The following is a 56,252-nucleotide window of genomic DNA, read 5'->3' as shown; positions in this document are numbered from 1 at the left end:
GGGACGTTCCGGCAAGGACAGCCCCTGGGGCGAGCCGATCACGATTCTGCCGAGCGTCGGCACCTCCGGCTACCGCTTCAACTTTCACGAGGCGGGCGACGCGGCGAAGGAACCCACCGTCGGGCACAGCCTCGTTCTTGGTCGCACCGGAACCGGCAAGACGCTGACGACCGCCTTCCTCGCCGCCCAGTCACAGCGGGTCGGCACGCGGCTTTTCTTCTTCGACAAGGACCGCGGTCTCGAAATGGCGGTGCGTGCGCTCGGAGGCACCTATCACGAGGTTCGCGCGGGCGTTCCGACCGGTCTCAATCCGCTCGCTTCCGAGGTCGACGAACGCGGCCGGGCCTGGCTCTCAGACTGGCTCGGCACGCTGCTTTCCACCCACGGGGCACTCTCGGGCGAGCAATCCCGGCATATCCAGGGCGCGGTGCGCCAGAACGCCGAAGCGGGCGCCTCGCTGCAATCCTTCGAGAGCTTCGAGACCCTGTTCCGGTCTCTCGACGATGGCGGCGAGCTTCAGGCACGGGTTGCGGAATGGGCACCGGGCGGGCGCTACGGTTGGGTCTTCGCCGCCACGTCCGCCGAACCGGCGCTCGCACTCGACGGCGACATTGTCGGCTTCGACATGACCGAGATCCTCGACATGGCCACCGAGCGTATGGCGGTGCTTTCCTACATCTTCCGCCAGATCGAGCGCGTGGTCGAGGATCGCCGCCCCACCATCATCTTTCTCGATGAGGCCTGGAAGCTGCTTGACGATCCCTATTTCGGGGCACGGCTCGAGAACTGGCTCGTCACGCTCCGCAAGATGAACTGCGTCGTCGTGATGATGACGCAATACCCGAGCCAGCTCCGCGACACCCGCGTGGGCAAGACCATTGTCGAGACCGTACCCACGCAAGTTCTCTTTCCGAACGACCGGGCCACGCCGGAGGATTACGAGTTCCTGCGCGTCTCGGAAAAGGAAGCCGTCCTCCTCACCGAACCCACCGCCGGTCAACGGATCGCGCTCGTCCGGTCCGCCGGCGAAAGCCTTTTCGTCGATGCCGATCTGTCCGCCCTCGGGGACCTGCTCCCGATCCTCGGGGGTGGGCGGACCGGCGAGGCGCAGGTCGGACCCGACTGGCGAACCAACCCCGAGTTCTGGAGACACGCATGCGCCTGATCCCCTTGATCCTCATCGCCCTCGGTCTTTCCGGCTGCGCCCGCTACACCGACAAGACCTCCCCCTGTTTCGGGCAGAACGGCGATCCGGTCGTGTCACGCAACGCGGCCACACCGCTCAGCTTCTCCTCCAAATCAGAAGATCCCGCCCAGGACTGCCTCTTCGAGCCGGTGATGCAGGAGTGATGCGACGCTGGCTGATCATATCCGCCGCGCTCTGCGGTCTCGCGCCGCCCGCACTTGCGCAGGGCGTGCCGACCCAAGACAATATGCGCGTAGAACAGCTCGTCAAGCTCCTCGGCTCTCTGGGCGAGGATCTGGGCGTGCAGCGGGACACGGCCACAACAGGTGACGAGCTTGCCCGGGTCCAGGCCGAGCAGCTTCGCGTCCTCGAAGAGATGACCGCGGCCATCACCGGACCGGGCTTCTACATCGCATCAATCGAAACTCATGCCAGTTTCCCGGCCTCAGGGATCTATCCGCCCGTGGATGCAAGCCCCATGGACAGCCGCCTCTTCGGTGAAGGCCGCGGGACCATCGAGATGATGATCGTCCGGGTCGCGGGCGAGTATGCCGGTGCGCCGGGGGTGGCTCGGGCCGGGCTGTCCCCGACCCAGTGGCGCTGCCTCTTCCAGGCACTCATCAAGCAGGAAAGCCGTTTCAGCATCACTGCCCAGAGCCCCGTCGGCGCCTATGGTCTGACCCAGCTGATGCCCGGCACCGCGTCGGACATGGGCGTCGACCGCTACGATGTCATGGATAATCTCCGGGGCGGCGCCCGCTACATCGCCACGCAGTTGGGTACCTTCGGCAATGTCCCCCACGCGCTCGCCGCCTATAACGCGGGGCCGGGCCGGGTGATGGAGTATGGCGGCGTGCCGCCCTTCCCGGAGACCCAAGGTTACGTGCGCAACATCTCGCAGTTCATGGGCGAATACCTCGCCGTCGTTGGCGGGGCGGACGCGCTCGGCACGCTGACACCGGCCGACATGGCGTTGGCCGAGTATTCGAACATCTCGGATGCGAGCCTCTACTATGCGGCCGATGCCCATGCCACCACCGCGCAGGTGGTGAACCGCCTGGCCGCGATCATCCGGCAGATCGACGAACAGCCGAACGTCAAGGCGGCGATCGAGCTCAACACCTACGCGCGGGTCGAGATCGCCCGCATCCTGTCCCTCCGCGTCCGCCTGATGGCCGCGAACCAGACCCGCGAGGCGGCATATGCCCAGCATCTCGCGGTCGACCGGATCGAGGAGAGGGAATTCATGGCCATGGAGGTGCCCGAATGAAACGGCTCTTGCTCGGCGCGGCAACCGCGCTGCTTCTCACCACATCCCCGAGCCTCGCCCAGGGCGTGCCGACCTTCGACGGACAACAATTGCGCCAGCTCGTCCTGCAGATCGAGCACATGGCGGAAGACCTCAACGTACAGCTCGAGCAGCTGGCGACCATGCGCGAGGAACTGGAGACACAGATTTCGCAGCTTCTGAACCTCGAGGCCCAGCTGCGCTCGCTGATCGACGGCAACGCCCTCGGCGAACTTTTTGCCACCATCGAGGAGTTCGAGCGGCTCAAGGGCTCGCTCACCGCACCGATCGACACCCTGCAGGCGCTGGCGAGCGGCGATTTCCTGTCAGGGTTCAAGCCCGGCTCCGATCTCTCCGAACAGGTCGAGGCGACGCTGACGGGAACCGGCCTGACCCAGGAACACCTCTCGACGCTCTCAAGCTCACCGGAACCCGCCGACAACCGGCTTGCCACCTCTGCCGGGGCCAGCGCGATGCTGTCCGTTGCCGCGCAGGAATCCCACGAGGAAGCGGGCGCCAGCCTCGATCGCCTGGAGACCATGGTCGGGCTCATCGACGACCAGGACGGGCTGAAGGCCGCGGTCGATCTCAACACGCGCGTGACCGCCGAGCTCGGCATCATCCTCACACAGATCTGGCGGCTCGAAGCGGCCCAAGGCGTCAGCGCCGGCCAGCTCGGCGTGGTCGATGCCGCGACGCTCGCCGCCGAACGCAAGTTTCGCGAAATGGAGGTGGAAGAATGATCAGACGGATCGATCTCGCGCTTGGGATGTTACTAGCCTTTGCAGGGCCGGGTTTTACCCAGACTTCCGGCAGCTTTGAAACCATGGCCCAGCCTGAAGAAACAGTTGAGGCCTGTGTTGCACCGCGTCCGCCACGCGAACTGCATTCCTTTGCCCTTGTCCGCAATGGCTACCGAGAAATCTTACGTATCGTCGCGGCGGAACAGGCCATCGAGACGCGCACCTGTGGCTGCCAGTTCGATGCGGTGTCATGGGATGACGCCGTCGTTGCGCATGAACGGTTCCAGACGTCTAACAACCCAAAACTCCTCTTCGATGTTATCGCTCTGCGAGGGCAAGCCGACACTCTGGAAGTCGAGCTCCAAGAGGTCTGCTCGGAATAATGGGAATCATTCGCGACATACTCAGCGAGGTGGATGACGCCATCGATTCCGTTGCGGAAGCCGGGTTCATCCAGGCTGCAAGCCAAATCGGCGACGTGGTTTCCATCGGTTCAGGCGTCTTGTTGGTTCTGCTCGGAGTCAATGTGGTGATGCAGCTTCGCCCGATGACATTCGGCAGCGGATTTGCCTTTGGGACCAAAGTGGCCCTAGTCGGCCTCTTCGCGCAGAGTTGGGACAACTTCTCTGTGATATACGGAATCGCAACGGACGTTCCGAATGCCATCGGGACCCGCATCCTGTCGCTCACAGCATCCGGCGACGAGGCCGGTGTCTATGAAAGCCTCGATAGGATGGTGAACCGCATCACTGCCTATGGCGACGCGATCGGCGATCGCGCGGGCTGGGTCTTCGGCGCCGTCCTCGGCGCGATCTTCTTCGTCCTCTCGGCCGTCTTTGCCGCCGTCACCGCCGGGATCATTGCCTTCGGCAAGATCGTCTTCACCCTAATGATCGTGATCGCCCCCTTCATGATCCTGGCCTCCCTCTTCAAGCCGACCCAGTCGCTCTTCGAGGCCTGGAGCCGGGCCACCATCGGCTACGCGCTCATGCCCATCGCGGCCGCCGGTGCCGCCGGCATTATCGTCGCGATCGCCGAAAGCATCGGGGACGCCTCGACCGATCCCGACAGCGTCGAAACCATCAGCCTCATCCTGCCCTTCCTCGTGATCCTGATCTTGAGTGCCGGCATCATGGCCGCCGTTCCCTCCATCGCCGCGAACCTCAGCGGCGTGGTCGCCGTCGCCTCCAATGCCATCGGCCTTACTGGTCTGGCCCGCCGCGGCGTCGTCAACACCGGAGAATACGGCCTGGGCGGTGCCGGGCGGCTCGCCACGGGCAAGACACCTTATGAGCTGCGACGCGCCACGAGCGACGGCGTGGTCCGGACCGGTCAGGCGATCCGGGCGACGCCGGGTGCCCTTCTGGCGCGCACCAAGGCGCTCCGCAGCCCCAACCAGAACCAGGCGTAGATGGCATGAGCAAGGAACGGGACGCCTTCGAGGCGGATTTCATCTATGGGCCGAGGCGGCGGGAACGCTTCGCCTGGTTCATCGCCGCGGCTGGCGTGACCGTCGGCCTTGCCGGGTTTCTCGGCGCGCTCACGCTCTTCCCGCTCAAATCCGTCGAGACCTTTGTCGTCGTCGTCGACAAGGAAACCGGCGAGATGGACCGTGTGGCCCAGGTCGCGGCCCTCACCCTTGATGAGAGCGACGCCATCATCCAGGCGAGCCTCGTGGCCTATGTCGATGATCGCGAGACCTACGATCTCACCGATGGCGAGAGCCGCATCAACTCGGTGCTCGACCGTTCCGACGGCGATGCCGCCCGCACACTCCGTGATCTCTGGTCCTCCTCGAACCCGGACTACCCGATCACCGTCTATGGCCGCGAGGCCAAGATCGATGTGGTGATCCGTTCGGTCAACCAGATCGAGCCGGGTGTCGCCCAGGTTCGCTTCACCCGGACGCTGCGCCGAGAGCGAGACACCCGCACTGTGACACGGCCTTACGTCGCCACCCTCGCCTATGACTTCCGCCCCGAAACCCGTCAACGCCTGCAGGACGTCTGGGCCAACCCGCTCGGCTTCGTCGTGACCTCCTATCGCGTCGATGCCGAAACCCTTGAGAACTGACCGATGAGACTGCTCGCCCCCCTCCTCTTGGCCTGTGCGCTGCCGACGATCACCTTTGCCGAGGCCACGCCTCAGGGCGGCCCGCTCGACATCCGCATCCGCTACGCCGTCTACAACGAGAACCAGGTGTTCCGGATCGAGACCGATCTGCGCCACTCCACGACGATCCATTTCGGGCGCGGTGAGCGGTTCGAGGCGGTCATCGTCGGCGATACAGAAAGCTTCCAGGTCGATCCGATCCCTGAGCTGGGCAACGTGCTGACGATCAAGCCCCATGTCGCCGGCGCCTCGACCAATATGACCGTCATCACCAACCGTCGGACCTATTCCTTCCACCTGCGCGAGGGCTCGATCCCGAACCGGACCGGCAAGTTCTTCGAGGTGAGATTCCAGTATCCCGACGATGCGTGGCGCACAACAGGAACCACCCCGAAGGGTTTTGAGGCGCCGCGAAACTACGCCTATCTCGTCTCTGGCGAGAGCGATTTCCGCCCCGCCTCGGTCTATGACGACGGCCGTTACACCTATTTCACCTTTCCCGAGAACGGCCGACAGCCCGCCATCTTCAAGGCCGATGACCAGGGCCGCGAGCGCACCGTAAACTGGACCCAGATCGGCGACACCGTCCGGGTCCTCGGCGTGACCGACTACTGGACGCTGAGGATCGGGGATGAGGCGCTTTGCATCGCCCGCGACCGCTCCGCGATCTACGTGAGCAACTGACCATGGCGGATCCCGATCTCCAGAAACGCCTCAATACCTTCAGCGACGACAAGAAGATATCCCGGACCAGCGGGTTGGGCGTTGGCGCGCTCGCCATCGCGCTCGGGCTTGGCGGTGCCGGTGTCGCCTATTGGCTGGCCAGCTCGGGGCACGATATCCCGAGTTCGCTCGAGACCTCCGAGGTGGAACCGTTCCAGGATGGCCGGCCCGGTGGCGGCCGGCTGGAGTTCCCGCCCGACGAAGCCGAAGAGCGGGTCAACGATGCGCTGATCGCCGTGGAGGATGCGCTCGACGTGCCGGAAAGCCCGGCGCCGGAACCCTCCAGCGAGGTCCTCGACGAAATCGCCCGGCTTCGCGAGGCGCTGGCGGCCAGCCAGTCCGAGCGCAATGCCGAGATCCAGGCAGCGGTGAACGATCTGCGCGAGGCGTTCGATGCCCAGACCAGGGCGCTGGAAGCCCAGATCGCGGAACGCGAGCGCCAACTGACCGCAATCGAACGCGAAAACGATGCGAAGCTTGCAAACCTCCAGGCCCTGCTCGAAGCCGAGCAGGCGCAACGGGAGAGCCTCGAAGCCGAGCTACAGAACAATTCCCTCATCGCCGATCAGGAACTGCTCGAAGAGCGGCGGCGGCAAAAAGAAGAACAGCGCAGGCGCGAGGCGGAGCGGGACGCAGCGGAACTGCTGACCGCCCAGATCCGGTCCCCAGCGATTGTCTATGCCGATGGGCGCGGTGCCACCGCAGCGCCGTCCGGCCCGGCGGGCACGGGCGCCCCGCTCGACGAGAACGAGGCCTATCTGCAGCGTGCCGCCCGACCACTCGAGGTCGAGGAAGCCACCCGCATGGAGTTCCCGGACCGGACACTTGCGCAGGGCTCGGTCATCCAGGCGGCGCTCCAGACGGCGATCAACAGCGATCTGCCGGGCAATGTCGTGGCGGTGGTGTCCGAGCCGGTGCCAGCCTTTTCCGGCGAGCGGATCCTGATCCCCCGCGGCTCGCGGCTATTCGGGCAATACCGCTCCGGCATCGAGGTGAACCAGAAACGCATCCTGATCCTCTGGACACGGATTCTCACACCCGACGGGACCTCCATGGATATCGCCGCGGTCGGGGGCGACCAGCTCGGCCGTTCCGGGCTCACGGGCCTCGTCGACACCAAGTTCGACGAACGCTTCGGCGGGGCAGCGCTGATCTCCATCATCGGCGCCGCGCCGTCGGTTGCGGCCGAGCAGGCCCGGGATGAGGTCAGAGGCGAGGTGCTGGAGAATATCGGCGAGGACCTCTCGGATGCGACCAGCTCGGTCATTGCCGACCAGGTCTCGATCGCACCCACGATTTACGTGGATCAGGGCGCCAGTGTGACGGTACTCGTAGACCGGGACGTGGTGATTTATTGAGCAAGGGGGGTGTCTTCTGATGGCTGACGCCCTGCCCGCGTCCTACCTGGAGCGCTACCTCGCACCGTTTGAACGGTGGCTTACCGATGACGAGGTCATCGAACTCGCGGTGAATGCTGACGGTCGGGTCTGGATCGAGCGACGTGGCGCGGATGCAATGGAACCTGTCGATCTCACCGTCGATCCGATGGCTGCGGTCAATCTCGGGACCGCGATTGTCGGGGACGCCAAGGCCAAGGTCTCTGAGAAGAACCCGCTCGTCTCCGGCAAGGTCGAGTTCCAGGGCAGACCCCTTCGCGTGCAGGTCGTGGTGTCGCCTGCCGTCGAGACCGGCGCGTCGATTACGATCCGGCTGTTCGGTCGGGCCGACATCCGCAGTTATCGCCCGGAATACCTGCTGGGAGAGGCCGTGTCGCTGTCGGACAAGCGGGCTGAAAACCTGTCCGAGATCGCCGAGCTGGCAGGCTCGGACCTGCCGGAGGCGCTGAAGCAACTGATCGCGAACCGTCTCAACATCCTGGTCAGCGGCGGGACATCGACCGGCAAGACCACCTTTGCCCGGCATCTCCTGACCCATGTGCCGGACGCCGAGCGCCTCATCACGATCGAGGACGCATTCGAACTCTTTCCCCACCAGCCGAATTCCGTCTGTCTCCTAGCGGATCGCGCCAAAGACAGCCCCCGCTCCGCCGGAGCTCTCCTTCAGGCGTCGCTGCGGATGCGACCGGATCGGATTGTCGTGGGAGAGTTGCGCGGCGCGGAAGCTCTCACCTATCTCGAGGCCATCAACACCGGCCACGGCGGCTCGGTCTCGACAATCCATGCCGAAACCGCCGAACTCGCCATCGACCGACTGGCGATCATGGTCCTGCAAGCCGGCACCCCGCTGACATTCGCAGAGGTCCAGACCTACATCCGGAAGTCCATCGACGTGATCGTGCAGCTTGGGCGCGTGGAGGGGCGCCGGGGGGTTTCGGAAGTGTTGGTGTTGAGTGGTCGTTCGGGTGAGTCGATCTAAAAGCCTGCTGCGCGGGATCCCATCCTGACTGCTGGTTCCGGCCCCAGCTTGGCTTTCATTTGGTGCAATATGAGGAGCCACCAATACCGAGGCGACAAGTTTACGCGGACTGTTAGACAAGCTTTCTCTACGCAATCGGGCAATGCATTCGCTTGGCGGGGAAGCGCGACAATTTCGGCTTTGACTGGGCTACCAACGTCGCTCAAGTCGATGCCCTTGCGAGGGTCGGGGCGCATGCCTAGTCTCAATCCTGCTAGCCATGGGAGATATTCCAAATGTGCGGACGCTTCATCGAACCTGATTTGATCGGCACAGACCAAGAGCACTCAGAGACAAAGATCAACCCGTTTCCGGGCCAACCTGTGATCATCCCGCCGCGTGGCCCGTGCCGTTACAACGTCGCACCGACGCAAGACATCTTGATCTTCGGTGGCTCACCTCTGGTCGCCATTGAAGCCCGGTGGTGGCTTGTCCCGTCTTGGCACAAGGGCGAGGTGAAAGACTGGAAGGCCACGACATTCAATGCGCGAATAGAGGATGCGAAAGACAAGCCGAGCTTTCGCGCTGTGTGGCGGCATGGGCGCTGCCTTATCCCGATGGGTGGGTACTATGAATGGACGGGAAAGAAGGGCCACAAACAGCCCCATGTGATCTTGTCTGGCGGGAATGAACCGACGCTCTGGGCGGCTGGGTTGGCATCCCTCTGGAATGACTTGCTAACGTGCACGATGATGACCCGCGCGGCCAATGCCGATGTCGAGGGAATCCACCATCGCATGCCTGTAATCCTCAATATTAACGAGCGCGAGGCGTGGTTGTCTGGAAGCGATGACGTTCAGGAACTGGGGTCAGAGGTGCGGCTTCGCCATCATCCGGTCAAGAGATTTGGCGCGCGAGATGAGGGGCCGGAGTTGATTGAGAGGGAGTAAGTCTGGTGGTGAAAGCACTCCCGCGAGAGTGGAAATGGCACTACGACCGATACCCGAAATCTGGTGGGTCATTCGGTTCTGCCCTCAAGTTTCTCAGATGCGGGCATTGACGAGTAGTAGTTAGCCATTGTTGGCTTGGACAAAAACCTGCCAAAACCGCAAAAGTTTTGCCGGAGGTTTTTGTCCAACCTAAGCGGTTGATCCTGGGAAGGGTGGGGCGCCTGGACAAAAACCGCCGTCTTTGGCGTGCAGGTTCTGCCACTGGGTTTGTGTCCGGTGTGCGGGACAGAGCTGGCTTTCGCTGCGGTTGCGCAGATGTTTGGTTTAGGTCAATCAAGCAGGGATAGCTTTTTGAACCACAGGAGCGACTGTGAAGACTGTCATCCTCGAACATGAATACGCCTCACCGGCGAAGGAGGTCTGGGCGCTGGCAACGGACCTCGATGCACTCAGGGAAATCATGGATGGGGTTGTCAGCTTCGAAGGGTTGCCGAGCGGTCGCGTATACCAAGGCCAGAGAATTACCGTGCAGGTGTCGCTGTTCGGGAAGTTACCGCCTCAGCCGTATTTCATGGAAGTCCTGGAATGCGACGACGAAGCAATGATTTTGCGGTCTTCTGAAAAGGGCGCAGGCGTCAAATCGTGGCGTCACACTCTGACCGTGGAACCGCAGCAGTCAGGATCCAGGCTGCGCGACGTCATTGAAATCGACGCGGGCTGGATGTCATGGGCCTTCGCGCTCTGGGCACGGTTTCTGTATCGCAAGCGGCATGAACCGCGCGTTCAAATGCTTGCGGACATGCGGGCGAAACGGTCTGAGACTGAGTTGTCCGATGCAGAATCGCCGTGAAGTGAACCAAGATGGACTGCGGCCCTTCGCGCTATGTGCAGTGAACTGCAAAAAGGGCTCACTCCAGACCTTCTCCGCAGCGCAGGATGCGCCAAAACTCAACCCTTTCTGTCATCGGCAATAACGACCGTTATCGCCCCGTCCTGAACAACCGCACCGGCGCCTTGCCGCCGCGTTCGATTACACCCTTGGCCTCTTGGTCGAGCTGCACTGCCTTCAGCCACCATCCGGCCTTCTCGCCGCCCGGAAACCGCTCCTGTGACAGGTTCGGCAGCAGCGCAGCCTTGGCCTCGGCGACACTCATGCCGGGAGGCTCGGTCGGCAGTACCGGCAGCAAGGCGTCCCGCATGGCGATGAATTTCGCCTTGTTCACCCGCTGGACGTGGTTCGGCGATGTGATGCTTTCGATTTCGATCTTCTCGTCCGTATCAGACATTGATCTCTCCCGTGGTTGGCGTCTTCGGGTTGCGGAACCCCATGGCGACCCACGCTCCGAACAGCTTCGCGAAGAACCCGAGACTCTGTTTCTTCGCGTTGGGAATGTCGTCCGGCAGCGTGGCCCCTTCGGGTAGGTCGGAGGCCATCGTGCGCATCGTGGGCGCAGGCCTTGTGCCATCCGGCCAGAGCCCACCATAAAGACTCAGCCAATGCCCGCCCTTGAACTCCAGATAGACTGGCGTGTTGCAGCAGGTGGCGATCACCCGCGTGCTGGGGGCTTCGGGGGACAGGCGGAACCCGGCCAGGTTGTCGGTGCCGGACAGAAAACGCACGCGGTCCTTGCGATACATGACGAAGGCAGTCGTGCTGTGATCCGTGAGGATTTGCGGGGCGCCCTCAAGGCGCTGCATTCGGTCCGCCGCTTCGCGGCAAGAGGTGCAGCAGCATTCGACGCTTTCGATTGGCTTGCCCTCGACTTCGAGGCGGGTCTGACCGCAGGCGCATCCGATTTGTGTTGTCTCACCCATGCGCTGGCTCCTTCTCGGCGGCGGCTTCGAGGGCGGCGATGTCGATCTTGCCCATCTGCATCATGGCCTCGCTCACACGGCCCACCACGCCCGGATCGTCACTGGCCAGCAGGTCCGGCATCCGCTTTGGCACGATCTGCCAGGATACGCCGAAGCGATCTACGACCCATCCGCAGCGCCCCGGTTCGCCGCCTTTCGCGGTCAGCGCGTCCCAGAGCCGATCAGTTTCGTCCTGATCCTCTGTCAGCACAGAGATCGAGGCGGCGGGCGTCAGCTTGTAATGCGGACCTCCCGTCAGGATCATCATCGGCGCACCGGCCAAGTTGAACTCGACAATCATAGGATCGTCCGGCTGGCCGTTCTCGCGCACCGCCTCGATCCGACTGTCCGGCACGAGCTTCACGTAGTCTTGGGCTGCTTCGTGTCCGCCCTTCTCGAACCAAAGGCAGGTCCGCACTTTTGAGGCATGTTCCATTGGTCAATTCTCCCTTGTTGTTGAGGTTTGTGGTTCGACATCAAGACCGAACAGGCCCCGCACATAGCGGATCAAGTGATCAACACTCTCGCGGGCGAGGTCCGAGTCTCCGGTGGCCTTGGCGAGAATGAACCCACCCTGAAGAACCGCCTGCGTGTGGCGGGCAAGGCTCTCGGCTGTCCATTCGGCATCAATCCCTCGCTGCGCTCTGGCCGCTTCGATGTCGGCCTCCAGTGTGGCGGCATGACCGAAGATGCTGGCAGCGCAGGCGTCCCGGATCGCGGGGGCGCTGTCATGCACCTCCTGCGTCATGGTGCCGACGAGGCAGGTGTATTCAAAGGTCTCGCCACCGATGATCCCCTTGCGGAAATCCAGATAGGCCAGCACCCGGTCCAGCGGATCGTCGGGTTTGTGATAGGGTGCGCCCGCAAACAGCGCGCTGGTCGTCTCGGCCCAATAGTTCGCGGCTGCGACACCAAGGGCATCTTTCGTTTTGAAGTGGTGAAAGAATGCGCCCTTCGTGACCCCGGCCGATTGGCACAGGTCGTCAACGGACGTTGCGGCGAAACCTTTCTGGCGGATCACGTCGCGGGCCGCTTCCAGAAGGCGGGTGCGCGCATCGCCGCGCTCGGGGGATTGTTTGGTCGGTCTTGGCATGGTTGACATACATACCGGTCGGTCGGTATGTAGTAAAGAACAAACTAGGGAGACAGATCATGAGCTATATCGACGGCTTCATTCTCGCGGTGCCGACCGCGAACAAGCAGACTTTCACCGAACACGCCGACCGGGCGAACCGCTTCTTCATGGATCAGGGCGCACTGCGAGTCCGGGAATGCTGGGGCGACGATGTGCGCGACGGTAAGCAAACCGATTTCCGGAAGGCCGTGCAGGCCAGGGACGACGAGACGGTCGTGTTCTCGTGGGTCGAATGGCCGGACAAGGCCACGCGCGATGCCTGCGGCGCAAAAATGGAAGAGGCCTCGAAATCCGACGAGCGGATCAACCCCGAGAAAAATCCGATGCCGTTTGACGGGATGCGGATGATCTACGGCGGCTTCTCACCTGTGGTCGAACTCGACGCCTGATCAAAGGAAGCTGACTTTCGATTAGTCATCGCGAGCGGCTGCTTCCCCCCGCAGTGTGACAGTGCATACGATTTGCAACGAATAGCATTGTTCGCCATGAACACCGCTTGCCTGTCTCTGCGTCCGGGCATGAAATGCCCATCCGCGCGAAGCGCCGGGCCTGTCGGCGGGTGGCCTTCAGGTTGCCCGCCGATAGGTCACCCTGAAACCCTCCTCGCCCAAGATCACACCACAACGCAACGCAAAAGACCCCCACCCGCCGACCGGGGCCTCGATCCTCTCGGCGGTACGGGCTGTTACTCAGCCGCCATCCGGTCAGCCTGCACGGTGCGCTCCATGATGTAATCCACTGCCTTCTGCGCCTCGGACGCGGCGCGGAATATCGCGCGGCTGTCTTCCTTCATCGCTTCCAGCCATCCTTCGACATAGGCGGCGCTTTGGTCGAATTCAGGCTCCACCCCGATCTGCGCGCAAAGCATGCAGTTACCAATCTCCGCGACCAACTCCTCGAAGGCATAGGCCTTGCGGTCATTGAACCGGCCCAAACGATCCAGCCGCTTTGCCGCGCCTGTCCAGTGGACTGTCTCATGGGCCAAGGTGCCGTAGTATCCTGCGGCCTGGTGGAACGTGCCAATCGGCGGCATGTGAATGCGGTCGGTCTTGATGTTGTAGCACGCGCGCGGCTCCTCGGTCACGTCGATCTGCGCACCTGTCGCAGCAAAGAACGCCTCCAGCTCGGGGTCGGCCACAGTGCCAAGATCACGGGGCGGATCAGGCAGGATGTAGAATTCAGCGGGCAAGCCCTCGATCTGATCAGCGTTGAACACGCGGTAGGCCTTGGCATAGGGAATCTGGCGTTCCTCACCGTTCTCGTCCTCGCGCTCGACGGTGCCGTACTTGACCACTGTTGCGGATTTCTCGCCCTTGCGGACATGGCCCCCAAGCTGTTTGGCCTGATTGAACGTCATCCAGCGGGCTGAGCTGTAATCCTTTGCCATCGCTGTCGCCCAAAGCATCAGGATGTTGATGCCCCGATAGGCCTCGCCGTTGAACCGTTCCGGCAAGCTGACACCTCCTCCTCCGCCGGTCCACGGCTTGCGCCAGGGCGGCGTCCCCGCCTCGATCTGCGCGATAATCTGATTAGTGACATGGGAATAAACGTCAAACTTCTCTGCGGTCATTTGTGACCCTCCTTCGCGTGACGCGGGCCGGGTCTTTTCCCCTTTCCGCCGATGGGCGGGCCTTCCTGTTCTGATCTTTGGAATGCCCATGCATTCCGAAGGGCAGAGCAGGTAAGGGCAAAGCCCGTCCTGCGGCCTGGCGGGGCCGTGACAACCGGGTGGAGGGCGTGAATTTGGGAGGGAACCGCGCGCCTCGCGCGTGGGAGGAACCGAAATTCTCGACCGGAACCGACGCCAAAGGCGGCGCTTGCCGGTTTTCTCGGACCTGCCGGGATGGCAGGCGGATCGACAATATTTGGAAACTGTCAGGGCCGGGGTGAGCGGGCGTCAGCCAGTCGATCCCCCGCCCTGGCTATCGCTCACAGCGAGACCGGCGCACTGCCGGGGTCACAAGCTTCTGATGCGCTACGGCGTTCTGACTCCCAGTTCGTCCCAATGAACCTTGATCTCTGTCCGTCCACCCCACTTCAGAGCGCTGCGATCTACCATCCTCCCAGCGATCTCAAATTCCTGGTTGATCTTCACAACGAACAATTTGCTGAAGTTGCCAGCAGAGCTGATCGTCACAAAATCGCGTGCCTTGAAGGGCGTGATCGTTTTGACTTCTATGAAGTCGTCACCCAGCTTGCCATCCGAACCCTGGGCATAATTCCTGTGAAGCTTCACCCCGTAGGTAATAGCCGCGAAGAGCTCCCCAATGTCGCCATAGACCTGGAGGTGCAGACCTGTCTGCAAATGATACTCCTCGGCGAGCGACAATAAATCTTCGAAAATCGGGATCAGCGCCCGATCCGCGTTCGGATATTTTGCGCCCCATTCCTTGTATTGGAGCTGCCGGTTGATCTCGTCCCAGCTAACCCATTCGCCATCATCCCAAATGGCGTTGTCAGGCCCAAGCATCTAGTGAACTGACTCGGGAAAGCTGTCGAACAAGATCACGCGTCCAACGCCCTCGTCCGGATCTTTGACCAGAACAAACGGCACATCGGAGCCATCCTTCTCGTAAAGACAGCGGTACTTCATCTTGCCATCGAGCGGATCGCGCACCTGGTCGTAACGGTAGCTGTGGGGGATGCCCTTCTCAATCCAGCCTTCAACACCTGCGGGCGTCACAAGTGATAGCGGTTTGCCGTCCAGCAAGATCGTGTCGCCCACGTTGAATACTTCATACATCCGGTCTGTCTCCTCTGTCATGTCATCGGGTTGCGTCACAGGCTGTGACCTTCGCCACGATCCCTGTCCCGCGTGTTTTCATTCTCGTCGTCGCCGCGTTCCTGTTCGCGCTCGTCCTCGATCTCCAGCTTTTCACGCGGCTTGTTCAACACGTCCTTCAGGCGCTCGTTGACGGATGGCTTGCGCGCCGCGCGTCCTGTCTCCTCGCCCAGATCATACTCGCTGTGGCCATCCAGCTTGTGAACCGCTGCCTGGCCGTCGCGACCGGCGTCCTTTTCCATGATCTCCTTCAGCCGCTCACGCGCATAATTGCGGCCTTCCGGCCTCAGTGTGTCGTCCTGGTCCCGTGACCCGCCCACGACGCGCGCCAGACGCTCTCGGAAGTCATCCGGGTTTCGGTCGCGGTTGCGGTTGCGATCTTTCGCGGTCGCAGCCCTGAGCGCTGCCAGACCGGCAGAGACACGGCCCTGCCCGGCCTCGCGCTCGATGCCGTAGGTCTCGCGCGCCAATTCCAGCCGCGCGCGCATTTCGCGAAACGCGGCGCGTGCCTGGCGGGCGGCATGGACCACGGCACCGCGCTCGGTGACGGGTTTGTATTCCCGTCCCTGGCGCTCGGCCATCGCCTTGGCCCGGCGTTCCATGGAATTGGCGGCTGGCCCCAGCTTCAGCTCGGGGTCGCGGTCCAGTTCCTCCGCCGTCAGCTCGTCACCCCGTTCCAGCGCCGCCTCGCGCTGCGCCTCAAGCGACCGGTGATCGACGCGTTCCACCTCCCCTGCCCGCTCCAGAGCGCGGTTCTGCAACTCGGCCCAGAGGCCTCGCATCTGCTCGATCTCGACGCCACCGGTTTTCGCGGAATCGAGCACGCGGGTCTTGGCTGTGAAACCCTCGGCCTCCAGCTTGCGGGTGGAGGTCAGGACATGGGCATGGTGATTGCGCTGATCGCCTTCCCGGTGCGGCGAATGGATCGCCACATCGACGGCCACGCCGTAGCGGCTGACAAGTTCCTGGGCGAAGTCACGGGTGATCTGAGAGCGGGCCTCGGCACTGATCTCGGACGGCAGGGCCAGCTCCCACTCGCGGGCGGTGACGGAGTTGCGGCGGGTCTCGCTGGCCTCGACCTCGTTCCAGAGGCGGGACCGATCCGTAGCCCAGTCCGGGGCGTCCTTCGGGGTCAGGATGAAGGTCTCCTCGATGCCCTGCTTGCGGGTGTAGTCGTGGACGCGGCCTTCGCGCTGGCACTCGATGCGCTCCCCGACACGGTAGGCTGCTGCCGCCGTGGCAGAGCGCCCGGCGCTGCGTTTGATCGTCTTCACCGAGAGGTGGTAGCTCGCCATGCGCCCTCCTCTCTCAAAGGCGATAGTTGCCGCCGTGGCAGAGCGCCCAGCTCTTGGCTCGTGACAAGAGCTGAGGTGTTGGTGCAGAGTGGGGATGAAGCCCAACCTCTTCCGGTTCCCTTCGGAAAGGGCTTCGTCCTCCCTGTTGGGCGTAAGACGGTGGTTTTGGAGATCAGTGATCCAAGACCGCCGCAGCTTTGCGCAACCGTCTTTTCCCCGGAGGCCCGCGCCCCAAATCGCAGTGCGCGTTCGCACCGCTGGGGCTGGAGTGGAAAAGACAGCCTGCCCGAAGCGAGCCTCTGGCTCACTGAGGCGCGGGCTTGCCAGTGATCTGCCCCCAGATCCCCAGCCTCATGGGGGGCGGGATATGGGGACAAATCACTGACGGTTTGCCGGGGGCAAACCCGGTTCGTGTTGGCGCCGTGAGGTCCGACGACACGAACCTCCCGCAGGGGAGACGCCAGCGGCAGACCGGCCCCCACCGTGGGGCATCGGGTAAGACACTGGCGCGACCTTGCGGGACGCGATCCAACCGCCGAGGTTGGTTCTGGAGGGTTTGGGAGGGCGAAGGCACCTCCCATTCCGGCGCGCATCGCGTCGGATGGAGTTCGCCATCGGCTGAGGCCCTGCCTCAAGGAGATCGCACGCAAAGCTCGGAACCGTAGGTGAAGAGTTTGCATAAGTGCGCTCTCAGCGATTTTTCGCAACACTGTATCACTGGATGGCATCTGAGCGGCTCAGAACGGACTGCTGGGTGGCAGCACTATAGGACAATGACCACGGGGGTCACGGCCCATCGCCGCGTTTTATTCCACGGCGCACTGCACGCCTACGCCCCCAACAAATCCTCGATGAAACTCTCCTGCCGGTCGAGCACCTCCTCCCATTGAGGCGGCAGACCATCCTCACGGTCCAGCTCTTCCGCGCGAACGTCGTCGGCCTCTGCCTTCTTCGGCGTAGACCGCATCACCCGCGCCTGACGCCGCCGCGATCTCTGCGTGCCGACGGGCTCCTGCTCTTCCGCATCATCCTCATCATCGACCCAGGGCCCCGCACCTTCCACGCTCGGCGGATAGGGGAACGCCCTGCCCTCCTGCCGCGCGACCAACTCCCTGAAGACCGGATCATCGAAGTACTTGATCCGCTGGGCCTTGATCGGGTGCTGGGGCGAGGCGAGGATGATGACCTCATCCGGATCCAGTAGCCGCGCCTCGGTTTCGGAAAGGAGCGGCCGTTCCTCCAGCCGCGCCGAGGTCGAGGTCGCGCCCAGGAACCCCTTGTTGCGGCCATACATGCGGGTGACGGCTTCGCGGGTCGTGCTGCCGACCGCGGCAGAGACCTCCCGCACGGTCCGCTGATCGCGGGGCGTGATGTAGAGCTTGAGCCCCGCCCCGTTTTCGAGGCTCTCGCGGCCTTCGGGTCCATAGATGCGATCAAGCGCCGCCAATGACTGCGCGATCAGCGCGACGCGCCCGCCATAACTCGCCAGCGAATGGATGGCGCGTTCGAGATAGGGCATAGCTCCCATCTGCTGGAACTCGTCGATCATTATCATGACGGGCCAGGGCTCGTCGGGTCCCGGCTCCTTCAGGCGCAGGCAGGCGATGAGATCGGCGAACATGAGCCGCAGGAGCGGTGCCAGCGTGGCGATGTGATCTTCGGAAACCACGATGTAGAGCGAATGCGGCTTGCGCCGGAACTCCGCGAAGTCGAAATCGCTCGCCATCGTCGCCGAGCGCACCGCCGGGTTGTCCCATTGCTTGAGCCCGGCCGTCATCAGCGCCTGGATGTTCGAGGTCAGGAGCCGCGACGAGGCGCTCGCCGCATTGGTCCAGAGCTCCTTGACCACCTGTTCGTCCGCCTCTTCGGCATAGGCGCCGTATTGGGCGTTCTTGTAGTCACCCCCGGTGACGATCTGGTTTACCGCGCCGAGATTGGGCGTGCCGCGTTGGATAGCCAGAAGGCAGGCGGCGACGAAGATCGACTTGCCGGCTTCCGAGAAGGTATCGAGGGTCTTGTTGTCCTTGTCGAGGAAGAGATCGGCCAGGATCGACACCTCCGTGAACTGCTGCGCAAAACTCGGATATCTGGCGATCCGCGCGAGCGGGTTGTAGCGATGGGTGCTGTTGGCCCAATCGAAGGGGCTGAACCGGAACACCTCGTCGCCGTTCAGCGCTCTGAGCCGCGAGGTCTTGTCGAAGTTCTCGCCCTTGACGTCTAGCACCACGACCGAGCCCGCGAAGGCGAGCAAGTTCGGGATCACGAAGCCGACCCCCTTACCGGCCCGGGTCGGGGCTACCATCATCACATGCGGGATCTCGGTCGAGGAGATGAACTCGGATTTCGATTTCGGCTTACCAAGCTTACCGCAAACGAAACCCTTGCCGGGGCTCTGCAGCATTCCGTTCTTCCGGAGCTCCGCCTTTGTCTGCCAATGGGCCGAGCCATAATCGTCCTGCTGGCGTTTCCAGGACCAGGCCGCCGCCAACACGCCGAGCCCGAGGGCGCCGAACCCGACCGACCCGAAGGCCACCTTGAAGGCATCCGGGTGCGCGGCGCGCAACCCGGCGCTCGCCTGCCAGACCGCGAACATGTCGAACTGACCGAACCCGGTCCTGAGCGCAAGCGCGAGATAGAAGCTGGCGACGATGGTGCCGAGGAGCGCGCCACAGACCAGGCCGAAGGGAACGGCCGCCCAGAGGGGAATGGGTTTCATATGGGGACCTCTACTCAGAGTCCGAGCTCGTCGTCGCGGTCGAGGCCAAGCTCGCGGGCACGGTCCCGCTCGGTCTCCATCTGCCGGGCCAGCTCGGTCGCCTTGTCCTGCTGCAGCGCCGCCGCGCGGTCGGTGAAGACCTGATCGCCGGTCTCCTCATGCGCCATTTCGAGGATTTCCTGCGTGACCGCGATCTGGTCGAGCTTGCCGGGCAGCGCCTCTTCCAGCACCGTGTAATTGCCGCGGCGCAGCTCGGCGAGACCTTCCTCGCCCAGCTCCTTGAAAAGCTCCGCCTGCAGGGTGCGCTCGATCACCTCTTCCTGCTGCTCGCTGAGCTGGCCCTCTTTCAGCATCTCGGCGAGCTCCTGTAGATAGGGGTTCGGGCCGCGATCCGCGTCGTCGATCAGCGTCAACTCCTGCCCGTCTTCGGCATCGAGCCCCCTGCCCACGGGCACACCCAGTTCGCGCGCCCGCTCCAGGATCCGGTCCATCACGCCATCGACCTTTTCGAGGGCGGCATCGAGCTCGCGGTCATTGGCGGTCTCGGTGGTGAGCCCGTCCTTTGCCAGCACGGCCCCCATGTCGCGTTCGACCCAATCCTGCGCCAGCCCGTAATTCGTGGTGCCGCCCGCGGCGATCCGCGCGACGAGATCGTCCCGGTCGATCCCCGCCTCTTCCGCCTGCGATAGGATGTCGGCCAATGTTTCGTCGCGGCCCGATTGCAGCGCCTCGATCAGACGCGCATCGCCCGCGCCTGGCGGATAGGGCTCGGTCAGATCACGCCCGAACCGCGCCCTGAGATCGGGGTCCGGCACCATCTGCGAGAGGTCGCGGATGATGGGTGCGGCCTTCACCTCGAAACCGGCACGAGCTTCCCCGTCGAGTTCCTCAGCCTTGAGACGCAGCGCCTCGATGGTGCGTTCGGAATACTCGATCGCCTCCCCGACGGTCCGGATATTGTCCATGTCGATCTCTCCTGCGGTGAACTTGTAAGGCGTGTTGGTGCCGAGCCCCTTGGCCATGGTCCGGACGGCCCGCGCGAGATGGCTCTGGTCCATGCGATCCAGCAGGTCGCCGAGCGCGGCGTAATCCTTGGCGAAACCCACAACCTGGGACTGGGCGATGGCGGACTCTTCCGGCGTCATCGCGATCTCGCGCGGCAACCGGGCCTCTTCCTTGGCGCGGTAAATCTCCTCGATGCCCGCGGCCTTGACGAAGATGCCGCGCTCCAGCCGGGTCGTCGCATCGAGCATCACGCCATAGGTCTCGGCGATCTCGGCCTGTTTCTCGCGCATAAGCTGGGGCGACATCACCCCCTCAGCCCAGCACGAAAACCAGGTGCCGTTCTCGCGGCCGCGGTTGTTCAGGACGATATGGGCGTGCCGGTGCGCCCTGTCGTCATGGACCGCGAGCACGTAGTCCCAGTGGTCGCCATAGGTCCCGCTCTCGAAGAAATGTTCCGCCCAGTCGAGCGCGATGTCGCGCACCTTTTCGGTGCTCACATCGGTCGGGAAGGAGAGCAGCATATGGGAGGTGAAGCCGAGCTTGGTGGTGCCACGCCAGGTCTTCGACCAGGCCTCGATGATGTCGTCTTTCTGCTCGTCCGAAAGCACCGCCCGTTCGTCGAGCGGGTTGGTCATGGTGGAATAGGTGAAGACCGCCTTGTCGTTGATATAGGAGAGCTGGTTGCCGAGACTTCCCCTTGTCTTGCACCCCCCTGCCCGGATCCGCTTGAAGACCGCTGCCCGGCTCTGGCCGGAGGCCGCCTTGGCGATGTTCCGAAACGAGAGTCGCCCGACCCGGGCGTAGCTGCGGCCCTGCCGGCGCCCGGCAAGCCGCGCGTCGATCCGTCCCTGGGCCTTGCCGCGGATGCGCTCGTCCTCCCAGAGACGGCCCATCACGGCGGTGTAGAGAGCGAGAGGATCAGCCATTGAGGGCGTTCCGGTTCTCAGGGGGCAAATCCTGTATCGGGTTTTGCGCCTCAAGCTCGCCGAGAGGCAGCGAAACCCGATCCGATTGTGAACCGGAACGCTCAGCCCTCCTCTCTGCATTCCGCATTTCCACCACTTCCGGCATCCCGGCGCCGCGCTGGACCTGCGCGTGATCCTTCATCGCGCCGAGCTCTCGTTTCATCCTCTGCGCCAGATCGACCAGCTCGGAGACCAGGGCTCGGTCGGCCTCCGTCAGCCCCAGCCGACCCCGCCGCACCTCCTTGGCGAGCGCCATTCCGGCATCGGTCAGATCACGACATTGGCGCCACGCTTCGACGAAACCATCGAGCCGATCCGCGGTCACGTCCAGCACGCCGCAGCGTGCCCGTAGGACCGCCTTCAGGGCCTGACTGCGATTGGAAAAGCCTCTCGCGCGCCACTCCGCATCGAAGGCTTCGAGCTCGGATTGCGCGGCCCGGAAACTTACAATTTCGGACGGGTCACGGACCTCCACGCCCTCGCCGCGATGTTCCTTCGCCAGCCGCGAGATATGCCGCACGGTAACACCGTATTCGACCGACAGGTCCCGCGCCGCCTCGCCCGCATGGGCCCGCCGGGCAATCTCGATGCGCTGTTCGAGCGTCAGGTTCTTGCGGGCTCGGCCCATCACAGGTGTTTCCCGCTTCCGTTGAGAAGATGCATGCGAAGACGCGCGCGAGGCAGCGTTTGCCTACAAACGCGTTCGCGTGCGGTGAAGCATTCATTTCTGCGGGAAACGCCCATCACAGACCCCTCGGACAAAATGTGTATACATTGGCCATATCCTGCCAACGTCGCTATTTTCTCCATTTTATATAATTCGTGTGTTCAATGCAAGTCGCATGTTCGAACGATTCAGGGATTCGGCGCACCCAAGCCGCCAGTCTAATCCAGCCGTTGCGCTGGCGCCGCGCCCGAAGACATCCGGGTGACATGGGGTTAGGGGAACCGGTGATGTGAGGCCCCGGCGTAAGGCGCCGCTGCCGACGTGCGGCATCAGCCTTGCCCCCGCTCCACCCGATCCCCCCACCGGCTTCACTTGCGCCCACGCCCGAGGGTCTGGCCGAACACGCATGTGTTCGGACGGAAACGAGGGGCGGCGCACAATCCCCCCGACGGGGCTGACGGACAGGGTCAAGGGTGGCCAGATTTGGCCCGCCAAATCTCTGCCGGAAAAACCGGCGGGCTTGAGCCCGACTGTTATTCCGGATGGCCCCCTTGAGGCTGGCCGGCAGACCTGTTGTTCCAGGCGATCTCTCCGATCCCCCGTCAGGACCGCTTACGGTCCTGACACCTTCCCGGGGGCATCGGCCGAAAGCGGGGGTTTCCGGTCCTGGCGCAGCCAGCCTTCCCTGGAACAGGGAACGGGCCGCCTGATGGCGGCCCATCCTCGTCAGAGGATTTAGTCCTGCGGGTCCTTTGCGCTCGGCGGGAACATCACCAGCTCCTGGACCGCGACGGGGAAGTCGAGCTTGAGGCTGAAGAACTCCGAGCCGTCCCCGTTGCGGGTGTTGCGGAACATGGCACCCACGCGTTGGAAGCGGGTGCGCTCCTGGCCATCGGTATCGGTGTACTTGACGGGGACGGTGGCGACGTAGTGGTTGGTCATTTGGGTTACTCCTTTTTGCGATTGGGATCGACCGGCACGGGGGCAAAAGGCCCGGTCGCAAGCGCAAATGCGGAGGGTTCGCGCGCACTGCGCGTGGAAGCCGTATTTGTGTTTGCCGGAGCGAAGCGGAGGGAACGGGCGGCCCGCCCCCGTGCGATCCACATCGATGAGCAAAAAGGGAGTGACCCGAATTTGTGCCACCACTTTAAAGCCGCCATGGAACCCGTCGATCGTGACCGAAGATGGCCTGGTTCGTTCTGACCCAATGCACCCGGATAATGATCCGTCACGCTCACGATTTGACGGGTCAGCGTTCCGCCGCGCGCGAAGACCCGTCGCCTATGTCGGATGGGCGCGTCTGCTATCGGCACCAGGCTTGAGGGCGTGAGGGACAGCTGGTGCGACCACATCGGTATGGCACGGCCAAACCTTCAGCAATGAGCGTGCTGCTCACGTCCCGACCGTCAACGAACAACAAGCCGCAGACGCGCCCAAAGTTGCACTGATCCGTACCCTCTGTCCCGGGCCAACAGGAACAAGCCACCCGCTCAAATTTTATTGATGTCGCACCCTGCACCAATTGACCAAGACGCGCTGTGGCGCGCTCCCCGACCTCACGCTCTGCAGCACATGAGGGTCTCCATGTCTCAGGCGCGTTAAATCCAACGAGACGCACATTCGCTGTCAGGCCTCGAACATCGATCGTATCACCGTCAATGATCCGCACATCGCTCGCGCGAAGCGACCGGTCCTGCGAGGGTGGTCGCTCTGCCGGTGGCGCGACCGGTGACAGGAAACTGGACGACATCCAACCCGTCCCCAAGTTAGACCGAATTTGGCTCCACTGGCCGTCATCGCGAAGCTTTTCGACGCGGATTCCCTCGCTCAAGACACCCATAACTGCATTCGAAGTAGACGGCCCGGCACGTTGGTTGACCCGTGTCCCTGTCACATAGACGAAAGCGCTGTTTGCCGTTTGCGATGAGGGAACCGCTGACGGACTGTAGGGTGTGGATCGCGAATTCGACGTCTCAAACAATGATCCAACCAATGCGAAGAGCCCGACAGCGAACAACAACGGCACCATGATTTGGCGTTGAGCCTTGCGCACGGCTCGCCGAGGTGCATTGATCGCGCGGGTTACGGAGATCGGACGGGGCCTCGCCTGAACAGTTCTGGTACTGCGCTTTGGTGTTGGTTGAGAGGTTCTGTGATCAGGAGCTGACCTTGTCTGGGCCGGTTTTTCCCGTTCCAGTTTCAGGACTTTGTGCAGGCTCGCATACTGCGCTTTGCTCAGGCGCGTCTCCGTCCCATACCGCTGAAACCGTTCCGCCGTATTTGTGAGAAATGACACTTCCCAATCGTTCGCCTGCCCGGACCGCAAACGCGCATCAATGCGCGATTGAATCTCTTTGGTGCGTGCGGGAGAAAAAGGCATCGAGAAAAACCTGGGCGTGTATTGAGCTGCGCAACAGATGTCTCTGCCGCACGGCCACATTAAACTGGAATTGCTCAGAAATACCATCCAGCCATTCCCGAAACCAGATTGGCTGGATTGCGATCACCAAGTTTTCGACTCCCATTGCTGGAGTTCGCTGCGACACCGCTACGGCCATCACGCGTCCAGGCTGTCGAGGATCGCCTTTGTCTCTGGCATCCGCTTCAGCGAGTTGCCGATATGCTCGCGCCAACGCGGTCCGACCTCCAGCGCGGTGGCATAGGCGCGGGCCAGATCATCGGGACGGTCCTCGGCCATCGCCTCGATCAGGAAAGCCGCCTGCTCCCGGTCCTTCGCAGACTTGAGGCTCCCCGCTCCGTCGCGCCTTCGATCAGCAATGATCAGTTTGTGGACTGCATAACGCTCCGGGCGGGGCACCTGCACCAGAACGCCGGATCTATAGATCGCCGCCGCGTGGATCGGCTCAGCGATCAGGAAGTTGAGATAGTTCAACGCCTGGGCGTTCACGCCCAAGGCGGGCAGCTCTCGAATGGTCTCATCTCCGAAGGCCGGTGTGAGGAACTCGACCAGCTGACCGCTGCCACCCTGAGCCCATCGCCAGGTCCGGCCTTGGTCACGAGCCGGCAGGGGATCGAATTTGAGCGCCGAGAAGGTCTCGGCCAGACCCGGATCAACCTGATCCTGTAGTGCAATGCTGAGCTTTTCGAACTGGGCGATGTCGATGTCGCCGGTATTGGCCATGCCCCCTAAGGGCAAACGAACACCAAGCTCGCCTTCATAGAGGCGAAATGCATTGGTCCCGACGATGGTGCCACCCAGGCGGAAAGTGCCGGCTGCAGCCATGGCCGACAGGATGGACCCCGTTGCCCGGTCGGTGGGCGTCAAGCCTTCGGCGCGCAAGAGTCGAACCAGCCGCGACCGTTCCGCTTGCCGCTCCTTGGCAGTCGCGCGCAGCTCTTCGATCCGATCGATGCGCGCGCGCGTCTCGTCGCTGTCCTCACCGACATAGATGAACTGCATCTCGGTTCCGATACGGCGGGCCGCGTACCAATAGGCCTTGTCGCCGCGCTCCTTGAGCGTCGGCTTACCTTCAACGCCGGACAAGGCGTCATCCTTCAAAAGACGCACCAGATCGGTATAGGCGCTCATCGCGATGCTGCTGAGAGGTGTCATGCCAATCATTTCCAAGTTTTGCTAGGCACGCATATACCTATCAAAATTGAAAATTGCTAGGCATAAAAAGTTTACGACATCATCACGCCCATCAGGAACAACGAAAGGGCCGCCCGAAGGCGACCCTCTCAACTCACGTCTCGGCTGTCTTATTCGCCAGGTCCGCGACCCGCATGACCGCCAGACCTTTCGCTTCCGCTTTCTGCCCGAGGTTCAGCGCGACTCCGTTGCCGCCGAAGAGCACGACGCCTGTCGCCGCGAATTTGTCGTCCAGCATCTCGTCGTTGCATTTGAACGGTGCCGCCCGCCCGTGTGCGGACCAGCGCGGATCGAACCGCGCCTGCGCGACCCCGCGTGCGCGGGCCCACCGGGCCGCGATCATCTCCGCCCCGTGCTTGCCACCCTTGTGGCAGAGGAAGATTTCCTGATTGCGGTTCTGCCTGATCCGCTCGCGAACCTTGTCGAGCGTATTGAAGATCACATCGACATCGGTCCAGTCGGTGGCGCCCGAGACAATCAGGGGCACCCCCTCGACTTTCGACTTCTCGGCGGTCTCGCGGTCGTGCTGCTCCAGGAGCTGCCGTGCCTCGAAGACAGCGCCTGTCTCCTGCGCCCGGACGCTGGCGCGCGACCCGGATGCCGGGATGAAGGCGTGGCCCGTCTCGATCTCGTAGCATTCCGCCGCTGCCTCACTCATCACCTCGATGGCGCTGACAATCTCGCGCAGCTGCAGAAAGCGCGCCTGCGCTTCTTCGAGCGCGGTCTCGGCGATCTCCGATCCGTCATGGGATTTTGCCAGTGCGCCGATTTTGTCGGCGGTGCGGTCGATCTCCTTGCCAAGTGCGACCTTGCGCCGCTGCAGTATCGTCGCCAACCCATGGGCCAGCGGTTCGATTTCTGCTTCGAGCCCGGTCCCGCGCAACTGACCAAGCAGAGCCTCGAAGCTCTCGCGGATGACGCGGTCGGTCAGGATGTGATCTTCCGGGATCGGCAGCTGTGCATCCTTCTCGGTCAGCCCGAAAAGCTCAATGGTCTCGTAGGTGTTTGCTGTGTCGTAAGCCATATTCATTCTCCAGATATTGGGTTCGACCACCACGTGAGTGTGGGGGCATGGCCGAATGCCTGGTTTCCGAATCTGCCCGGGTCAGGGACGGCGCAGCCGCCGGCTTGCCGGGCGCAAAAGTTTTCTGCGCGCGGCACCCGACACATGCGCGTGCTCACGCACGGGGCCGCCCCGCGCCACGGGCCCCGCCCTCGCCGAAAAGTTTTGCGATCCTTGACGCGGGCTGATTTGGGGGCCATCCGGAGGATATGCTTCCGCGCTCATGTGTGTGTGTTTTGAGGGTAGGTTTGCCCGACCCGAGCAGGCAAACGGACCGGCCGGACGCGGGAGACGGATGAAGTGGCGGGATCGTTTTGCCCCGCAAAACAGACCAGAGCGCAATCCGGCGGAGCGGCTGGGGAGGGACGTGCTCGCGAGGCGGGCAAACCGGGATGCCAGGTGCTGCGCCGCGGTGAGGCCGCATGGCCGAATGCGCGACGGACCGAAGGGCCGTTCTCCCCTGCGACACGCGAAGCCGAGCTGGGGAGGCCGCAAGGCATAGCCCAAGGTTGATGTGCTGGCGACGCCGCTGCCGACTATACGGATTACTTGTCCAGGCATTCGACGTGATGGGCGGAAAGCAGTATTTCGCTGCTCTCGCAAGCTATAGAGCTGCCACCAGCGTAAGCTGACATTGGCGTCGCGCATGCATCCACACACAAGGGCTTTTTGCGCCTTTACCAATTCCAAAAGCTAACAAAGGAATAAGCTTCCTTTATTGATCCGGCACTTGTAGCTTTCTGATTTTGAAAACCAAATTTTGCGGGAGAGAGAAATACGGTGAAGTCTGAAAGCGCAAGTATAGAAAAAGGCGACGATACTGCCCCTAAACGTATCTTGGCTTGGTCAGAGAGCCGTCCGCTATGGCAACGCGATGCACTGCGCCGCATTGTCCTGAAAGGTTATCCGGATGAAGAGGCGCTCGAGGAGTTATTTGCGCTCTGCAAGAAAGAGCATGGCGATCAGACGGTAATGCTAGAGGCCAAGCCACTTTCGAAGGACCATCTGCCGGTTGATCCTGGTGTCGGCGAGTCAATCTCCCTGTCCGGCATTGCAAATGTCTCCGGTGTCAACCAACTCGCAACCGGCCAGACGCTGAATTTTGAGGAAGCGGGCCTGACCATAGTTTACGGGCAGAACGGTACTGGAAAATCCGGCTATACGCGGATTCTCAAGAAGGCTTGCCGTTCACGACATGCCGGCGAGATCATGCCCGATGTTTACAGCTCTTCCCCAACGCGAACAGCAAAGGCCGATCTGAAAATCACCCGTACTGGCGGCGCAGCGGAAACCGTCGCGTGGGAAAATGACGGCGAAACTGCCGAGACGCTTTCCGCCATCACGGTCTTTGACCGTGATGCAGCTTCGGTACACGTTCAGAAGAAGAACGAGGTTTGGTTTCGTCCCTTCGGTCTCGATATTCCGGATGACCTCGCCGGTGTATGTCAGGACATCAAAGCCCGCCTGACGACTGAGAAAGAAACGTTGGAGCAAAAGCGCAACTCTGTTTTTGCCAACCCAATCTGGTCGAGCCGCTCGGCGCTTGGCAAGGCTCTGTCTATGCTTCGGCATGATACTGATATCGCATCCATAACATCTAGCTTTTCCTTTTCCGATGCGGATGTATCGCGTCTGGCCAAACTGCAAGCCGATCTGGCCCAGGACCCCACCGTCGCGGCGAAAGCGCAGCGCGACTATGCGATCCAGCTTGATCAACTGGAATCCTATTTGAAGCGGATTGAGCAGGCGCTGAATGTCGAGGCCATTCAGGCTCTTCATGCTACGAAGAAGAGTGCTGACGACAAGCGCGCGGCCGCCAATATGGCAGCGCATAATGCCTTTTCCGGACTATCTCTTGAGGGTGTTGGTGAAACCGTCTGGCGGACTCTCTGGGAATCCGCCAGATCATATTCGCAAGTTGCCAGGGAAGACGGGGCGGCGTTTCCGCCATCATCGGGGGATATCTGCGTTCTGTGCCATCAGGAGATTGACGAACGCACTGCCGCACGGATGCTTGGCTTCGAGGACTTCATCAAGAAGGACACGGAAACCAAAGCGGCCGAGGCCGAGCGTGTTTTAAAAGAGGCTGAGCAAAAGCTCCGCGATGTCGCCGTCCACATCAGCAAGGTCTCTGCGGCCTATCGAAGCTTGAAAGCCGGTAATTTCGTTCTCGCTAGGCAAGTGCTGAGATTTATCGCGCTCGCACGGCGCGTGCAGGTCCTGACGCTTGCGCAGCTCTCAGGCGAAGACGTTCTGAACCCGCTGGCTTTGCCTGAATCCGTCGCGGAGACCGTACACACCGAAGCCGCGCAGATACGTGTCTATGCGACATCGCTCGATGACGCATCCGGCGGTGAGGCACGGAAAGCCGTTCTCAATGAACGGGCCGATTTGCAGGATCGCAAACAAAGTCGCGAGCTGCTGGACATCGCAAAAACGGAAATCGCGCGGCTTTCAGAGTTAAAACGAATTGAAGACTGTCTGCGCGATACCGCCACCACGGCAATCACGCGGCTCGGAAACGAGATTGCCGACAATCTGATCACGCCGCGTATGCGCGACCGGTTTCAACAAGAGATTGTCGCGCTGGCCGGTAATCGCGTGCGGGTCGAAGTCGTGCGTTCGGGGGGCAAATTTGGTTCCCCGCAATACGAAGTGAAGCTCTACGCCAACCCCAAGGCCAAGGTTCATGATGTGCTGAGCGAGGGCGAGCAGACCTGTGTCGCGCTGGCCTCGTACCTTACCGAACTGGCCAACGCGTCACATACATCGGCGCTGGTGTTCGATGATCCAGTTTCTTCGCTCGATCATCGCTGGCGCTCAAAAGTCGCCAAGCGCCTGGCAGAGGAAGCCGGCGTACGACAGGTTATCGTGTTCACGCATGACATGATCTTCGTAAACGATCTTGCACAGCTGGCTTCGGAACGAAATACGCCGACAGCGCTGGCGCATCTGTCGCGCGGACAGGATGTCGTTGGCATCGTCAACAAAGATTTACCGTGGACGGCCTCCAGTATTCGAGACCGGATTGATAAACTGGAAAAAGAAGCTCGCGCTGCAAAGCGCTTGTGCGAGGAGAACGACGACGAAGGCTACAAAACGGCCGTGTCTTCGCTCTACAGTCGATTGCGGGCAACTTGGGAACGGGCGCTAGAGGACATCGTATTTGCCAATGTCGTGATGCGACACCGCGATTACATAGACACCAAGAATTTGAAGCGTGTCACAGCCCTAGAAGAGGCCGATGTCCAAACTTTCCAAAATGGATTCAAAAAGTGCTGTGACTTCGTCGATGCACATGATCCTTCCCGTGGCCATGATCCCGAGCCACCGGAGCCATCCGAAGTAATGGCCGACATCAAGTCGTTGAAGGACTGGTCTGAAGGTTTGCGCTCCAAGATGAACCGGATTTCTTGAAGCTATTACAACTATGTCATGTCGCTTTCTGAACGCCGTCCCCCTTTGCCCTTGATATCATTACATCCTATGGAATTACTCAACTGGTACCAACGGACTTGAATGAAAGTCGAACTATGGAACAGGCGACTAGGCAGTATGTCACCCTTCAGCCCCTCGGCGAACAACACCGCCTCGCGATCAAGGTCGATGCCCTGATGACCCTCTGCGACCGGTTGGAGGCCAACCTGACCGCCACTACCCGGAGCAAACTCCCCAACGCAGTCCTGCACAAGGCACTGGAGGCTTCTACAGAAGCAGTCGACGCATGACCCAAATTCGCGCGGTTCATCGGTTCTTTCCAGTCGGCCAGGGCTTGTTTGCCACTGGTTCGGTAGAGTTCTGGCCCCCTGCACGACGGCCGCGCCGAATAATAAACACTGGCAGACCGCCCAGATCGGCACCTGTCGGGCCATACCGCTGGGTCTATGACTGTGGAACCAGTTCGGGAACGCGGCTCGTCACCAATGCGATCGACGATCTGAAACGCGATTGCCAAGGAGAGAAAATCGACCTTCTCACACTGTCGCATTTCCACAATGACCACATCAACGGGGTGGTCGACCTGCTAAATGAGATCGGCGCCAAGACTGTAATGCTGCCGTGGGCACCATTGTGGCATCGCCTGCTGATCGGCTTTGAACAAGGGTTGAGGGCAGAAGACCCTGAGATGTTGTTCTATGTCGACCCGGTGCAATATCTCATCCAAGAAGCGGACGATGGTTTTGAACAGGTCCTTTTCGTTATGCCTTCTGATGATGACGGGCCACCATTCTCGACCGAAGCAACCGTAACCCCTGAACCGCCCGAAGACTTGGATGACCCTGACAAGCCGTCCGGGCTCGGCGAACCCGTTTCGTACGGAGATTTGGAAGGGGCATACGGTCACTTGGACCATCGCATTCGGATGCTTCGTTCTGGCAAGGCAATTGACATCCATGGAGTTTGGGAGTTTCTGCCCTACAACGATCCCGCTACAGAACCCGACGACCCATTCGGGTTTGCAGTAAAAGTGGAGTCGCTTCGAGCATCGCTGCTGAACGGTAACGACGACGAACGGCAAAGCGCTCTTGATGATCTGCGGACTCTCTATGAAACGACCTTTGGTCGTGGGGCGGCCATGAACAATGTAAGCCTAATGCTTTATGGCGGTGCAGTTGGCCTCTGGACAGGGCAGAGCATCTGCGATTGCGAATGCCTGTATCACCGACTTACCGGCGTTTGCGGCTGTTGGAAAAAACATGAAACGAGAGGAGCGATCCTGTTAACAGGCGATGGAAACTTTGAAAGTGCTGCAAAGTGGAGCAGCTTAGAGGGGTACCTCGATACGCGCCGCGCAAGACGGGTTAGCGTATTTCAGGTTGCACATCACGGTGCGCGGGCAAACTGGCACGATGGCCTTGCGGCACTTGTTGCGCCGAAGACAAGCGTATTCAGCTCTGATCCACGCCGTAGCTACAGCCATCCGCATGCAGAAGTGCTACGTGATTTTTGGATGTTCGGACCGATCCAAGTGGATCAACAGTCAGGATTTTCATTTCGAATTCATCTGGAGCGTTGATTTGGGGAATTTGAAATAGACTGGACACTAACGGGAGCGCAGCGACTGCCCGGAACATACGCACACCGATGTTTGAGCCGACATAATGCTGCGCTATGTATGTATGGCCGCATTGGCGGACCGCATCGCAGCATTTTGAAGGGGTGGGCAAATTCGTCTATGGGCCGGGATAACAAAAAACTTGTGATTTGAGGTCAACATGCAATTGGTAATGGGCGGAATTAACGGGAACTATCTTACCAACATCACGCTGAACGCAGCTGCTGAGACACAAGAGGTTCTGGCAGCGGTCGCGTACGCGACCGAAATGGATCTTCTATTCCACTGGTGTTGGAACAACGGCATTCCGCTCAAGTATTACGGTCGCCTCGACGAAGGCGTCGCGGTCAAACCTTCCATCTTGTCCTCGTTCCTCGCCCGCAAGTCGGCCCGTTTCCAATGCCGCCTCGTTCAGCATCACCATGCGAAGGTAATCTGGTGGCGCGAGTACGGCCTCTACATCGGCTCCGCGAACCTCTCTGCGAGTGCCTGGTACAAGAACGTCGAGGCCGGCTGCTTCTTTCCCGAGGCCGAGATCACAGATGAAATGGCAGAAGATATCCTTGAACTCTTCGCTGTACTTGATCGGAACTCGACACCGCTGACAGACGAGTTAGTCGCTGTCATGCTGAAGCGCGCAAAGCAGCTAGCCAGCTCGGAGCCGCCTTCCGACGAGTTCTGGAAAAGCCCGAGTTTCAACAAGTGGTCCGGGCTCGTGCAGACCGGGAAGAAGAAGGCCAATGACCGCCGCCGCGAGGCATTCCTCGAGGAATGGCACTCTACTCTTCAGCAGCTTCGCGATATCGGGAACTTGGTGAGCAAGCCCGAGAACAGACCCTCCTGGATCGACGCCAATGCGCCTGCAGGCGCTCAGGGCGATCAGTTCCTCCATGCACACTACTACCAGCGCACCTTCGATGGGCGCAGAGCCCTCTACGCCGACCATTTCGAACGGAACAAGCGGAACCCTGATGCCGCGCTCGCAGACGCCATCAATTGGTGGCGCAATCTGTCCAAGGCCCCGTCCGAAGAGGACGTCATGTTGAATTCCACCGCACCCATGCTGCGGGAGGCGCTCACTGCCGAGGCCGTCGACGATATGGACTATGAGGCCTTCCGCGAGATCTGCATGGGCATACATTCCATCAAGGACTATGCGCGACGCGTCGCCAACAAGGCTGTAGGTCTTCGTGAGGACGGAACGACGTACACGATACCGGAAAAGGTCGACGCGCTCTCGATGCGGATTTGGGGCGACAAGTCCGCAGGCGGCAACGACGTGAAGCAACTCTTGAAGTTCATCCTCTATGGTGGTCCGGAGGCACAGTTGCCCGAGCGTCTTTGGACCGCCTTTCATGACCCGAAATGGAAAATCGAAGGCCTCGGCGTAAGCGCATTGGGTGAACTCGTCGGGTGGGCTTTGCCGGATCGCTTCCCGCCCCGGAACGGACGAACATCGAAATCGCTAAAATCTCTTGGCTATGACGTAACCGTCCACGTTGGGTGACGTACGCTAAGGCAATAGTTCGATGCTGCTTAATCGTTTTCCAAACGACTGCTTCGACGAAGCTGCGCCGCAGCAAAGTTCTGCTGGCTCAATGTCAGGAAAGGGCCGTGAGCGCCGACGTGCCCATCTTTGGAAACCGCTCGCTCCACCGCGACGCCGCGTGACCGCATTGAGCCCATTTTGCCGGATGCTGAGGGTGGCCCGAACGGCCGATTTTATTGCTTTGCAAGCTTTATCGAAGTGTTCGGATCAAGTCGCGAGAAGCGGCGAGTTGCTTTTCTCGTTCAATCAATTTCACCATACCAACGCCCTGCGTCATGGCGTCGTGAACATGCTCGCGGGCTTGCACCAATTCTTCATCCAACCAATCGATGAAGCGCGCCTTGGTCTCATCCTCCACTGATTGCCACGAGACGTAACCAAGGATAAGCGAAAGTCTTTTGGGATTTTCCGCCGCAAATCTGAGTTCAACCTGGCCAATCCGAGCGCCCACATCGATGAAACAACGGATGTCTTCTTCGCTTCCTTCATCCAGCGCCACCGCAAGTGGCGTTACACCATGTATGTTCCGGGCCTGAAGGTCTGCGCCTGCGGCAATAAGCAACTTCAGAATCTTGAGCCGAACCGAATTTTTGCGTCTCATCCTTGCCATCGCATGCAAGACCGTGTCTCCCAGTCGCATCCGCAAATCTGTCCGCGCTCCTGCATCAAGCATCAGTTTCACGCGCTCCAGGGGCCTTGATCGCGCACTCAAGGCCCAAATCAGCGGAAACGGCGACGTGCCTGAAAACCCAGACCCGTATGTTCTGTCGAGAGAAACCGACGGAAGAATGGAGCAGAACGCGGCAAGATCTCTTGCTCTGACAAGAGCCTCAGCCGCATCCGTCAGGCCGAGATACCGCATCGCCTGCCTGCTTTTCTGGGTTTGCCGTTTCATCTCGGCCATATGCTGGGCCGCCGCAACGCGGTTTCCTTGTTCGCAGGCGCGGTCGTGGGCACGGCAAGCGTCCATAAATGCTGGAAAGACACTGATCTGTTCAGCAAATCGCTTCTGGTCCTCCGGCGTCAGGCTCTCAGTATAGTCACCCAGAGATGCGACTAGTTCATCGGTGATATCAGCATCGTCTAATTGGCTTTCGATCCCATTGAGAATCTGCTTCGCTAGCAAAACGTTTAGTTCCTGGCTTGCTTTCAGTTCGCTCGACATGATTTCGGCTCGGTCTCGGGGATACTCGGAAAGTTCGCACCAGCATATGACAATATGTGGCCTGAATGTGACCGTCGCCAGAATGCGCCTGCCCCATCCCCGCCTGTCTTCGTCGTGTTGACCGGATTGCGGGACCGAAGCGTTGAGTTGGCTTGACCCGGGCAGAGCGCCATTTGCGCCGCTGCATCCATTCCACGAAAGGGGAATTTCAGATCAACAGCTTGGATGTCCGCTTTGTCCCGCTCAGCTGACCTCGGCGCTCGGAAAATGCTGCGCGACGCGCGAACGACCGCTTTGGTGAAGCTGCGCCGCGGCGTTGTCACGCAGTCCCAAGGTCTGCTGTGGGCCGAACTACACCAATACACCGAAAGGGGAACCGTGGTCCCACGGCTCCCCTTTCGGTTCAGATTGTATTCTCTCATGCCAAGGTCAGGCAACCAGCGACAACCCCGCGCCTGTGTCCTGCGGCTGCTCGCCACTGTCGATGAACGGGATGATCGAGAAGGTCTTGCCGCCGCGCTGTTCCTCGTTCTGCACCGCATTGACGCGCAGGTCGCCATCGGGCGTGTTGATCAGCAGCGACAGGTAGTCATTGCCCGTGCGGCTGCTTTTCGCCATCCAGGCCGAGCCGACGCGGATCGGTGTGCCCCGGGGCGAGCTGACCTCGATCCGGTAATCGGGGTGGGTCTCCTCGGTCTTGTAGCTGTTTTCGATCAGCATGAAGTCGAGGTCGAACATCATGTTGGCGATGTAGCCGGTAAAGGCGTTGTCGGCGTCCATGGCGGTCAGCTCACCCGAGATCGAGCCGGATTTCATCAGGCCGTTGGAGACCAGTGGGATAATCTCGAACTCACCGCTCTTGGCCTCGCGCGCTTCCTTCGTCTGGACGGCATTGACCCGGAACGGGCCGAGGCCGACATCGATCTGCATCGAGATGTAAGGGTTGCCGCTGGTGTTGCCGGTCTCGTTCCAGGCCGTGCCGATGCGCACCTTGCGACCTGATTTGTTGATCGCGGTCACGTCGAAATCCGGGCTGCGCGCGGACATCTTCGGGCGGGTTTCAAGCTGGATGGCGATGTCAAATCGCGTCGAGTGAATCATGCCGGTGTATTCGGCGGCGGCGGTCTCGACATTGCGGGTGAGGGTTCCTGCGAACATGGGATAGTTCCTTCTTGGATTGGCCGGTGCCTGACGTTCTTGCCAGCGCATCCGGGATTGCTTTCTCGACCCCTCCTGGGATCACAAATCAGAAAGCTCGCTTTCCTTTCAGCCCCGCCCATGGTTCAGAGCTGGCGTCCGAGTGGGAATGCCCCCGCGCCTCCGGGTGCTACGCCCCTCCCCTCCACGTCTGGTCTTGATTGGCGGCCCGGATAATCCGCGTCGTCTTTCGATTGCGCGATGAAGAACTCCGCCTCTTTGCCGTTCAACCGTTGCCCTTCCCGATCGGTCAGACCGATGCAGCTGCCGTTCAGCACATAGGTGATGAGGTACTGACCGAGCCGGTCCTTTTGGACAACGTAGCCGGTATTGGCCCAATGCACGGTTTGGCCAGCATCGACCGCGGCTTTGATTTCATCGAGTGTCATGATCGTTCCCCCACACCTATTCTGCTGCCACTGAAGCTACGCCCTGCGCGGCATCTGGTCCGGTTCCGACTATCCGTGAGAGAATGCCCAATGTATCGACACCGTCCCCATGCGGGAGGAACACCCGCAGCTGGAAGGCGATGATCTCGGTGAAACACCCCATTGACTTGAGGCTTTCGATCATGCCCCTGTCGGCGCCTCCCAGTTCGAGGCGCATCTCGCCAGCGACCCGGCGACGAGTCAGGGTCAGACCCCGGCCCAGATCGACAGGCGCAGTGGTGCCGAGGGCGGCGGTCAACATCTCTTGCGGCGTTTGCGGGTTGGAGACAAGGAAGCGGGCGCGGAGCGCGGCCGCCCCTTCTTCGCTCAACGTGCGCCCGATCATCGCGGTCGCCCCGTCGGGCGTGACCCGGTAGATGCGCTCATTGGTGACCGGAATGTCCTTCCAGATCGGCAACAGCAGCCCGGTCAGCAGGTAGAGCTTGGTCGTGGTGGTTTTTGGCAGGGACGCAGCCTCGGCATCCCAAAGCCGCGCAAACTCAGGCTTGCCGATCTCTTCCCAGGCGGAGGACTTGAACCTCGCCTCTTCGAGATAGCTCGACCCGTTTGGCCTCACCGCCTTGCGCATCAGCGTCACGATATCCTCGTCATACATCTGCATGGGCCGCGCCGAGATCAGCGCCGCGCGGCCGGAGGCGCGATTCACCATTGGCAGCTTGTCGGGATTGCGCGACAGGGCGTCATCCGCCGACAGCACGTGGACCGGGTCCGTCACCTCAAGTCCGATGATCCGCGTCACCGCCCCGGATTTCGGGCAGGTCCAGAGATCTTCTGTGGAGACCTGTTCGATCTTTTCGCCACGCAGGGTTTCGACGCCGAGATCGAGCGTGCCCGCCGCGCGCGCCCGTTCAGTCTGATCGGCAATCCGGCGCATGAACTCGGCAAAGAGCGCGTTCTGCATGTGGATGGGCAGGGCCAGAACCCGGTTCAGAAACCGCTGGATCGGCGGCAACTCCTCGAGCAGCACACCGTCCTTGTCGATCAGCCGCAGGGCTGTCCAGTCGGTGAAGCTCTCGTAGCTCATCGCCTCAGCGCGCCCGGCGGCAAGATCGGCGAAATACCCACGCAGCGCCGCTCGCGCGATCGGGCTTTCGAGATTGTCCTCCTCGCGGAACATGCCCTGCGAGCCGGTCTCGCGCTGGCCCTTGGTCAAGGCCCCCAGCTGGTCGAGGCGCTTGGCGATCGTCGAGGTGAAACGCTTCTCGCCATGCACATCCGAGGTGCAGACCCGGAAGAAGGGCGCGCTGACCTGGGCAGAGCGATGCGTGCGGCCCAGCCCCTGGATGGCCGCATCTGCGCGCCAGCCAGGCTCCACTAGATAGTGCCGCCGCCGTTTCTGGTTCTTCGCCGTTTGCGCCGCATGGTAGGATCGACCGGTGCCACCTGCATCGGAGAAGATCAGGATATCTTTCTCGCCGTCCATGAAGGCTTGGGTCTCGGATGAATTGCTGCTGGCGGCGCGCTTCTCGATGAAGAGATGACCATCCTCGGCCTTCAAAGGGCGGATGGACCGACCCGTGACCTCTGCGACGGCCTCGTCGCCAAAAGCCCAGAGGATCTGATCCAGCGCCGAGGGGATCGGGGCGAGCGTCATCAACTCCATCATGGCCGCATCGCGCAGGGCGAGCGCCTCGCGCGAGACGACCAGCGCGCCATTGGCATCCCGCAATGGTTCCGCCACCATGTTGCCGTCAATCTCCACGAGCTTTTGCGCGTGGATCGGGAAGGCCTGTTCGAGGTAGCCCAGAACATAGTCGCGCGGCGTTAGCGCGCCCTCGACGAGCTCGTCTTCCGCGTCCATCGTCTCAAGCCGGCGCTTCAGCAGGCTCTCACCCGTCGAGACCACCTGGATGACGCAAGCCTTGCCCACCGCCAGATCGTCCTTGATCGCGCGGATGATGGTCGGGGCTTTCATGCCCAGCAGGAGATGGTTGAAGAAGCGCTGCTTGGTGCTTTCAAACCGGGACTTGGCCGAGGCGCGTGCGGCCGAGGCGTTGGTCTCACCCGAGGCGTCATTGACGCCGGTCGCGGTCAGTGCCGCCTCGAGATTATGGTGGATCGTGCGGAAGGCTCCCGCATAGGCGTCGTAGACCTCGATCTGGGCCGGGGTGAGCGCATGTTCCAGCACGTCATATTCCACGCCATCGAAGCTGAGGGCGCGCGCCGTGTAAAGCCCGAGCGTCTTGAGATCGCGGGCCACCACCTCCATGGCGGCAACGCCGCCGGCTTCCATCGCCGACACGAAGCTCTCGCGGCTCGGGAAGGGGTATTCGGGCCCCTGCCCCCAAAGCCCCAGCCGCGCGGCATAGGCGAGGTTGTGGACGCTCGTGGCACCCGTGGCCGAAATGTAGAAGACGCGAGCCCGGGGTGCTGCCAGTTGCAACCGCAGGCCCGCAAGGCCCTGCTGGGAGGGTTTGATCCCCCTGCCCTGCTCGGACCCGGCCGCGTTCTGCATGGCATGGGCCTCGTCAAAGGCCAGCACGCCGTCGAAGTCTTCGCCCATCCAGTCGAGGACCTGGCTGAGCCGTGTGGTGCCGCATTTGCCCGCCGATCGCAGCGTGGCGTAAGTCACGAAGAGGATACCGTCGCCCATCGGGATGGGCTGGTCGGGTTTCCATTTTGAGAGTCGCTGGATGTCGGCGGGCGAGCCGCCGAGATCGGTCCAATCGCGGATGGCGTCCTCGATGAGCGTGGCGGATTTGGAGACCCAGATCGCCTTCCTGCGGCCGGCCAGCCAGTTCACCAGGATGAGCCCCGCGCATTCGCGGCCCTTGCCGCAACCGGTGCCGTCGCCGAGGAAATACCCGAGGCGATAGGCACATGCCTCCGGATCTGCATCGGCGCGCGTCAGCTTGGTCTGGTCGTCATCGATGGAGAACCGTCCTGGCAGGTTACGCCCATGGGCATCATGTGCCATGATGATGGTCTCGAGCTGCGCCTCGGAGAGATCTCCCTCCTCGATCAACCGGGCGGGCAGGCGCAAGTCATCACTGCCCGTGTTTGAGGGCATGGGCGGGGCAACCGAGGCCATGGCGATGCTTTCGACGAGCGGCGTGGGATGTTGCTGCGCGCCTGTGATCTCGATCCGCTGCGGGCGGTAGCGCGCATAGATGTCCGAGATGGGCGTGTTGTCGCGCGGGGTCTGAAGGCTTGTGAAGGAAAGCGGGATGGCAGCATTGGCGCGGGGTTTGGAGGCGGCAAATGTGGCAACTGGGCGCTTGCGCGTGACAAGTACTGGACCGACCGAGCGCGCATGAGGGTTTGTCGCGGCCCGTTGGGCAGGGCGCGTCTCAGGCCGGTTTGCGGCCACGGTATCAACAAGAGGAAGGGCTTCATCCAAGCCCCGGACACTGGCGCGGATCATCTCGCCGCCTTCCTGCACCTTGTCGAAGACCATCAGCTGGGTTTCTACAAAGGTGCCGAGCTTGCGATAGACCTGCCCCGGCATCGTGAGCGCCAGTCGCGGCGTCAGGAGGCCGCAGGCGCGGGACCAATGCGCGGCATCGCGCTCAGACGTGAATCCCGGCGACATGATCGCCACCAGCCGCCCGCCGGGTGCCAGGCGCTTGGCAGCCGCGATGAGATGTTTGGCAGCGAGGTGTTTGTCCCGGGAGCGATCGACAGAGGAGACAAAGGGCGGATTCATCACTACGACTTCGGGCAGGACCAGTGTCTGCAGCAGATCGTCGATATGCTCCCCGTCATGGCCTGTGACCTCGCCGCCAAAAACCGCGCGCAGGAGGCTCTGGCGAAAGGGATCGATCTCGTTGAGCAGAAGTGTGGCACCAGTCCGTGCCGCGAACACAGCGAGAGCGCCGGTGCCAGCCGAGGGCTCCAGCACGGTCTCGCCCTTTTGTATTGCCGCCGCCCGCACCGTCAGGGCCGCGAATGCCAGAGGCGTAGAAAACTGCTGCAGCCGGATCTGCTGCTCTGACCGGCGGGTTTCCGTCAGGAGCCGAGAGGCAAGGAGCTTTGCGATAGCGATGTCACCCGCCGCGTTGTCCCCACGCAGCAGCACCTGGTTTGCCGCGGCCTGCATCAGGTCGTAGGCCATCCGCCAGTCCCAGGCGCCCCCGGCATCACTGCCATGAAGCGTCTCGCGCATGATGCGCGCGAGCGCTGAACTGCGCAGGGGCCGGTTGTCGACCTCCGCGCCGATCTGCGCGAGGGCAGAGGTGAGGTTAGCGTCGGAGATTGAGAGAGCCGGGTTTGCCAGTTTGGGCTTGGACATGGGGGTTTCCTTTGGATCAGGGTCTGAGTTCCAAAGGACAAAAAGCCCGCTTTCGCTTTTCAGGGTGAAGGAGGTCAGACCGCGCTGACCTCCAAGGCTTGGTCAGGACTTGGGTTCGACCTCCCGTTTCGCATCAATCAATGCCTGTGCGGCCTGCATCACCTGAACTTGAGATGTTCCCGTGCATTCCTCCTCCAGCGCGGCCTGCACCTTCGCGCGAAACCACGCGTCATACGAATTGACATCAACCGCCACGGAAATGCTCCTCGAGCCCGATATCCAGCAGCTTGCCGAGGTCATCGGGCATGTCTGCAACGTGCACAGCAATTGGGAAACGGTGCCCCGTCAGGTCAGGCGCGCATTGCTCCTCTAGCCCGAGGTGCTGCCTATCCTTTTCCGCCTCAATCATTGTGCTTTCTCCGACCCTATTATCAGCCGAGCTACATCTTCCAGCGGGGCGTCGTAAACGATAATGCCAAAGGGTCACAGCAAGCTGGCCCACTTACAGCTCAGGCGCCGCTACTAGGGATTTCTCGAACCGCTTGTCCGCCACCGCGGCTTCTTTCAGGAGCGCGTCGAAATTGTCAGGTGGGTTGCCATCTTCCAGCATCCCTTTGAAGGTCGCGTAGGCATCCGTCTTGCTGCCATAGGCGCGCAGGGTCTTGTCGTCGTTCACCCAGGCCACCACGATGACCTTCGCATCGCTGTTGAACCGGTAGAACAACCGATACTGCTGGAAGAATTTCGCCCGGAACCAGTGCTTGCGGTGATCGCCGAGTGTGCCGCCTTGCCGGAAGGCGGCGGCACCCGGATCTGCCGGTATGGCCTCGGTGACCAGCTTGAAGATGGCGGCCAGCCGTTTCGTCGGGTTTTTCTTGCGCCAGGTCTTAGGATCGCGTGCCTTACGCGCCTCGACCTCCAGGGTCAGCCCTTCGAGCTGATCCAGAAAGAGCGGATGCGCATAAATCGACCATCCGTTTACGACAAGGGGCGCCCCTGCGGGCACGGTATCGCCGGTCATTCATCCTCGAGCGATAGCGGCGCATCGAGATCGATGTCAACGTCTCCGACCAGTGCTGCAAGACGGTCATGCAAAGCCCCATCGAACGCCCGAATGCGATCCGGATGCGCCTTGATATCGGCCTCGACAAAATCGAGAAAGGCGCCGAGCGCGGGATCATCCTCGTCGCTGCGCACGGGCTCGATATAGACCCTGCCACTCGGCTCGGTGCAGTAACGAATCTGGTCGCCCTTGCCCAGCTTGAGCTGTTTGCGCACACCCGCCGGCACGGTCGTCTGATACCGATCCGTGAGTTTCGATACATCTTGTGCGAGGGCTGTCATGGCAGTCTCCTGAAGAAAAGGGGCTTTGCTGCCCGCGATAGGTAATGCATTTGCATTGCCTTGTCAAGACAAGCCGCTGCATCTGCTGTCGCCGGGCAGGTCGATGAACCGTCCGGCGCAGGACCTAATGTCGCCCCGCCAGGAACTCCGCCAGCACCGGGCTAGCCGCACCTTTCGCGGAGCTGAGCAGCTCCGAACCCGCAAGCGTGGCCTTCGAGAGGCGTACGAGCCCGCCGGTTTCCTCGATGCGGTAGCAGCGGCGCTTTTGCCGCCCGCGTCTGTAGTGGGTTGCGGTGACGATCTGACAGGTACTGCCATCGGTCAGGGTCACAGGCGCGGCGAGCTTGATCCTGTCGCCCTCTTGATAGTCAGGGATCGCGGCCCAGTCCTGGCAGCGCTGGCGCCATGCATGGGCGTAGCTGTCCGGATCTTTCAGGTCGGAGAGGAGCTTGATCAGCCCAAGGGGAGCACGAGACTTGTTCGTACCCGCGCTTTCTTCCATGTCCTTGTAGCCCCAGCAGCCGTCATCGTATCGGGTGAGGAAGACAGCCCCGAAAGTGATCGAGCCGTCAGGATCGGTGATATAGGTCGCGTCCTCGACAGGGGTGCCGTCGCGATTGGTAACCCTAGCCGCTGCATACCAGGTGGAGCCAACCTTACAGGCCTTGACCAGTTCAGTTCTGCGCCTGTCGCCCTCAAAGGTGCAGAGCCGGGCAATCTCCGCTTTCTCATCCGCGTAGGTCTGGACGCGGCCGTCGGTGTAGAAGAGCCAACCCATCACGCCGCCCTCCGGTCATCGATTTCCATCAGGGCATCGAGCGGCACGCGGTAGGGCTGCATCGCGTCGAAATCCTCGCAATTGCCGCAGTTCTGCACGATCGCGAAGGTGTCGCAGGCATCCTTGAGAATGACCCGGAAGGTGCCCCCGAGGCCCGAGGGCACCTCGTAGGTCCCGCCGATGAGATAGTCCGAGGCCCGGCGCACGAAGACGCGGATGCTGTGGCCATCGGTGGCGAGCCGGATGGCCCCCCGCCCCCGGTCGATGAGCACCTGCACATCGTCGAGAATGTCCGTGTAAAACTGGCCGGTCAGATCGCGGAACGCCATGCGGCGCTGCGCCATCCAGTCGGTATCCCGAAACGGGTTCATGCCATCTGCGAAAGCGAAGGAGGGATCGGCCTGCTCGGTGGTGACGATGCGGGTGGTGGTGCCGTCGATCCCGTTCGAGCGCAGATGCACGCCATTGCCGACGATGAGGATCAGGGCGGGCCTGTCCACCGGTCCCTTCCAGTTGGGCAGGAAGGTCTTGCAGGCGCGCGCGTGGGCGATTTGCGCCGCGACAGCGGACGCAGAGAACTTGAGAATAGCCATGGGGATGTCTTTCTGTTCGGTTTGGAAGGGTCGACCCGCGCGCTCGGAATGCTCCGCGCGGGTCAATTGATGCGTCAGGCCGCTTGCGCGACCTCGCTGGCAGGCTCCGGAGTTTCCCCGGTGTGCACCGCCTCCTCAAAGGCGCCACCCGCGGTCTGCATCATCGGCGGGCACCAGGCGGCCACGGCAGCGCGCTGCGCGTCCGTGAGTGTGGCGAAGGGTTCGGCGAAGAGCTTGTCACAAAAGGCGACGATCTCCCTCTTGCTCGACGAGGCCAGCGTCACCGCCTCCTGGGCGAGACCCAGATCTTCGCCGAGGATCCTCAGGAGCCAGGCCTTCTTGAAGCGGTTGAAGAGCGCCGCATTCGGCGTCCAGTGGGCGCGGATGTCGGGCATGATCTCGATCTCGAACGCATGCATCAGGCTGTCGCGCTGGCGGTCCCGCGCAAAGCAGGACTGCGTGGTGCTCGCGGTTGCAAAGGCGACGAGCTTGGCTTTCTCGCCCGGCTCTAGCGCGCGAAACGCCGCGAACTGATCGGCGGGCGCGCGGGTGTCATCAAGCCACGAGAGGTCAAGCGCATCATGCGCCGCCGCCACCTGCTCGAGCGAGGTCTCGTCGATCTCGTCCATCTTGGCGTGGGTGCGGTATTCCCTGCGTGCCTCGATCCTGATCGCCTGCGTGACACTCATACCGCTGGCCAGAACATCACTGACCAGCTTGAAGAGCGTCAGATCGAGCGTGGCCTCCGGATGCAGCGCCATCGCGGCGCCAAGGGCCATGGCCCGCTCGGTTTTAAGGTCCTCGGCCAATGAGGCCGGGTAGCTGATTTCGCCTGCGTCCGGGGCCCCCTCCCCCGTCGGGTTGACCGACGAGCCGCGCGCGCCTTCCACTTTCACGGTGTCCTCGGGGCGGACGAGGCCAATATGGAGCGTGATCTGCCCACCCTGCCACGACGCGATCACCCCGGACCGCGCAAGGTCCTCGGCGCTGTAGGCCTCCTGCAGGTCGCGGGCTTCCTCTTCCAAGGCGTCCACGCGGTCGTAGAGCGCATTGTAGGCATCGTCTTCGAGCCCCTCATCTTCCATCTCGAGCTGGAGTTGCTCAAGCTCGGCAGTGATCTCGTCGATGCGCTTCTGGGCGGCCTCGTCGGGCTCGATTGGACCGGGATAGACGCGGCCGTAGTCGGCCATGGTCGCGTAATCATAGCGGACCATCGCATCGGCCCAGGCAAAGCCAAGCTTTATGCGGGCCTCCTCGGCGGCGTCCGCGAGCTTCTCGAGCAGGATGGTCTCGACCAGCGCCGCATCTTCCAGCACCGAATGCTCTTCCAGAAGATCGGCCGCGACAGCGCCGCCGCGGGCCTCGTAGTCTTCCCGCACGAAGGCCCCGATATCGTCGCTGACCTGCACGCCGCGGGACTTCAATGCCTGACGGACAGTGTAGGCCTGCAGATAGCTGTCTTCCTTGGTGAGCGCCTCGTAGACCTCGCGCTGCACCTCCTGGCTCGGGTGCTCGGCAAAGGCCTTCATCGTGTCGAGCGTGATCGTCTTCGCCCGCGCCGCCGCGCGAATGTCGGGGTGGATCAGGCCATAGCGCAGACGCCCCTTCACGGCAGCGACCGTGGTGCCGAAGGTTCTTGCGATGGTCTCGGGCGTCTGACCGTCGACCTCCATCATCCGCGCGAAGGCCTCGAATTCGTCGATGGCATTCATCGGCGCTTGCGTGATGTTCTCGGCAAGCGACAGGGCTGTGGTGACGTCGCACTCCTCCGGCACAAGGCGGCACTCCACCTTGGTCTTCGCGGTGAACGCCTTGGCGGCCTTTTCCGCGACCAGCTCCTTCAGCGCGGCATGGCGTCGGCCACCGGCCAGCACTGCATATTTGTCGTCAAGCTTCTGGACGAGGAGCGGCTGGAGCAGGCCCAGAACGGCGATGCTTGCCTTCAGATGCGCGATGTTCTCGGGGTCATAGGTTTCCGGCGCGTTGCTGCGCACATTGGCGGGATGCGGGACGAGATCGCCGATAGCGACGGTAAGGGGAGCAAAGCTTGTGGTCATGGGATATCCTTCCAAGAGGGTGAGGTGTGGCCCGCGCGCTCACGCGCGTGACCAATCCCCGGCTTCAGGGATCACAACAACAAAAGGCCCACTTTCCCTTTGAGGAGTCAGCGGGCCTTCATCGTCTCAGATGTCAGGGTGAGGAGTCCCCTGCCCTACCAGTCGCGCGCCAGCATGATGGTCAGCACGCGCATGGTGGTGGCAGGATTGTCCGGGGTCTCAGCCCCATAGCGGAAGTCCGAGTCTGCTTCATAGAGATCGATCTTCCAGAACACGGTCTCGCCCCGGATCTCGACCGCCCCGAAATCGTGCCAGCCTTCAGGGTCATTCTCAGGCTCGAACATGGCAAACTCACCAGTTGCCTTCACCGCCTCGGCCATGAAGCCGTCGCCAGCCTCCATAAGCGAGCGGGTGACATGCATCCGGCCCTGTATGGGCTGCACCGGCGGCACCCCGAGGCATGCGAGCTTGCGAAACGCGTCGTTCTGCGCCGCGATCACACTCGGATCAGGGCTGTCTGTCTGGGTTTGTGCGGTGATGGTCATGGGGCATTCCTCTGTGAAATTGAAACACCGAATCCAAAGCCCACTTTTCCTTTTCCGCACGGCGGATGAATCGAGGCCGAAGGCGCCCTACCCGAACAGCCCCTTGGGTCTGTAATTCGGGTTGGGGATGGTTTCGATCCAGCCGCCCTGTTCCTTGATGGTCTCGAGCGCTGCCGAGAGTGGATAGGCGCCCTCGGACTGGCTCCACCAATAGGCACCGCGCTTGAAGGTGATGATCTTGCGGCGGCCACCTTCAAAGCAGGCCACCCGCAGCGTCTTGGGTTCCTTGCGTGACATGGGCGTCTCCGTTCTCCCTGTAGTCAGGCGGCCTCGGCGTCCTCCTCTACCCTCCCCACCTCCGATCTGGCGATCAGGTAGTCGCAAGCGCGCTGCGCGTCAGCGGCGTGCTTGAAGATCGCGCCCTTGTCCGACCGAAGAACGCGCAACCAGTTGTGGAGGTAGGCGGCATTCATCTCGAGCGTATGCGCCGTGAAGCCGAGCGTCTGACCCAGGAACACCGAGGTCAATTCCGCGACGATCTCCTCGCGCGCATAGGACGTGTTGCCAAACTTCGAGAACCCGAAATCGCGGTTCAGTCGATGGGGGGCTTTCGTGGCATGGGCCAGCTCATGCGCCCAGACCCCGTAGAAATTGCGCGGGTTCTCGAAACGCGCGATCGACGGCATGTAGACCTTATCCACGGGGGGCAAATAGTACGCCTCCGTTCCTGTGAAGACGGTCGTGATGTCGATGGCATCGAAAAACGCCTGCATGTGCGGGATCGGCTCGGACGGCGGATGCTCGGGTACGGGCTCCGGGTCAGGGTAGAAACTTTCGGGCAGGCCATCGATCTGGCAGGCATTGAACACGCGATATGATTTCTGGAAGCGGAAGATGCGGGCTTCCTCGGAGCGATCATCCCCGTCGCTGCGGTCATCCTCATCGCCGGCATCCCTCCGGCTTTGACCGTAGTAAACGACGACAGAGGACTTTTCGCCCTTGCGGACCTTTGCGTCCAACGCATTGGCTTGCGGCAGCGTCATCCAGAAAGGTGAGCTGTGGCCCGCCATCACGGTCCGCATCGTCAGCAGGAAGTTGTTCACCCCCTGGTAGGGTTCACCGCCCACGCGCAGGGGACGAGAGCTGCCCCCTGCGGTCCATGGCTTGCGCCACGGCAGGACGCCGCGCTCGATGATGCGGATGATTTCGTTTGTGATGACCTCGGAGGCATCGAATTTGGGCGTGCGGGATCGGGCCATGGCTGGCCTCCTTTCGAGTTTTGGTGAGAGGGAATGGTGATCAGGCTGACTGACGGGGCCGCGGATCATTGGTGATGCTCACGCCAAGCTGTTCGACCATGTCGATGTAGGTGATCAGCGAGACGGACTTGCCAGGCCCCCAAGGTTCAGGGTCGACCGATCCGTCCCGCGTCACCCGCGGCAAGTTCGCGAAGGCGATGAAGTCACTGATGGGTCGGATATCGATGAACGGGGTTCCTCGTGCGACCGCGAGGGCGGCCAAGGGAAAGCGCTCGATCGGCGCGAGGGTCGAGACGGTGGTCCAACCGAGATGGATGAACGTGCCGCCCTCTCCGCAGATCACATGGGCATTCGGCAGCGTCGCCGCCTGCCTGAGATAGCCGAGATCACGCAGGACGGTCTCGCGCTCGAGCTGCAGTGCCTGGCCCGTCTGGCCAGTTCGGCGTAGTTCCTTGTGCCGCCACCACGAGGCAGCGGTCGCGCGTAACACGCGCAAGACACCTGTTTGCATCGGAATGCCCTTCATCAGGAAAGACAGACCGGAATCCGGCCCGGACCCATCTGAGGGACCCCAAAGGCCCTCATCCGTCAGTCACAAAACCCGAAGAACACTTTCTCTTTTTCCGGCCCTTTTGGGCACACAACAAAACCGAAAAGCCCGGCCCTTCTGCCGAAGCCATTGATTTCATGCAGCAATTCTAGATCGGCAGCCAGGATCGGCAACGCATATCGGCAAAACCTTGCTTGAAAGTACGAAATGTGTTTATTTTTCAATTACTTTGCAAACATAGAAGATCGGCAAAATGCTGGAGACACCCGCCAGGATCGAACCCTGCTTCTTTGAGGAGCATATTCCTACAGAACTGGCAGACCTTTCGGTCGACATCCAGAGGCAAGCCACCGGGCTGGGACAAGGGTTGCATCCTGACAGCGCAGCCGAACTTGCCGATCTCGTCCGTGTGATGAACTGCTACTACTCCAACCTGATCGAAGGACACAACACGCGCCCCCGCGACATCGAAAGGGCGCTGGCTGGTGCCGAGCTTGAGGAAGAAACCCGTCCCCTCGCCCTTGAGGCCCGGGCGCACGTCATCGTTCAACGGGCCATCGACGAGATGCATCGCAAGGGCACCCTGCCCCGCCCCACATCCGTCGAATTCCTGACTTGGGTCCATAAGAGCTTCTACGACGAGATGCCGGATGAGTTTCGGGTCATCGAACATCCCGACGGCACACAAGAGCCCATCGTTCCGGGACGCATGCGCCAGGATGATGATCGGGAAGTTGCGGTCGGGCGCCACCTACCTCCTTCATCGTCGCGCGTCGCGGCATTCATGGACCATTTCGACAAACGATTTCAGATTGCGGCGCGGTCTTCGAGCGGACGGATCATCGCGATCGCCTCTGCGCATCACCGGCTCAACTACATCCACCCTTTCCCAGATGGTAACGGCCGTGTCAGCAGACTGATGTCTCATGCCATGGCCCTCACAGCGGGGATTGGTGGCCAAGGGCTCTGGTCCGTATCACGTGGGCTGGCCCGCGGGCTAACCGATCGGGGCGAGTACAAACGGATGATGGATCTGGCCGACAGTCCACGTCGCGGAGACCGCGACGGACGGGGGAACCTGTCAGAAGCGGCACTGAGGACGTTCAGTGAATGGTTCCTAAAGGTGACGCTCGATCAGATCATCTTCTCAGCAAGATTGTTCGATCTCGGCGGACTGGACCAACGGTATCGTCGTCTTGTTGCAGATACCATCGATGACAAGCGTGCGCCGGAACTGATCTCGGCGGTACTTCGGCATGGCGCACTGGAACGAGGCGACGCGCAGATTGTGCTCAAGACATCCGAGCGTACTGCTCGCAACACACTGAGTAAACTGACTGCCGCCGGATACCTGACCTCCGCATCTCCGAAGACTCCGGTGCGGTTGGCGTTTCCGTTGGACTACCGGGAACGTCTTTTCCCTAACCTGTTTGGCGATGGTGACCTGCCGGCGTGACTGGCAACCGAAGGACCCTGTTTCTGGCCAAGTCCGCGAGCGCAGCCTCTGACCGTGTTGGAAAGAAGTTCACAACTGTGAACTATCCCGAGCTATCCTACTTGTCAGCCGAGTTCACAGCTGTGAACTCATCATGCAGCATCCCGCCGCATCAAGGCCATGATCATCGGACCGCAGGAGAACTCCCCAATTGCTGCCTTTGAAGATAGGGTTCTCAAGTAGCCTCCAGGTGATCGGATATCCGCAAACCGTTCAAGCATTGCAACGATCACAACAGACGCTTCTTCGGGACCCATATAGCGTTTGGCCTCGTCCCACGCGGACGGGGAAATACCCATCATGGGCCTGACCACATCAGCCACCCGGACCAGATCGTGCCAGTGGCGCACGGGCTGCTCGGAATACGCTTTGAATTCCTGACAGGAGGCGAGGACGAGACCAAGCGGTATGTTCGGCATCAGTTGATCGTCAATAGTTGCCGTTGAGTTGCCCTCATCTTCAGAACACAGAGGACTATTGGCAACTTCTGGAGTTTCGCGCACAGCGCCTCCGCCCCGCGCTTTTTCTAAGCGAGGTTCAAGATCATAAGAGTCTTTATTTGAATTCTGATAGTGCTGCTCAGAAACAGCATCATTGGTGCTCATATTTTCTGTTTCACAGCCATCCAGAAGGCTTCGGGCGTGATCTAAAGCTGACCCCAAAGCGTCTTCGATGCGCCTAAGGTCTTCCATTTCGAGTTTTCTGCGAAGATCTCGGGCCGTTAGGGCCGCAAGATCAGAGAATTGGTCCCAGACGCCTTGATCCGGACGAAGTGAGCGCCCGTACTCGGCCAGCCCTGCGAGGTCACGCCGCATGAGGCTCACAGTGGCACGTAGGCGCTTGTACCGCTCTTCTGCGGCCCGGACGGTCTCAGCGGCCTCACAAACCTCCTGGAAGCGTCGAACGAGCGGAGAGAGGTCGAACCCAAACGCAACCTTTTCGTCGCCGTAGCGGCGGGCATAGCGCTTCCCATTGGGGCTATCGCGCCGGATAACAAAGCCAGTCTGCACAAGGTTGGAGAGGTGGCGCCGCATCGTCGAGCAGGGCATGCCGTTCAGGCGCTCGCAAATCGCCTTGTTGGACGGATGTACAATCAATTCGCTGTCATTGCCTCCGAGAATTGTCGCTTGGTGAAAGCTGACCAGCGCCTGAAGCACCGTCAAATCCCGATCGGACAAGCCGAACGCGACTCGAGCGGCAGCGAGCTCCCTCAGGACCTCCCACTTGTTGGCGCCGGCTGGGGGCAGGTCTTCCTGGGTCGCTGCCTGATGTTTCAGGATGGCAGCATCTATCGTTCGCCGGAACGGCGTTACGGGCGTGTATTCCATTTTGTCATTCACGAAGACAAAAATATCCCGGTCCGCGAATCACTTTGGACTTGCGGAAAATAGCTCCGGACACTACCTTGAAGGTGCTAGAAACAAGTTAGGGTCTCGTGGAGTGGTCGCTTTGCGGGACCTTTTCTTTTGCCTTTTCGTGCCTCCTTCTTTGATTTCTGCTCTTCCTCAGTCTTCCGACCGCTGCTTCCAGCGTTCGTGAAGGTCTTCAATCATGTCATGTACTTGCGTCTCGACCCAATCGGCGAAGTCTCCACCCGCCAACTCGATCGATAGGCCCTTGGCAGTGCGTTTGACCGTGCCGCCGCGTTTGCCGCCGATCTTCAGCGGGACGCTGGAAGGTGGGGCAGGGGAGGGCGACTTGGCCGGTTTAATCGCCTTGGTCACAGCCTTTTCTACGGCCAGGAACGCTTGGATGGACGGGTCATTGGTAGAGGCAACGTCATCCACCACCATGGAGGTCTCGGCATTTTCACGTGCCTCTTTCGCGATCCCGATAAGGTCCTCGCGGTCCAGACCATTCTCGTCGATGGCCCGACCAAGGGATTCCCATCGGGGTCGGCCAATGCCATGGGCGGCGCCAATGGCGCGTACCAGATCCGGCCCGACCATGTCCGCGATCGCGATCGCCATAGATATGGACGACTTCGTGACGGTAAGAATTTCTGCAACTTGAGATTGATTTCCGAAGCCGGACGACACAAGGTCCTTTGCGAACAGGGCCTTTTCAATAAAAGACAAATCGCGCCGCCCCATGTTCTCCGAAATCTGAGCACGCAGAGCGCTGTCGTCATCCAGGTTGGTGACTAACGCGCGAACCTTGGTAACCTTATCGGACTGACGGATCGCCTCCAGCCTGCGTCGCCCATAGACCAAAAGGTAGCGATCATCTTCACCCGGCGCACGTCGCACGAGGATCGGAACAGTCTGACCGTTCGCCTCAATCGCGTCGCGCAAATCCAGTACATCGGCCGGGTCAAGTCGGTCCGCCATACGCCCGTCTTCGATGCTCGCCGGGTCCAGTTCCCAAACATGATGGGAATCGACCGCGTCGCGGGCGGACCGAAGGGCGCGATTCGAGGTCATCATCGGTGTCACAGCACCTGTCTGAGGGGCAGGGGAGGGGGCCCCAGCTGCCGCGAGACTGTCCAGCATTGACATGCGCTTCTTCTTGCCACTGGTCATGTGCGCCCCCAGGTTCTCTGGATCAGGTCGGCGATCTCGTCATTCAGCGTATTCAGGCTCTCAATCGCGCGATCATAGGTGGAACGCGTGAACGCGCTGCGTTCCACTTCATAAAGTGTCTGCTTGGTCAGGCCCGCATCTGAGATGGCTGTAGACTTCAACATGGGCGAATTCAGCACGGCTTCGCCGTACATTGTTCGCAGGAAAGCCACGATGCGGTTCTGCGGCGCATCCTGCGGCTCGTAGCGGGTCAAAACATAGCGCATCCAGTCATGAGACATGTCAGCGCCGCTCTCGGCGATCACGTCCATGAGGTCGGCTGTCATGCGGAGGAATTGCGACATGGACATCACATCGAGCATCTCTGGATGGATGGTCACCAGAACGCCCGTGGCCGCGGACAGGGCGGACATGGTCAGAAAGCCAAGCTGCGGCGGGCAATCTATGACGACCACGTCGTAGTCCTCATCGACCTGGGCCAGCGCCTCCTTCACGCGGAAGAAGAAAAGTCCGGCATTGCCCTGTGCCAGCGCGCGCGGGGTGTCGTGCTCGAATTCCATCAGTTCGAGGTTGCCGGGGATCAAGTCCAAATTGGGGATATAGGTCTTGCGGATGACCGACCGGATCGGCTCCGGGTCCTCATAGCGGATCGCATCGTAGAGAGTGCCACCATCTTCGAGGTCCAATTCCGGCTGAACGCCGTGCAGCGCGGTGAAGGAAGCTTGTGGGTCAAGATCAATGCCCAGCACACGATATCCGCGCAGGGCAAGCCGTTGGGCGAGATGGGCAGAGGTTGTTGTTTTTCCAGACCCACCCTTGAAATTCATCACGCCGATGACCTGAAGATGATCACCTTCTCGTCGTCCGGGAACGTAATCGCCCGGCTTGCGAGCGGTTTTTTCAAGGAGCACACGCAGCGCCTGGATATCCTGCGCCGAGTAAAGACGACGGTTGCCGGCGGTAAGCTCGGGAGAAGGCCCTTTGCCATCCAAGTTGAGTTTGCGAAGATAGGAATCGTTTACGCCGAGTAGCGCCGCAGCCTCACCAGAGGTGAATTTGCGCATGGTCTTCTCGGCATCGGGTGGAAACAGGCTCTCACGTTGCGAATGCAACTGGTTCGCCAGCCATTCCGAATGCTGGCGGATCACCGCGTTGAGATCCTCATGCACAAAGGTATTATCCATCTGCCCTCTCGCTTCCGAGACATCGCGTCTTTGGCGTGTTCACGGAAATTGACGTTTTTTGCCTCGTTTCCGTGACTATTGGCGCAAGAGTCGGATTCGCGCAAGGTTTTTCCACATCTAGTGGGCGAGTCCTCACCGAACACAAGGCTGTTAGGCTTCCTGCTGCATGGTGTAACGCACCGCATCCCACGAAAAGGGACAGGGCAGAACTCTTTTCGGAGGGCTCCAACATGGCTTTAGAGCGCACCAAAGCTTGCCTTTTGGCAGTTCTGGATATACATTATTGGATGTTTATCCATGCCTGAGAGGACAAGATGCAAGTTGCCAAATGGGGAAACTCCCTTGCCGTCCGGCTACCCGCGGATCTTGTGAGGGAACTCGGCTTAAAGGAAGGTGATCAGGTCGACCTGGTAAAGGACGATGGAACCATTCTTGTGAGACGCCAACCTCGTGCCGATGAAGTTCTGCAAGGGCTAAGGCGGTTTCGCGGAAAACTGCCCAAGGACGCGCGTCTAAGCCGCGACGCCGCGCATGAGCGCTGAATTCGCAGACACGAATGTTGTGCTCTACCTGCTCGACGATGGTCCAAAGGCTGAGAGGGCGGAGGAAATTCTGGGGCAGGGACCCCGGATCAGCGTTCAGGTCCTGAACGAAGCGATGGTCAATTGCCGACGGAAAGCTGGGCTCAGTTGGGAAGATACCGGAGCGTTTCTTGAGGGTATTAAGTCCTTATGCCCTGTCGAGGGCCTAACGGTTCAAACCCATCAAGTCGGTCGCGCGTTGGCAGAGAAGTACCAGTTATCGGTCTATGACGCGATGATCGTGTCTGCCGCGCTGATCGCTGGGTGCACGACGTTGTGGACTGAGGACATGCACGACGGATTGCTGGTCGAGGATCGGCTGCGCATCGTCAATCCATTTGCCTGACCAGCAACCCAAGTCGCTCCGCCCGTTCCAACAGCATCCTAACGGATGACGGTTGCCAGCTTGTACGTCCCCGTGGAGTCCGCTCACGCATGGCTTCCAACCGGTCGCAGATCGACTGTAGCGTGATTTCCGGGTCCGAACCTTTGATGGCCGCAACAATCGCAGGCAGGCGATCGTCGGTTTCGCAACGTCCAGCGCGTCCAAGCACTTCAGCGGGCAGGAACCCGTCCCGCACATATGCTTTCACGGCGCGGAGCAGGCGGCTTTGCGTCCAATGGCGGCTGTGGGGTAGGGGGCCATTGATAATCCGCAGAACGTCTTCCCATGCCATATCGGGGCGCAAGCGGCGCACATGTGGCACCCAATCCTGCGCGGTTTCGTTCAGGCGCTCCATGTAGCCGTCCTGTCGTGCCAGCCGCACCTTGCGCAGCGCGGCGGGGTCTTTGGTGCGAAGCCCAGGATTGCCACCAACGCGCCCTTTGGCGCGTGCCGAGGCAAGGCCCGCCTTGGTACGCTCGCGTATTAGCGCGCGTTCGAACTCGGCCGCGGCGCCCAGAACCTGCAGCGTGAACTTTCCTTGAGGGGAGGCAGTGTCGATCGGGTCCTGGAGCGAGCGGAAGAACGCCCCCTTGCCTTCCAGTCTTTCGATCACCTCAAGTAGGTGCGACAAAGACCGCGCAAGCCGGTCGATCCGCACGACGACCAGCGTGTCGCCCTTGCCAATCCGCTCCAGCACACGTGCAAGCACGGGCCGCGCGCGATTGCCGCCCGAGGCGTGCTCTTCAAAGATCTCGGCGCATCCCGCAGACTGCAGTGCCTCAGACTGGGGCAGGGGGGTCTGATCCTCGGTGGAGACGCGCGCATAGCCAATCAGCGGCATGAAACTGGGCCGTTTGCAATTTTATGTACCACCAATAAACGACCGTTTGTAAACGAATGCAAGGGCGTGCTCTGTGGCTATGCTTACCGGAATGCCCTTTGTTTCCATACAATGAGCGCGATCAGAGAGCCCTCGGCGACCATCGCCCGCGCGTGCTACATAAGGAGCGTGGGCGTACTCTGACAAAACCCTTGGGTAATGTGCAGAATTCCAGTATTTTGCATATATGAAGCCTCAAGCGCCTGCGTTGCATGATGAATCGGACGTTCTCTTCCTCGACGCTGAGGAGGTGGAACAGTCGTCTGAGGACGATCTTTGGTTCCTGCCCGGTCCCATGGAAGAGGAGCCGGATTATCTGCCGCCCGGACCGCGGGCCGAACCGCGTGAAACCGAGGTCCTCGACGATTGGCGGAAGGCAGAGGCGGGTCATGCCGCGCGTCTTGCCCGTGTGGCCGGTCGCGTCGGCGCGCTGGACGACCGCCTGAAGCGCAGCCCGGAAGGATGGCGGCACAGGTTAGCCCTGATCGAGGCTGCCGACCTCAGCTGGTTCGTGGGTGACCGCATCGGCCCAGATCGGCTGACGCTCTGGATCTCCATGCGCTTGTCCGGCGTACAGGACGACACCGGATCACTTGCGCGGGTTGGTTGGGCGGTGCGGCGTTTGACAGGGGGGCCAAGCCCAGAGGTGGACCTGTCCGCCTTCCTCGACCGTCGCGATCCCGATAACATGACAGATGAAGCCGAGCCTTTCGCGGATCGTGCGGGCGGTTGGCTGAACCTGATGGCGCAAGCCGCCGAGCTGCACCCGATAACCCGTGCTTGCGCGGGTTATCACCTCTGGAACCTCGCGGGCCTCGGGCTGCACGGCGACCGAATGGAAGCAGCGGTTACGGCCGCGCGGATCGCGGCCAGCGAGGGCAAGGGAGCAGTCTTTGCACCTCTGGCCATGGGCGGGGCAGGGGGGTTGCGCGCCGGTGGCCCACCCGCTGACCGCCTGGCGCGCTGGCTGGACGGGATGGAGACGGCGTGTCTGACCGCGATGCGACACCTCGACGATATCGAGGCATGGTCAGCGAGGGCGGCAGCCGACATGACCTCGCTCTCGGGCAAGACCCCACGCGCGTTGCGCGCCCTGCTGACCGAATGGCCCCTAGTCTCCGCTCCGATGGCTGAGACCCTTACAGACTCGAGCCGCGCCGCGGTCCAGCGTAACCTCGCCTGGATGGAAGCGCGGGGTCTGGTCCGAGAGCTAACCGGGCAAGGACGCTATCGGATGTGGCGCACCACGAACTGAAGGCCGCAGAAGACTTCGCCGATTTTGCTGGCGGCCAAGGTGACCTTCATAACTCGCGCGCCAGTAGGGCGTGAAGAAACCCGTATGCAGTTAATGCATTTGTTGCACTTATTTCATATATGATGGTAGACAGCAGAAAACAGAGAGGAGACCATCATGAACATGTTGGCACACCGACATCTTCCACCGACCCCGCAGGACGCGGCGATCGCGCGCGTCTCGGGACAGGCCCTGTCGCGCTTTGCGGCGGCCCGGGGACCGCTGAAACTTCGCGTTACAGACGCGGAGCAGATGGAACCGATCGAACTTCCCGCAGGCGCTGTCGCGCTGCTCATGGAGATCCTTGAAGCGATGGCAGCCGGCTGCGGCGTCACCATCATCCCCGAGAATGCCGAGCTCTCTACGGTCCAGGCAGCTGAGGTTCTGAACGTTTCGCGACCGTTCATTATCAAATTGCTTGAGGATGGCAGTATCCCGCATCGAAAGGTCGGCAAGCATCGCCGCGTCCGCATGGAAGACGTCATGTCGTACAAGGCAGCCATCGACAACGAGCGCGAAGCCGTCCTTGATCAACTTGCCACCGACGCACAGGACCAGGACATGGGCTATGGCTCGAAATGAGCCAGTACATGTAGTGAACCGCAATCATCCGCGTCTTGAACTGCAAACATCGTGGTTTTTCGATCAGATTAACTGCGTTTATCTGGGGTACGGAAACCGAATTG

56 protein-coding genes (1 of these 56 running past the window's edge) are annotated in these 56,252 nt (G+C 61.4%); 22 read left to right on the top strand and 34 right to left on the bottom strand.

Annotated elements, in window-relative coordinates; genetic code table 11:
* From MUY21_RS14740 to MUY21_RS14685, 12 genes are all read left to right on the top strand, one after another.
* Positions 1-1,165, top strand: partial view of a type IV secretion system protein B4 gene (locus tag MUY21_RS14740; RefSeq protein ID WP_248411097.1) — the end only. It extends 1,211 nt beyond the left edge of the window; the window shows 1,165 of its 2,376 coding nt (coding positions 1,212-2,376); its start codon lies beyond the left edge, outside the window; it ends in the stop codon at positions 1,163-1,165.
* A complete protein-coding gene (locus MUY21_RS14735; RefSeq protein WP_248411096.1) occupies positions 1,156-1,350 on the top strand; it encodes a hypothetical protein in 195 nt (64 codons plus the stop codon). The genes MUY21_RS14740 and MUY21_RS14735 overlap by 10 nt, the downstream gene beginning before the upstream one ends.
* Complete coding sequence (locus tag MUY21_RS14730) at positions 1,350-2,456, top strand: lytic transglycosylase domain-containing protein (RefSeq protein WP_248411095.1); 1,107 nt, start codon at positions 1,350-1,352, stop codon at positions 2,454-2,456. Before MUY21_RS14735 ends, MUY21_RS14730 begins: the two co-directional genes overlap by 1 nt.
* Positions 2,453-3,217: a type IV secretion system protein gene (locus MUY21_RS14725; protein ID WP_248411094.1), complete on the top strand. Its 765-nt coding sequence runs from the start codon at positions 2,453-2,455 to the stop codon at positions 3,215-3,217. The genes MUY21_RS14730 and MUY21_RS14725 overlap by 4 nt, the downstream gene beginning before the upstream one ends.
* Positions 3,214-3,600, top strand: a complete 387-nt coding sequence (locus MUY21_RS14720) for a hypothetical protein (RefSeq protein WP_248411093.1) — start codon at positions 3,214-3,216, stop codon at positions 3,598-3,600. Before MUY21_RS14725 ends, MUY21_RS14720 begins: the two co-directional genes overlap by 4 nt.
* Positions 3,600-4,628 (top strand): type IV secretion system protein, encoded by a 1,029-nt coding sequence (locus MUY21_RS14715; protein WP_248411092.1) that lies wholly within the window; start codon positions 3,600-3,602, stop codon positions 4,626-4,628. The genes MUY21_RS14720 and MUY21_RS14715 overlap by 1 nt, the downstream gene beginning before the upstream one ends.
* Positions 4,629-4,633: 5 nt before the next feature.
* Positions 4,634-5,290 carry a type IV secretion system protein gene (locus MUY21_RS14710; protein ID WP_248411091.1) on the top strand — a complete coding sequence of 219 codons (657 nt, stop codon included), beginning with the start codon at positions 4,634-4,636 and terminating at the stop codon, positions 5,288-5,290.
* Positions 5,291-5,293: 3 nt separating this feature from the next.
* Positions 5,294-6,013, top strand: coding sequence for a TrbG/VirB9 family P-type conjugative transfer protein (locus tag MUY21_RS14705; RefSeq protein ID WP_248411090.1), 720 nt, complete (start codon positions 5,294-5,296; stop codon positions 6,011-6,013).
* 2 nt (positions 6,014-6,015) lie between these two features.
* On the top strand, positions 6,016-7,410 hold the full coding sequence (locus tag MUY21_RS14700; RefSeq protein WP_248411089.1) for a TrbI/VirB10 family protein: 1,395 nt from the start codon (positions 6,016-6,018) through the stop codon (positions 7,408-7,410).
* A 19-nt stretch (positions 7,411-7,429) separates the two neighbouring features.
* On the top strand, positions 7,430-8,428 hold the full coding sequence (gene virB11, locus MUY21_RS14695; RefSeq protein ID WP_248411088.1) for a P-type DNA transfer ATPase VirB11: 999 nt from the start codon (positions 7,430-7,432) through the stop codon (positions 8,426-8,428).
* 275 nt (positions 8,429-8,703) lie between these two features.
* A complete protein-coding gene (locus MUY21_RS14690; RefSeq protein ID WP_248411087.1) occupies positions 8,704-9,357 on the top strand; it encodes an SOS response-associated peptidase in 654 nt (217 codons plus the stop codon).
* Between the two features lie 370 nt (positions 9,358-9,727).
* Complete coding sequence (locus tag MUY21_RS14685) at positions 9,728-10,207, top strand: SRPBCC family protein (RefSeq protein WP_051372163.1); 480 nt, start codon at positions 9,728-9,730, stop codon at positions 10,205-10,207.
* Positions 10,208-10,337: 130 nt separating this feature from the next.
* On the opposite strand, the gene MUY21_RS14680 is transcribed toward MUY21_RS14685, so the two are convergent.
* Genes MUY21_RS14680 through MUY21_RS14665 form a run of 4 tightly spaced genes read right to left on the bottom strand, consistent with a single transcriptional unit; the run spans position 10,338 to position 12,304 of the window.
* Complete coding sequence (locus MUY21_RS14680) at positions 10,338-10,643, bottom strand: hypothetical protein (RefSeq protein WP_248411086.1); 306 nt, start codon at positions 10,641-10,643, stop codon at positions 10,338-10,340.
* Entirely contained in the window at positions 10,636-11,172 is a 537-nt protein-coding gene (locus MUY21_RS14675; RefSeq protein WP_027260254.1) for a hypothetical protein, read from the bottom strand. The genes MUY21_RS14680 and MUY21_RS14675 overlap by 8 nt, the downstream gene beginning before the upstream one ends.
* Positions 11,165-11,647, bottom strand: a complete 483-nt coding sequence (locus tag MUY21_RS14670; protein WP_027260253.1) for a VOC family protein — start codon at positions 11,645-11,647, stop codon at positions 11,165-11,167. The genes MUY21_RS14675 and MUY21_RS14670 overlap by 8 nt, the downstream gene beginning before the upstream one ends.
* A gap of 3 nt (positions 11,648-11,650) precedes the next feature.
* Complete coding sequence (locus tag MUY21_RS14665; RefSeq protein ID WP_027260252.1) at positions 11,651-12,304, bottom strand: TetR/AcrR family transcriptional regulator; 654 nt, start codon at positions 12,302-12,304, stop codon at positions 11,651-11,653.
* Between the two features lie 59 nt (positions 12,305-12,363).
* On the opposite strand from MUY21_RS14665, the gene MUY21_RS14660 reads away from it, so the two are divergent.
* Positions 12,364-12,735: a DUF1428 domain-containing protein gene (locus MUY21_RS14660; RefSeq protein WP_027260251.1), complete on the top strand. Its 372-nt coding sequence runs from the start codon at positions 12,364-12,366 to the stop codon at positions 12,733-12,735.
* Positions 12,736-13,031: 296 nt separating this feature from the next.
* On the opposite strand, the gene MUY21_RS14655 is transcribed toward MUY21_RS14660, so the two are convergent.
* The 11 genes from MUY21_RS14655 to MUY21_RS14605 all read right to left on the bottom strand — a co-directional run bounded on the left by MUY21_RS14655 (position 13,032) and on the right by MUY21_RS14605 (position 26,413).
* Positions 13,032-13,916, bottom strand: a complete 885-nt coding sequence (locus tag MUY21_RS14655) for a zincin-like metallopeptidase domain-containing protein (protein WP_248411085.1) — start codon at positions 13,914-13,916, stop codon at positions 13,032-13,034.
* A 405-nt stretch (positions 13,917-14,321) separates the two neighbouring features.
* Complete coding sequence (locus tag MUY21_RS14650; protein ID WP_248411084.1) at positions 14,322-14,816, bottom strand: hypothetical protein; 495 nt, start codon at positions 14,814-14,816, stop codon at positions 14,322-14,324.
* Positions 14,817-15,089 (bottom strand): hypothetical protein, encoded by a 273-nt coding sequence (locus tag MUY21_RS14645; protein ID WP_248411083.1) that lies wholly within the window; start codon positions 15,087-15,089, stop codon positions 14,817-14,819. It abuts the gene before it with no gap.
* Positions 15,090-15,124: 35 nt separating this feature from the next.
* On the bottom strand, positions 15,125-16,423 hold the full coding sequence (gene mobQ, locus MUY21_RS14640; protein WP_248411082.1) for a MobQ family relaxase: 1,299 nt from the start codon (positions 16,421-16,423) through the stop codon (positions 15,125-15,127).
* An 829-nt stretch (positions 16,424-17,252) separates the two neighbouring features.
* Complete coding sequence (locus MUY21_RS14635) at positions 17,253-19,139, bottom strand: type IV secretory system conjugative DNA transfer family protein (RefSeq protein WP_248411081.1); 1,887 nt, start codon at positions 19,137-19,139, stop codon at positions 17,253-17,255.
* A 14-nt stretch (positions 19,140-19,153) separates the two neighbouring features.
* Entirely contained in the window at positions 19,154-21,070 is a 1,917-nt protein-coding gene (locus MUY21_RS14630) for a relaxase/mobilization nuclease domain-containing protein (protein ID WP_248411080.1), read from the bottom strand.
* Positions 21,063-21,737: a ribbon-helix-helix domain-containing protein gene (locus tag MUY21_RS14625; RefSeq protein ID WP_248411079.1), complete on the bottom strand. Its 675-nt coding sequence runs from the start codon at positions 21,735-21,737 to the stop codon at positions 21,063-21,065. The genes MUY21_RS14630 and MUY21_RS14625 overlap by 8 nt, the downstream gene beginning before the upstream one ends.
* 774 nt (positions 21,738-22,511) lie before the next feature.
* A complete protein-coding gene (locus tag MUY21_RS14620) occupies positions 22,512-22,718 on the bottom strand; it encodes a hypothetical protein (protein WP_248411078.1) in 207 nt (68 codons plus the stop codon).
* A gap of 1,391 nt (positions 22,719-24,109) precedes the next feature.
* Positions 24,110-24,334: a hypothetical protein gene (locus tag MUY21_RS14615; RefSeq protein WP_248411077.1), complete on the bottom strand. Its 225-nt coding sequence runs from the start codon at positions 24,332-24,334 to the stop codon at positions 24,110-24,112.
* Positions 24,334-25,350 carry a GSU2403 family nucleotidyltransferase fold protein gene (locus MUY21_RS14610; RefSeq protein WP_248411076.1) on the bottom strand — a complete coding sequence of 339 codons (1,017 nt, stop codon included), beginning with the start codon at positions 25,348-25,350 and terminating at the stop codon, positions 24,334-24,336. The genes MUY21_RS14615 and MUY21_RS14610 overlap by 1 nt, the downstream gene beginning before the upstream one ends.
* A 133-nt stretch (positions 25,351-25,483) precedes the next feature.
* Positions 25,484-26,413, bottom strand: coding sequence for a DUF2493 domain-containing protein (locus MUY21_RS14605; protein ID WP_248411075.1), 930 nt, complete (start codon positions 26,411-26,413; stop codon positions 25,484-25,486).
* Between the two features lie 819 nt (positions 26,414-27,232).
* Between MUY21_RS14605 and MUY21_RS16175 the strand changes: the two genes are divergently transcribed.
* The 4 genes from MUY21_RS16175 to MUY21_RS14585 all read left to right on the top strand — a co-directional run bounded on the left by MUY21_RS16175 (position 27,233) and on the right by MUY21_RS14585 (position 33,015).
* Complete coding sequence (locus MUY21_RS16175; RefSeq protein WP_248411074.1) at positions 27,233-29,869, top strand: AAA family ATPase; 2,637 nt, start codon at positions 27,233-27,235, stop codon at positions 29,867-29,869.
* A 116-nt stretch (positions 29,870-29,985) separates the two neighbouring features.
* A complete protein-coding gene (locus MUY21_RS14595; protein WP_248411073.1) occupies positions 29,986-30,180 on the top strand; it encodes a hypothetical protein in 195 nt (64 codons plus the stop codon).
* Positions 30,177-31,469: an MBL fold metallo-hydrolase gene (locus tag MUY21_RS14590; protein WP_248411072.1), complete on the top strand. Its 1,293-nt coding sequence runs from the start codon at positions 30,177-30,179 to the stop codon at positions 31,467-31,469. The genes MUY21_RS14595 and MUY21_RS14590 overlap by 4 nt, the downstream gene beginning before the upstream one ends.
* Positions 31,470-31,668: 199 nt before the next feature.
* Complete coding sequence (locus MUY21_RS14585) at positions 31,669-33,015, top strand: phospholipase D family protein (RefSeq protein ID WP_248411071.1); 1,347 nt, start codon at positions 31,669-31,671, stop codon at positions 33,013-33,015.
* A 232-nt stretch (positions 33,016-33,247) separates the two neighbouring features.
* Here MUY21_RS14585 and MUY21_RS14580 read toward each other — a convergent pair whose 3' ends face one another.
* The 15 genes from MUY21_RS14580 to MUY21_RS14510 all read right to left on the bottom strand — a co-directional run bounded on the left by MUY21_RS14580 (position 33,248) and on the right by MUY21_RS14510 (position 47,201).
* Positions 33,248-34,222, bottom strand: coding sequence for an ankyrin repeat domain-containing protein (locus MUY21_RS14580; protein WP_248411070.1), 975 nt, complete (start codon positions 34,220-34,222; stop codon positions 33,248-33,250).
* A 429-nt stretch (positions 34,223-34,651) separates the two neighbouring features.
* Positions 34,652-35,380 (bottom strand): DUF736 family protein, encoded by a 729-nt coding sequence (locus MUY21_RS14575; RefSeq protein WP_248411069.1) that lies wholly within the window; start codon positions 35,378-35,380, stop codon positions 34,652-34,654.
* A 125-nt stretch (positions 35,381-35,505) separates the two neighbouring features.
* Positions 35,506-35,808 (bottom strand): hypothetical protein, encoded by a 303-nt coding sequence (locus tag MUY21_RS14570; protein ID WP_248411068.1) that lies wholly within the window; start codon positions 35,806-35,808, stop codon positions 35,506-35,508.
* A gap of 16 nt (positions 35,809-35,824) precedes the next feature.
* Positions 35,825-40,099, bottom strand: a complete 4,275-nt coding sequence (locus MUY21_RS14565; RefSeq protein ID WP_248411067.1) for a strawberry notch family protein — start codon at positions 40,097-40,099, stop codon at positions 35,825-35,827.
* A 102-nt stretch (positions 40,100-40,201) separates the two neighbouring features.
* Positions 40,202-40,354 carry a StaA gene (locus MUY21_RS14560; protein ID WP_248411066.1) on the bottom strand — a complete coding sequence of 51 codons (153 nt, stop codon included), beginning with the start codon at positions 40,352-40,354 and terminating at the stop codon, positions 40,202-40,204.
* Entirely contained in the window at positions 40,344-40,508 is a 165-nt protein-coding gene (locus MUY21_RS14555) for a hypothetical protein (RefSeq protein ID WP_170850626.1), read from the bottom strand. Before MUY21_RS14555 ends, MUY21_RS14560 begins: the two co-directional genes overlap by 11 nt.
* 93 nt (positions 40,509-40,601) lie before the next feature.
* Positions 40,602-41,120: a type II toxin-antitoxin system YhaV family toxin gene (locus MUY21_RS14550; RefSeq protein WP_248411065.1), complete on the bottom strand. Its 519-nt coding sequence runs from the start codon at positions 41,118-41,120 to the stop codon at positions 40,602-40,604.
* Positions 41,117-41,443, bottom strand: a complete 327-nt coding sequence (locus MUY21_RS14545; RefSeq protein WP_248411064.1) for a type II toxin-antitoxin system PrlF family antitoxin — start codon at positions 41,441-41,443, stop codon at positions 41,117-41,119. Before MUY21_RS14545 ends, MUY21_RS14550 begins: the two co-directional genes overlap by 4 nt.
* 124 nt (positions 41,444-41,567) lie before the next feature.
* Positions 41,568-42,221: a hypothetical protein gene (locus MUY21_RS14540; protein ID WP_248411063.1), complete on the bottom strand. Its 654-nt coding sequence runs from the start codon at positions 42,219-42,221 to the stop codon at positions 41,568-41,570.
* On the bottom strand, positions 42,221-42,814 hold the full coding sequence (locus tag MUY21_RS14535; protein ID WP_248411062.1) for a regulator: 594 nt from the start codon (positions 42,812-42,814) through the stop codon (positions 42,221-42,223). Before MUY21_RS14535 ends, MUY21_RS14540 begins: the two co-directional genes overlap by 1 nt.
* Before the next feature lie 74 nt (positions 42,815-42,888).
* Entirely contained in the window at positions 42,889-44,871 is a 1,983-nt protein-coding gene (locus MUY21_RS14530) for a ParB/RepB/Spo0J family partition protein (protein ID WP_248411061.1), read from the bottom strand.
* Between the two features lie 155 nt (positions 44,872-45,026).
* Positions 45,027-45,416 carry a DUF3768 domain-containing protein gene (locus MUY21_RS14525; RefSeq protein WP_248411060.1) on the bottom strand — a complete coding sequence of 130 codons (390 nt, stop codon included), beginning with the start codon at positions 45,414-45,416 and terminating at the stop codon, positions 45,027-45,029.
* 87 nt (positions 45,417-45,503) lie between these two features.
* Positions 45,504-45,713 carry a DUF6330 family protein gene (locus tag MUY21_RS14520; RefSeq protein WP_248411059.1) on the bottom strand — a complete coding sequence of 70 codons (210 nt, stop codon included), beginning with the start codon at positions 45,711-45,713 and terminating at the stop codon, positions 45,504-45,506.
* Positions 45,714-45,736: 23 nt separating this feature from the next.
* Entirely contained in the window at positions 45,737-46,675 is a 939-nt protein-coding gene (locus MUY21_RS14515) for a zincin-like metallopeptidase domain-containing protein (RefSeq protein ID WP_248411058.1), read from the bottom strand.
* A gap of 40 nt (positions 46,676-46,715) precedes the next feature.
* Complete coding sequence (locus tag MUY21_RS14510) at positions 46,716-47,201, bottom strand: hypothetical protein (protein WP_149789500.1); 486 nt, start codon at positions 47,199-47,201, stop codon at positions 46,716-46,718.
* Between the two features lie 277 nt (positions 47,202-47,478).
* On the opposite strand from MUY21_RS14510, the gene MUY21_RS14505 reads away from it, so the two are divergent.
* A complete protein-coding gene (locus MUY21_RS14505) occupies positions 47,479-48,681 on the top strand; it encodes a Fic family protein (protein WP_149789499.1) in 1,203 nt (400 codons plus the stop codon).
* 131 nt (positions 48,682-48,812) lie between these two features.
* Here the strand turns inward: MUY21_RS14505 and repC are convergent, their stop codons facing one another.
* From repC to repA, 3 genes are all read right to left on the bottom strand, one after another.
* The gene (repC, locus tag MUY21_RS14500) at positions 48,813-50,048 is read right to left on the bottom strand and encodes a plasmid replication protein RepC (RefSeq protein WP_248411057.1); all 1,236 of its coding nucleotides are present in this window, start codon (positions 50,046-50,048) and stop codon (positions 48,813-48,815) included.
* 177 nt (positions 50,049-50,225) lie between these two features.
* Positions 50,226-51,242 (bottom strand): plasmid partitioning protein RepB, encoded by a 1,017-nt coding sequence (repB, locus tag MUY21_RS14495; protein ID WP_057821967.1) that lies wholly within the window; start codon positions 51,240-51,242, stop codon positions 50,226-50,228.
* Positions 51,239-52,426: a plasmid partitioning protein RepA gene (repA, locus tag MUY21_RS14490; RefSeq protein ID WP_149789497.1), complete on the bottom strand. Its 1,188-nt coding sequence runs from the start codon at positions 52,424-52,426 to the stop codon at positions 51,239-51,241. The genes repB and repA overlap by 4 nt, the downstream gene beginning before the upstream one ends.
* Positions 52,427-52,740: 314 nt before the next feature.
* Between repA and MUY21_RS14485 the strand changes: the two genes are divergently transcribed.
* Both MUY21_RS14485 and MUY21_RS14480 read left to right on the top strand, forming a co-directional pair.
* Positions 52,741-52,968 (top strand): AbrB/MazE/SpoVT family DNA-binding domain-containing protein, encoded by a 228-nt coding sequence (locus tag MUY21_RS14485; RefSeq protein ID WP_009815510.1) that lies wholly within the window; start codon positions 52,741-52,743, stop codon positions 52,966-52,968.
* Positions 52,958-53,353: a PIN domain-containing protein gene (locus MUY21_RS14480; RefSeq protein ID WP_057821969.1), complete on the top strand. Its 396-nt coding sequence runs from the start codon at positions 52,958-52,960 to the stop codon at positions 53,351-53,353. The genes MUY21_RS14485 and MUY21_RS14480 overlap by 11 nt, the downstream gene beginning before the upstream one ends.
* On the opposite strand, the gene MUY21_RS14475 is transcribed toward MUY21_RS14480, so the two are convergent.
* The gene (locus MUY21_RS14475; protein ID WP_248411056.1) at positions 53,337-54,233 is read right to left on the bottom strand and encodes a recombinase family protein; all 897 of its coding nucleotides are present in this window, start codon (positions 54,231-54,233) and stop codon (positions 53,337-53,339) included. The two genes, MUY21_RS14480 and MUY21_RS14475, sit on opposite strands and share 17 nt — an antisense overlap.
* A 226-nt stretch (positions 54,234-54,459) precedes the next feature.
* On the opposite strand from MUY21_RS14475, the gene MUY21_RS14470 reads away from it, so the two are divergent.
* Both MUY21_RS14470 and MUY21_RS14465 read left to right on the top strand, forming a co-directional pair.
* Entirely contained in the window at positions 54,460-55,527 is a 1,068-nt protein-coding gene (locus MUY21_RS14470) for a hypothetical protein (protein WP_248411055.1), read from the top strand.
* A 156-nt stretch (positions 55,528-55,683) separates the two neighbouring features.
* Entirely contained in the window at positions 55,684-56,148 is a 465-nt protein-coding gene (locus MUY21_RS14465) for a helix-turn-helix domain-containing protein (protein ID WP_248411054.1), read from the top strand.
* Positions 56,149-56,252: the final 104 nt, after the last annotated feature.

Origin of the sequence: Aliiroseovarius sp. S2029 (assembly GCF_023195575.1) — a bacterium.
GTDB lineage: Bacteria > Pseudomonadota > Alphaproteobacteria > Rhodobacterales > Rhodobacteraceae > Aliiroseovarius > Aliiroseovarius zhejiangensis.
Note: the sequence above shows the minus strand (reverse complement) of the source record. Positions and strands in the feature narration are given on the sequence as shown.

Bases quoted from the DNA above. Each gene is read 5' to 3' on its own strand.
- MUY21_RS14590 (WP_248411072.1), top strand. From the start codon at position 30,177: ATGACCCAAATTCGCGCGGTTCATCGGTTCTTTCCAGTCGGCCAGGGC.
- repB (WP_057821967.1), bottom strand. From the start codon at position 51,242: ATGACCAGTGGCAAGAAGAAGCGCATGTCAATGCTGGACAGTCTCGCG.
- MUY21_RS14575 (WP_248411069.1), bottom strand. From the start codon at position 35,380: ATGTTCGCAGGAACCCTCACCCGCAATGTCGAGACCGCCGCCGCCGAA.
- MUY21_RS14610 (WP_248411076.1), bottom strand. From the start codon at position 25,350: ATGACACCTCTCAGCAGCATCGCGATGAGCGCCTATACCGATCTGGTG.
- MUY21_RS14485 (WP_009815510.1), top strand. From the start codon at position 52,741: ATGCAAGTTGCCAAATGGGGAAACTCCCTTGCCGTCCGGCTACCCGCG.
- MUY21_RS14700 (WP_248411089.1), top strand. From the start codon at position 6,016: ATGGCGGATCCCGATCTCCAGAAACGCCTCAATACCTTCAGCGACGAC.
- MUY21_RS14710 (WP_248411091.1), top strand. From the start codon at position 4,634: ATGAGCAAGGAACGGGACGCCTTCGAGGCGGATTTCATCTATGGGCCG.
- MUY21_RS14625 (WP_248411079.1), bottom strand. From the start codon at position 21,737: ATGGGCCGAGCCCGCAAGAACCTGACGCTCGAACAGCGCATCGAGATT.
- MUY21_RS14515 (WP_248411058.1), bottom strand. From the start codon at position 46,675: ATGGCCCGATCCCGCACGCCCAAATTCGATGCCTCCGAGGTCATCACA.
- MUY21_RS14545 (WP_248411064.1), bottom strand. From the start codon at position 41,443: ATGACAGCCCTCGCACAAGATGTATCGAAACTCACGGATCGGTATCAG.
- MUY21_RS14540 (WP_248411063.1), bottom strand. From the start codon at position 42,221: ATGGGTTGGCTCTTCTACACCGACGGCCGCGTCCAGACCTACGCGGAT.
- MUY21_RS14505 (WP_149789499.1), top strand. From the start codon at position 47,479: ATGCTGGAGACACCCGCCAGGATCGAACCCTGCTTCTTTGAGGAGCAT.
- MUY21_RS14550 (WP_248411065.1), bottom strand. From the start codon at position 41,120: ATGACCGGCGATACCGTGCCCGCAGGGGCGCCCCTTGTCGTAAACGGA.
- MUY21_RS14705 (WP_248411090.1), top strand. From the start codon at position 5,294: ATGAGACTGCTCGCCCCCCTCCTCTTGGCCTGTGCGCTGCCGACGATC.
- MUY21_RS14655 (WP_248411085.1), bottom strand. From the start codon at position 13,916: ATGACCGCAGAGAAGTTTGACGTTTATTCCCATGTCACTAATCAGATT.
- MUY21_RS14580 (WP_248411070.1), bottom strand. From the start codon at position 34,222: ATGTCGAGCGAACTGAAAGCAAGCCAGGAACTAAACGTTTTGCTAGCG.
- repA (WP_149789497.1), bottom strand. From the start codon at position 52,426: ATGGATAATACCTTTGTGCATGAGGATCTCAACGCGGTGATCCGCCAG.
- MUY21_RS14615 (WP_248411077.1), bottom strand. From the start codon at position 24,334: ATGGCCGTAGCGGTGTCGCAGCGAACTCCAGCAATGGGAGTCGAAAAC.
- MUY21_RS14630 (WP_248411080.1), bottom strand. From the start codon at position 21,070: ATGGCTGATCCTCTCGCTCTCTACACCGCCGTGATGGGCCGTCTCTGG.
- MUY21_RS14680 (WP_248411086.1), bottom strand. From the start codon at position 10,643: ATGTCTGATACGGACGAGAAGATCGAAATCGAAAGCATCACATCGCCG.
- MUY21_RS14535 (WP_248411062.1), bottom strand. From the start codon at position 42,814: ATGGCTATTCTCAAGTTCTCTGCGTCCGCTGTCGCGGCGCAAATCGCC.
- MUY21_RS14520 (WP_248411059.1), bottom strand. From the start codon at position 45,713: ATGTCACGCAAGGAACCCAAGACGCTGCGGGTGGCCTGCTTTGAAGGT.
- MUY21_RS14475 (WP_248411056.1), bottom strand. From the start codon at position 54,233: ATGCCGCTGATTGGCTATGCGCGCGTCTCCACCGAGGATCAGACCCCC.
- virB11 (WP_248411088.1), top strand. From the start codon at position 7,430: ATGGCTGACGCCCTGCCCGCGTCCTACCTGGAGCGCTACCTCGCACCG.
- MUY21_RS14465 (WP_248411054.1), top strand. From the start codon at position 55,684: ATGAACATGTTGGCACACCGACATCTTCCACCGACCCCGCAGGACGCG.
- MUY21_RS14715 (WP_248411092.1), top strand. From the start codon at position 3,600: ATGGGAATCATTCGCGACATACTCAGCGAGGTGGATGACGCCATCGAT.
- MUY21_RS14660 (WP_027260251.1), top strand. From the start codon at position 12,364: ATGAGCTATATCGACGGCTTCATTCTCGCGGTGCCGACCGCGAACAAG.
- MUY21_RS14620 (WP_248411078.1), bottom strand. From the start codon at position 22,718: ATGACCAACCACTACGTCGCCACCGTCCCCGTCAAGTACACCGATACC.
- MUY21_RS14595 (WP_248411073.1), top strand. From the start codon at position 29,986: ATGGAACAGGCGACTAGGCAGTATGTCACCCTTCAGCCCCTCGGCGAA.
- MUY21_RS14470 (WP_248411055.1), top strand. From the start codon at position 54,460: ATGAAGCCTCAAGCGCCTGCGTTGCATGATGAATCGGACGTTCTCTTC.
- MUY21_RS14690 (WP_248411087.1), top strand. From the start codon at position 8,704: ATGTGCGGACGCTTCATCGAACCTGATTTGATCGGCACAGACCAAGAG.
- MUY21_RS14480 (WP_057821969.1), top strand. From the start codon at position 52,958: ATGAGCGCTGAATTCGCAGACACGAATGTTGTGCTCTACCTGCTCGAC.
- mobQ (WP_248411082.1), bottom strand. From the start codon at position 16,423: ATGGCGAGCTACCACCTCTCGGTGAAGACGATCAAACGCAGCGCCGGG.
- MUY21_RS14555 (WP_170850626.1), bottom strand. From the start codon at position 40,508: ATGATTGAGGCGGAAAAGGATAGGCAGCACCTCGGGCTAGAGGAGCAA.
- MUY21_RS14650 (WP_248411084.1), bottom strand. From the start codon at position 14,816: ATGCTTGGGCCTGACAACGCCATTTGGGATGATGGCGAATGGGTTAGC.
- MUY21_RS14585 (WP_248411071.1), top strand. From the start codon at position 31,669: ATGCAATTGGTAATGGGCGGAATTAACGGGAACTATCTTACCAACATC.
- MUY21_RS14730 (WP_248411095.1), top strand. From the start codon at position 1,350: ATGCGACGCTGGCTGATCATATCCGCCGCGCTCTGCGGTCTCGCGCCG.
- MUY21_RS14635 (WP_248411081.1), bottom strand. From the start codon at position 19,139: ATGAAACCCATTCCCCTCTGGGCGGCCGTTCCCTTCGGCCTGGTCTGT.
- MUY21_RS14605 (WP_248411075.1), bottom strand. From the start codon at position 26,413: ATGGCTTACGACACAGCAAACACCTACGAGACCATTGAGCTTTTCGGG.
- repC (WP_248411057.1), bottom strand. From the start codon at position 50,048: ATGGAATACACGCCCGTAACGCCGTTCCGGCGAACGATAGATGCTGCC.
- MUY21_RS14645 (WP_248411083.1), bottom strand. From the start codon at position 15,089: ATGTATGAAGTATTCAACGTGGGCGACACGATCTTGCTGGACGGCAAA.
- MUY21_RS14565 (WP_248411067.1), bottom strand. From the start codon at position 40,099: ATGTCCAAGCCCAAACTGGCAAACCCGGCTCTCTCAATCTCCGACGCT.
- MUY21_RS14675 (WP_027260254.1), bottom strand. From the start codon at position 11,172: ATGGGTGAGACAACACAAATCGGATGCGCCTGCGGTCAGACCCGCCTC.
- MUY21_RS14720 (WP_248411093.1), top strand. From the start codon at position 3,214: ATGATCAGACGGATCGATCTCGCGCTTGGGATGTTACTAGCCTTTGCA.
- MUY21_RS14735 (WP_248411096.1), top strand. From the start codon at position 1,156: ATGCGCCTGATCCCCTTGATCCTCATCGCCCTCGGTCTTTCCGGCTGC.
- MUY21_RS14530 (WP_248411061.1), bottom strand. From the start codon at position 44,871: ATGACCACAAGCTTTGCTCCCCTTACCGTCGCTATCGGCGATCTCGTC.
- MUY21_RS14670 (WP_027260253.1), bottom strand. From the start codon at position 11,647: ATGGAACATGCCTCAAAAGTGCGGACCTGCCTTTGGTTCGAGAAGGGC.
- MUY21_RS14570 (WP_248411068.1), bottom strand. From the start codon at position 35,808: ATGACACTCGATGAAATCAAAGCCGCGGTCGATGCTGGCCAAACCGTG.
- MUY21_RS14725 (WP_248411094.1), top strand. From the start codon at position 2,453: ATGAAACGGCTCTTGCTCGGCGCGGCAACCGCGCTGCTTCTCACCACA.
- MUY21_RS14510 (WP_149789500.1), bottom strand. From the start codon at position 47,201: ATGAAGGGCATTCCGATGCAAACAGGTGTCTTGCGCGTGTTACGCGCG.
- MUY21_RS14525 (WP_248411060.1), bottom strand. From the start codon at position 45,416: ATGACCATCACCGCACAAACCCAGACAGACAGCCCTGATCCGAGTGTG.
- MUY21_RS14665 (WP_027260252.1), bottom strand. From the start codon at position 12,304: ATGCCAAGACCGACCAAACAATCCCCCGAGCGCGGCGATGCGCGCACC.